The organism is Paraburkholderia sp. SG-MS1, from assembly GCF_012275575.1.
Taxonomy (GTDB): Bacteria; Pseudomonadota; Gammaproteobacteria; order Burkholderiales; family Burkholderiaceae; genus Paraburkholderia.
In genome coordinates this window covers 1-48,647 of sequence record NZ_NPIH01000154.1, presented here as the reverse complement: position 1 = coordinate 48,647, position 48,647 = coordinate 1, and the positions used below count along the sequence as shown (strand labels likewise).

Sequence of the window (48,647 nt, the reverse complement as noted above, 5' to 3'; positions counted from 1 at the left end):
CCCCCGAGCCGGTGCTTCATCGTGCGAACCCGCCTGCCGCCGCACCGCTGAATCTCGGCAACATGTTCTGGAAAATTTTGTGGTCGCGTCTATGCGGCGTGTTCGGCTTCGGGGCACGCCGATGACCTCGCTGGCCAACGATGCCGCCCTGCAACGCCTGTATGCCGTCCGCCCGCAATGGCGCGCCGTTCGCCGCGCACGCGACGCCGTCGGTTTGCCCGATTTCACGTTGCTGCATGCAGGGCCGCCCTACGTGGACCCATGCCAGCCGCCTGCGCCGGTATTGTCCTCGGCGGTGCTGTGCTGCCTGTACGAAGGCTGGGCGACGAGCGAGCAGGACGCCGAGCGGCTGATTGCCAGCGGCCGCGTGACGCTCGTTCCGGCGCAATCGTACGGCGTGGTGACGCCGCTTGCCGCCGTGATTTCCGGCAGCACGGCGCTGGTCGAAGTTGCCGATCAAACAGGCGCTGCATGGTCGCTACTGGGCAGCGGCGCGGGGCCGCAACTGCGCTTCGGCTCACGCGACCCCGCCATTCTCGAACGCATGACATGGCGCGACACGGTGCTCGCGCCAGTGCTCAGCCACGCGCTGTCGGGCGAGCACGTCGACCTGATTGCCCTCGCCCGCCACGGCCTCGACAACGGCGACGATCTGCATGCCCGCACCACGGCCGCGAGCGCGGCGCTTTACGCGTTACTGTCGCCCCGGCTAGCGGATGCGTCGGTCCATGCGATGCTCCAGCACACGCCGCTCTTCTTTCTCACGCTCTGGATGGCGGCCTGTTGCCTGATGACCTCGGCGGCCGCGCAGGGTGCGGAGTCTGCATCGACGCTAGTCGTCGCGCTCGCGGGTAATGGCGTCGATGTCGGCATCCGGCTGGCGGGTCGCCCATCGCACTGGACCGCCGCACGCGCGGCCGCGCCGCAAGGACCGCGCATGAATCCCGCACTCGACGTAGCCGCCGCGCCGCTGACCGGCGATAGCGGCGTGATCGACGCCGCCGGCTTCGGCGCGCAGGCGCTCATGCACGCGCCCGAACCAGCGACCGCATTCGCGCCGTGGCTGTCTCCCGGATGGCAGCCCGAGCAGGCCCAGTTGTACGCGGGGACACACCCGGCCTTTGCCGAGCTCCACGCCGGCCTCGATGCCGCGCGCGTGATCCTGCATGGCGTCGCACCGCTCGCGGCAATTGCGATGGTCGGTGCGGACGGCCGCGCGGGACTGCTCGGCCGAGGGCTCTTCGCCGCGCACGTCGGCCTGTTTGCCGCGGCGCTCGAGGACCTCAAGGACGCATGACGCGCGCGAATCGCTCGCAGCGGGATTGAACGGGCGCGTTCGTCGCGCTGCCTTTTTCAATCGCACCGAAAGACGGGACACTCACAAGCGCGGTTCGCGCGGCGGTATCAACGCGGCAAGCACCCTGTGAAACAGCGACGTTACGCGTCTTCGTCACTCTTTTTCGCGCCACCTCCGACGGGTGTTCTGCTGCGATCGTTATTCGTTTCGACGAGCAAGGCCAGATACGCCATGAAGCGCTTGCGATCGGCCGGTGCTAGCGCGGCGAGCGTTCGCTCATGCGCGCGCGCGACGCCTTCTTCGAGACGCCCTAGCAACGCCCGCCCCACATCGGTGAGTTCCGCCACCTTCTTGCGCTTATCGGTTTTCGATACGCGGCGTTGAATGAAGCGCCGCTCGACCAGCCGTCCGATCACATCGGCCGTATTCGCACGATCGAGCCCGACCGCACGCGACAGTGCGATCTGCTCGGACGGCCCCATCTGTTCGAGCGCGGTGAGAATGCTGTACTGCACGGGCGTGATGCCCTCCGGCGCACACTCTTCGACGAACAGTGCGACATGAATCTGATGCAGCCGGCGGATCAGAAAGCCGGGGCGCGCGTCGAGTGCGGTATGACGCCAGTCCTTGAGCGTGTCGTCGCTCCCGGGCTCCCTGGCAGATTTTTCTTTTTTCGGGCTCACGGCCATGAAGTGCTCTAGTCGGTTGCTGGGTTGGGCGTGCGGAGGATCAGGCGCGCCAAACCGTTACCTCGATCGGCGTAGGCCTGAAGCCCGATGAAGGATTGTTCTGCTGCGGACAGTTCGACAGCATCGCGATCACCGGCATCTCCGCGCGCAGCACCACGTAATCCCCCGCTTTCGACGAACCCGGCGCGATTTCGACTTCGCCTTGCTCGCCGACCGTCACGCGCATGAAGAAGTTGATGTTCGAGACGATCTCGGACGGACCGAGCGACCATTTCGCCAACTCGTGCACGAAGTTATGGCGGCAGCTGAGCGTGTTGTGCACGCCATAGCGCAGCAGATCCATCTCGTGGCTGCAGCAGCCTGCCAGGGTGTCGTGAAATCCGCACGTGTCTTCGAGCACCGAGAACATTTTCCGAGCCCGATCGGAATAGATCGTCGAGCCCTTGCTCACATACAACGAGCGGTTGAGCTTGACCGTGTTCGGCACGTTCAGCCGGTCAAGCGGCATCTCACTGCCATAGCATAGGAAATCGACTGCCTGCTGACCTTCCAGATCGACGATACGCAACTGGTCGCCGGTTTCGAGCCTTTTCGACCAGCGGCCGCCCGGCTCGATGACTTCGCGTGAAGCGGGTTCCCGCGTTGCGAGTTCGTTGTGCTGTTCCATTGCGTCAAGGCTCCTTGTTGGGCGCGCAGATCCGACATTGTCCACAATTCGTCAGCACACATCGTATCAGCAAAATAAACGCATGCCGCGTTATCTGGCGGTCCACTTCCGGTGCGTCTCCACTGCACGACATGCCCCGCTCGCACAGCACCTCACACGGTCCAAAAAAGTGCATCGATGGCGCTTTCCATGGGCTTTCGGTCTTGGTTTGGTGCGTTCGCCGCCCGCTGCCGGCGCATCTCGGCGAGCACGGAACCGCGCGCGCCCGAGTCAACGGGCGTCCCACCGACTGGCATGCAATTTGCAATTAAACGCAAACTTGTAAGTGTGCATACAAATTTCGCTTCGCACATGAACGAGGGGCCGTCCGGCCAGCCAAGCGCACTCTCCGCGCGACAACCGCGTCACACCAGCTAAAAAGAGGGGTACTCAATGTCGTCTCTCATCATCCAGCGCGCCGAAGCGGGCGCTACCCGCCGTTGCGGCCTCCGCCGTCTCGCGCGCACCTCGTTGCGTACGCTGTTCGCGATCGCCGCGTTTGCAGGTGCCGCGCACGTCGCGAGTGCGGCTAGCGCGGATGAAATCAAGTCGCGTGGCTATATTTCGGTGGCGACCGAAGACGATTTCAAGCCGTTCGAATTCGTGGACAACGGCACGCCCACCGGCTACGACAACGAAATGCTCGCGCTCGTGAAGAAGAAACTGCCCGTGCAGATTCGCCAGCAGATCATGCCGTGGTCAGGCATCCTGCCCGGCGTGACAACCGGCAAATACGACATGGCGGTGACCGCAGTGCTCGTCACGCCGGAACGCAAAGGCACGTTCGACTTCACCGCGCCGCTCGCGGAATCGACAACGTTCTACGTGGTCAAGAAGGGCTCGCCGATCAAATCGGCTGACGATCTGGTCGGCAAGATCATCGGCGTGCAGACCGGCAGCGCGATGCTGGCCGACGTGAAGGCATTCGACGAACAGCTGAAAAAAACCCACGGCGGCAAGGGCCTCAAGCAGATCGTCGAGTATCAGTCGTACCCGGAGATCTATCAGGATCTCGCGCTCGGCCGGCTCGACGTCGCGGCGAATACGCAGATCAACCTGAATTCGCTGATCAGGACGCGCCCCGATACGTTCGTGATCGGCGAGAAGATCGGCAGCCCGGTGTATATCGCATGGGCAGTCAAGAAGGGTGACACGGCCGTGCTGCAAATGGTGAACGGCGTGCTGCTCGATCTGCGCAAGAGCGGCGAGATGTATCAGATGCAGAAGAAGTGGTTTGGCGCGAGCTTCGAATCGATGCCGCAATCCATTAACTGATCCCGCAGCCGAGCCCGCCCGATGACCGCTTACGACTACTGGAGCATTACACAGGGTGCGCTGGCGACCATATCGCTATCGCTCATCAGCATCGTACTCGGCGTGCCGATCGGGCTCGGGCTCGCACTGATCCGCTGGGCGAAAGTGCCGGTGCTCGACCGCATCGTCTATTCGTACGTGAGCATCGTGCGCTCGTGCCCGACCGTCACGCTGACCTTGCTGGTGTTCTTCGCGCTGCCGCAACTCGGACTGTCGCTCGATCCGGTTCCCGCTGCGATCGCCGCGTTGACCATCAGCACATCGGCGTTCAACTGCGAGATCTGGCGCAGTGCGTTCGTCGAGTTTCCACGCGACCAGTACGATGCGGCGCTGTCATTCGCGATGCCCCGCTTCACGCGCATCCGGCGCATCGTCTTGCCACAGGTCTATCGCGCGAGCCTGCCCGGACTCGTCAACGAAATGACGCTGCAGATCAAGTCGACGCCCGCCGTCGCGGTGATCGGAATCGTCGAGATCACACGCGCCGCGCTGCGGGTCGGCTCGAATACCTATGAGCCGCTGCCTCCCTTCATTTTCGCGCTCGTGCTGTACGGCCTGATCGTGTTCGCGCTGATCCGGTTAAAACGCATGGTCGAGAAACGTCTTCGCACCGGAGGCCTCGCTTGATCGCCAACTTTCTGATCATCTGGCAGCAGCGCGACGCCGTACTCGCGGGGCTGCTCAACACGGTGATCCTGCTCGCCGTTTCGGGCGTCGCGTCGCTCGTGCTCGGCGCGCTGCTCATGCCGATGCTAATGTCGCAGAACAAGGCCGTGAGCCGCGTGGCCGCCGTCTATGTCGACGCGATGCGCTGCGCGCCGTTCCTGCTGTTCGTCTACCTGATCTACTTTGGCCTGCCGACGCTCGGCATCCGCATGTCGAACTGGTCCGCGGGCGCTCTCGCGCTGATTCTTTACAACGCGGCCTACATGGGCGAGCTGTTGCGCGGCGCATGGGTCGAACTGCCCGCGTCGCTGATCGAATCCGGCAAGGCGTTCGGCTTTCGCGGCTTCACCCTCCTGCGGCGCATCATCCTGCCGCCCGTCATGCTGCGCGCGACGCCGCTCGTGGGCAACCAGCTGATCCAGATCGTCAAGGACAGTGCGTTCCTGACGGTCATCGCGGTCAGTGAACTGACGCATGAAATGACGGGCATCCAGGCCACTTACTTCATTCCGTTCGCGGCCTTCGTCGCGGCGGTTCTCCTTTACTGGTGCATCTGCCTCGCAATCGAAGCAGGCACCGGCATGCTGAACAAATTCGCCGAGGAGCGTCGAGCGTGACTCCTGCCATGCCTTTAACCCTGCCGCAAACCGGACCGGCCGACGCCGTGACCTCGCGCGCCAACGTGCTGAATCTCGTCGGCATCTCGAAGTCGTTCGGCGACAATCAGGTGCTGCGCGATGTGTCGCTGAAGGTCGCCCAAGGCGAGACGGTCTGCCTGCTTGGCCCGTCCGGCTGCGGCAAGTCGACCCTGCTACGCTGCATCAACTGGCTCGAAGTGCCCGACGCGGGCAGCGTGCATGTGTCAGGCCAGCGCATGGGCGTGCGCGACAACACGCGTATCCGCATGAGCGACGCCGACCTCGCGAAAATCCGCGCGCGGATCGGCATGGTCTTTCAGCATTTCGCACTATGGCCGCATCTGAGCGTGATCGACAATGTGATGGAGGCGCCGCTGCACGTGCTCAAACGCGATCGTGCAACGGTGCGGGCGGAAGCAATCGAACTGCTCGATCGCGTGGGCCTCGCCGACAAGCATGACCAGTTTCCGTCGCGCCTGTCGGGCGGGCAGAAACAACGCGTCGGCATTGCACGCGCGCTCGCGATGAAGCCCGATGTGCTGCTATTCGACGAGCCAACCAGCGCGCTCGATCCGATGCTGGTCGGCGAAGTGCTCAGCGTGATGCGCTCGCTCGCGAACGAAGGCGCGACGATGGTGATCGTCACGCACGAAATGGAGTTCGCGCGCCAGGTCGCCGATCGCATCGTGTTCATGGATGGCGGGCAGGTTGTCGAAACCGCGCCGCCGCAGCAGTTTTTCGGCAGCCCGGAGTCGCTGCGCGCACGGCAGTTTCTTGCCCGCTTTCATAGCCACGGCGGCGCGGGTATCCCCGCTGGCTAGGTAGTCGATAAACGGCCTCGGTACTCCGAAGAACAACACAGCGGACGACCACGCGCCCGCCGTGTCCGGCCGATCACTGCGGTTCGTACCACGAGTAGGTGGCGAGCGTGCCGACCGGCGTGCCAATCTGCAAAGTGATGTCGCGCAGCGAGGTCAACTCGATGTTGCGCAGATCACCCATGTAGCGCCGCGAATCGCCATTGTCGTTGATGTAGGCGACGACGTTCCCGGTCACACCGGCTACGTTCGTGCTGCTAAGCGGTTGGCCCCAGATATCGAAGAACTGGCCAAGCGTGAAGGTCTTGAAAGTGGGCGTTTCAATATGGATGATGCCGGTCTGGTCGTGGGTGTGCATTTCATAGTTGCACTGGGGCAGAATGCCGACGAGGGCAGGCAACGCGAGCCACTGGCCGTCCTTGAAAATAGCGAGGTGTGCATGGACGTGATACAGCTCGCTCATATTGGCTGCGCAGATCAGACCGTCCACGTTCGATCCGTTGCCCCCCGTCGCGCTGTTACCGGCCGGCCAGAAGTTGTTCCCCACCACACCGAGGTACGCGAGCGTGATCGGGTTTGGATCGAATGGCGGCGGATCGGTCCATGCGTACGTCGGAATCTGGGTCAAAGGCGTGCCGATGACAATCGTCACTTCGCCATGCGCGGGCAGCACGAGGCTCGCGGGATCGCCTGTGTACTGCGTGAGCGCGCCGCCATCGTTCACGTAGAGGGTGATGGGCGAGCCGCTCACGCCGGCGACGCTGGACGCGTCGATCGTTTGCCCCCAGATCGAGAAAAACTGCCCCAAGGTGTATGACGCGTGGGTGCTCGCGTCCATGCGAATTTTGCCGGTTGAATCCACCGTGTGCAGCGGATACGCGCAGCCAGTCTGGGCTGCCATGGTCGGCTCGACCATGCCGACATTACCCGGCAGCGCAAGCAGCCGCCCGTTCTGATAGATGGACAGATGCGCGTAAGTGTAGGCATTGCTGCGCACGGTGCAGTTGAGCCCGCCCACCGCTTGACCCCGTCCACCTGATGATGAGGAGCCCGTGGGCCAGAAGGCGTCGCCGAGCGTCGTGCCGTCGATCACCGGTGTCGCGGCGGCCAGCGTCGGCGTCGTCACGCTGGGGGTCGATGCGCCTGACGCGGGGGTGGCTGCTGCAGGAGCGCTGGCGGAAGCCGGCGCACTGGCAGCGCCCGGAGAACTGGCGGCGGCCGGAGCACTCGCGGCGCCCGCCCCGCTAGCGCCCGCACTGCTGGAGGCACCCGTCGTGCCCTCTCCGCCTCCGCCTCCGCCGCAACCGGTCAATACCAGGAAGACGCCAATCGCGAGCAACCGTGAACTCGATCCTGTCAACATGTCGTACTCCGCCCAGGTCGTTACAAGAGGAATTGGGTACAGCAGATCACTTCAGGAGCAAGCATCTCGCTAGCACGTATCGATTGACCGGGACTGCGCGCAGTCGCGAGTCCCCCGAGTGCACGACGCGTGCAAATCGCCCGGACCCGGATGCCAATACGTGATTAAGACATTACTTCACATTACTTAAAATTACCTGTCACATGCCGATCGAGCGTAACAGATGTCATCAGAAAGCGAATCAAATGAACCACAGCGTTTTGCGCCTTTTCGTGTCGTATTTGTGCGAGTCGGCGCGTATCCGGGACAGGAATCTGAACATGGCCGGCGGACAGACGCTCGTCGAGCGTCTGGCGGCATTCGATGGAGAAGGCGCGCTTGCGCGGTCATTTGATCGTGGAAGCGCCCTTTCGTGGGGAGGCCTATCTATCTCGCCACCCAATCATGCTTGCAGCATCGAGGGTGGTCCGAGGTGGCATGACGTTGGTCAAAGTAAGTGACGGGAAAGCGACCAACCCTTTCACGTCATCCTTCTGCAATCCCCGACCGGTATATCGGCGTATACCGGCCATGAGGCATGGCAGTCGCGCTGCCGGCTAAAGCAACGCCACCACGCGCACATCGCCCTGCTCGGCCGACGCCACCACCTTCTCGCCGATGCGGCGGAACGTGATCGACACCGACGAATCACCGACCCGCAGATCGCCGATTTCAAGCCAGTCGATGCCCTCGGGCAGCATCGGCTGCTCGATCACCACTTCGCGCCGCTCGGCGTCGATCGTGATGCCCAGACAGGCTTCCAGCATCATGAACGGCGAACCTGCCGCCCACGCCTGCGGCAGACACGCAACCGGGTACGCGGTGGGCGGCTCGCCGCGCCGCCGTGGAAAACCGCAGAACAGCTCGGGCAGACGCATGTCGAAATTGACCGCCGCCTGGAACAGCGCCTGCAACAGGCGCACGGCCGCCGCCTTGCCGCCGTAATGCGACAGGCCGCGCGCGCACAACGCGTTGTCGTGCGGCCAGACCGAGCCATTGTGATAAGCCATCGGGTTGAAACGCGCCTGGCTCGCCGCCAGCGTGCGCACGCCCCAGCCGGTGTGGAACAGCGTCGAGTCGAGGGCGCGCACCACCGCTTCGCCGCGCTCGCGCGTCGGCAGCCCGAAGGCCAGCAGGTGGCCCGCATTCGACGCCATCACGCGGCACAGTTCGCCATGGCCGTCGAGCGCGATACCGTAGAAGCCGGACTCTTCCATCCAGTACTTCTCTTCGACACATTGACGGATTTTCTTCGCGCGCTCGCTGTATTGCACAGCCGGTTCGCGCAGGCCGCGCAGTTTTGCGAAGCGCGCCATCGTGTCGAACGCGGCGCTCGCATACGCCTGCACTTCGACCAGCGCGATCGGCCCGTCGGGAAAGCGGCCGTCGGCATGGAACACCGAGTCGTGACTATCTTTCCAGCCCTGGTTCGCGAGGCCACCGTCCGACTCGCGCTGATAGTCGAGCAGGCCGTAGCGGTTCTTGTCGCACACGCCCGCGACCCATTGCGCGGCACGTTCGAGCGCCGGCCACAATTCGTCGATCAGCGCGAGGTCGCCGGTGCGCGCCGCATAGGCGCCGGCCAGCACGATGAACAGCGGCGTGGTGTCGACGCCGCCGTAGTACAGCGCGAACGGCACCTCGCCGGCGGCGGCCATTTCGCCCTTGCGCATCTCGTGCATGATCTTGCCGGGCGCGGCGTCGCGAAATGGCGAATTCTCGCGCGCCTGATGCTCGGCAAGAAAGCGCAGCACGCCAGCGGCCAGTTGCGGTTGCAGCCACAGCGTCTGCAACGACGTGATGACAGCGTCGCGGCCGAACGGCGTCGAGAACCACGGGATGCCCGCATAGGGATATGGGCCGGTTGCGAGATCGGTGGTTAGCAGGCCGAGGTCGGCGAACGAGCGGTCGATCCATGCATTGAAAAGCGGATTGCTCGAGCGCACGCGCGCGGTCGTGCGGCGGCGTTCGCGCATCACGAGGTGGGCATCGACCAGTGCGGCGCGCACCGCCGCGCGGCCAACGCGCGGACGTTCCGCATCGATTTGTGACAGATGGCTTTCGCTCAGCGCATGCACGGGTTGCGAGACGTCGGCGCCCGCCTTGTCCGACTGCGCGACGACCTGCACCGCGACCGACAGATAAATCGACACGCACGCTTGCGCCGGCAGTTTGACGGTGTAGTCGGCGCGGTCGGCGAACAGATTGTCCGGCTCCGGTGCGAACGCGATCTGCACATTACGCGCGACGTCGTCGAGACCGATATAGCCGAGCAGCACTTGACGATTCTCCACGCGCGCCGGTTCGACACGGCCTTGCTTGTCGCGCTTCAGGCCGCGCACTTCGAACATGTCGCGGAAGTCGCTCGCGAACGAAATGGACAGCGGCACCACCGCGTCGCGCGTGCCGTAGTTGGTGAGTTCGATGGCTTCATTGAGCACGGTGCCCGACAGCACGCGCACGCGCTCGACGTGGATTACGCCTTCGGGCGTGCTGTCACCGCCGAGCGGCGGCAACGGACGATTGGTCAGATGCGCGGTAAATGAGGTGTTGTCGCTGCTGACGCTGCCCGACAGCAGCGACGGCGCACGGCCGCCGAAAGTCAGGCGCAATTGCGAAAGAACACGGGTGTCGTTGACGAACAGGCCGTCGTCGTGGCCCGTAATATCGCCGAGCGGGTCGTTGACGATGAAGGTGTCGCCCGACTTCAGCACGTGCTGGGTGGCACTCGCGACATTGAGGTTTTCCGTCGGGATGAATACGCCGTCCGGCTCGGGCTCGCGGTGATCGACACCGCCCGAGAGGGACACACCACCGAGGGTTTCAGGCTGCTGCATCAGGGTCACTCCTATGGGTTCGCTTCTGCTTTCAGTTTCACATTCGGGCGCCGCTTCGTGCCGGCCGGTCGCTTCCGATTGTAGAGGGTCTGTCCGCGTCAGACGAACTTATCACAGGGGAGTTTCGGTTTTGTGCGAGGTTTTTTGCGAGATTCGCTGCGTGATTTCCGTGGCACAGGACGTGCAGAGGGTTTGGCTTTGACGCGACGCGAGCGAGATCGGTCTTTTTCCGCGGGGCGGTTGTCGCCAGCCTGCGCCTTCGATCAGGACTTCAGCGCAAAAAAAAGGCCGTCGCGCAGTCATCGGACTGCCGACGGCCTGGACACATTAACGCTGCGTCACCGGTTTGGCTTCGCGCTGCGTCTCACCCACGAACAGCTGACGCGGACGGCCGATCTTCTGCTCTGGATCGGCAATCATTTCGTTCCACTGCGCAATCCAGCCGACCGTGCGCGCCATCGCGAAGATGCACGTGAACATCGCGGTCGGAATGCCGAGTGCGCGTTGCACGATGCCCGAGTAGAAGTCGACGTTGGGGTACAGCTTGCGCGACACGAGGTAATCGTCTTCGAGCGCGATCTTTTCCAGCGCCATGGCCAGCTTGAACAGCGGGTCGTCGTGCAGGCCAAGCTCTTCCAGCACCTCGTGGCAGGTCTCGCGCATCAGCTTCGCGCGCGGATCGTAGTTCTTGTAGACGCGGTGTCCGAAGCCCATCAGCTTCACGCCCGAGTTCTTGTCCTTCACCTTCGCGATGAATTCGGGGATGTTGTCGACCGAGCCGATTTCTTCCAGCATGTTCAGCGCGGCTTCGTTCGCGCCGCCGTGCGCCGGGCCCCACAGGCACGCAATGCCTGCCGCGATACACGCGAACGGATTCGCACCCGAGGAACCGGCCAGACGCACGGTCGAGGTCGATGCGTTCTGTTCATGGTCTGCGTGCAGGATCAGGATACGGTCGAGCGCGCGCACCAGCACGTCGTTGACCTCGTACTCCTGCGCCGGATTGGCGAACATCATGCGCATGAAGTTCGCGCTGTAGGACAGATCGTTCTTCGGATAAACGAACGGTTGACCCACGGTGTACTTGTACGCCATCGCGACGAGAGTCGGCAGCTTGGCGATCATGCGGATCGCGGAGACCTCGCGGTGCTGCGCATTATTGATGTCGAGCGAGTCATGATAGAACGCCGACAATGCGCCGACAGCAGCGACGAGAATCGCCATCGGATGCGCGTCGCGACGGAAACCGCGGAAGAAGAAGTGCATCTGCTCGTGCACCATCGTGTGCTTCGTGACGGTGTCCACGAACGCTTCTTTCTGCTGCGCATCCGGCAGTTCGCCCTTGAGCAGCAGATAACAGGTTTCAAGAAAGTCGGCGTTTTGCGCGAGGTTGTCAATCGGGTAGCCGCGGTACAGCAGCTCGCCCTTGTCGCCGTCGATATACGTGATTTCGGAATTGCATGCCGCCGTCGACATGAAGCCCGGGTCGTACGTGAATTTCCCGGTCTGGCCGTACAGCTTGCGAATGTCGATCACGTCCGGCCCGAGCGAGCCTTGATAGATCGGCAGTTCAATTGTCTGATCGCTGTCGGAAAAGCTCAGCGTTGCGTGTGTCTTCGAGTTCATCTACACGTTCCTTATACTTTCACATCGCACACGTGCCGGCATGCCCGACCTTCGTTTCTTCCGGACGCGTTGGCATGCTCAGGCTCCGCCTCGCATTCTACGGGCCGCAGGATCGTTGATTGCGACGATTGATGGCAACAATCCATCTCGGCGCACGCAACATTCGTTGCCGTCGAAGCTCGTCTGAAGGGCACGTGGAGCACGCGAATACATGGTGTGAAAGATTCTCCACACGCTCTACGCCACCGCCAGCTAAATGAAAGTTAGCGCGCTCGCCGCAACAATGTTTTGCTGCAGCCGGACTGCGCAGGGGTCAGCGCATCTGCGATACTGCATTGGTGTTTTGCTTCCCCTGCTAACACATCGCTGTCTTTGGCCCGCCACGTCACGGCGGGCTTTTTTAATCAGCCAGAAGAACAGGAAGGACCCGATGAACGCCTCTCTCGAAACGCTATTTCCGGATCATGTTCACACGGAAGAGAACAGCGTCACCGCGCTGAATCATCAGGACATCGTCGTTGCGTTATCGGCGGCGCTGAAGACGCAGGATGTGGCAGTGCTGCACATGCTTTATCCGCGTACCGACGCACGCACGCATCGCAGTCTCGATACGCTCGTGAATGTATTGCACGGCCACGGCCTGCATGAAGTGGCGGACCTGATCGCTCAGGAAGCGCACTATCTGCTATTCAAAGACCCCGTGAAAGCGTGGAAGGCCTTCCACGAAATTCGCAACGACTCGCTCGCGATCGGCGTGCACCTGTATTACCACGGCCTCGTCGGCGAAGCGGCGGAACGTGCGCTCGATAAAGACGCGCATCGCAAGGTTTGAACGTGACTGTCTGATTGGACTGCCGTGCCGGGCTGCCGCGCGTAAAGCGCCGTTAGCAGCCCGGCACGGTGGCGCAATGGACCCACTGCGCGCCCATGCCGCTCACTACACGCCCATTGCGCGAATGAACTCGTCGACGTAGCGATTGAACGCGCCAGGATGCGCGAGATTCATCCCATGCGACGCACCGCGCACCGTCTCGCGGCGCGCATCGGGCAACCACGATTGCAACGCGGCGGCGGTACGCCGGAACATGTCGGGACTCTTCTCGCCATCGATCAGCAACACCGGGCAGCGCACTTCGGCGGCTTCTTCGGGCACGTAGGCCGGCAAGGGGTCCTGCAATTGCCGTGTGAGCGTGTGCGCGTTATCGGTGGCCATCCTGCGAAAGCCGGGCGTGCTCATCGCCCAGAAGCCGGGCCGGCTGACCGAATCGACGAACAGTTGCAAGCCCGCTTCCACTTCCCCTGCTTCGATCAGTTGCGCCGCTTTCGCGCGCAACGCGTTGACGGTCTCCGGCAAACGCGCAGGCGAACGTCCGGCGATCTGCAGCGGACCGCCCGGATCGGCGAGCGTCAACGTGCGTACGCGCTCGGGATGACGCCGCGCGCAATGAAACGCTACGCAGCCGCCGCGCGAATGCCCCACCACGTGCGCCGGTCCCGCGCCGGAACGGTCGATGAAATCGGCAACCTCGTCCGCATGCCTGCTCCAGCTGAACGGCAGATCAGGCCCGGTATCGGTTATCGGCCAATAATGCGTGAGACTCACCGCAACACAGCGATACTGCTTCGAAAGACCGGCGAGTTGCGGTTGCCAGTAGCGGTAATCGCACAGCGAGCCATGCACGAACAGCAGCAGTTCGCCCTCGCCCGCTTCCACGTAGGGCATGCGCAGACCGCTTTGCAGCTCGATGAAAGATGGCGAAGACGACGAGGCAGGAACAGATTGATTCACGGATGGTTCACAGACAGCGCGGCAGTACGCCAAGTCGGCGGCGCCGCGAGAAATGGAATGGGGATAATGCCTCGACACCGCTGAAATCGGCACGCGGACGTGTATTGTCACATAGCTGCCGGAAGCTTGCGGTCGCTCGTCCGCGATGCGGCATTGGCCCGACGGGTAGGCATGACTCGCACGCCCGCACCGTCAGCGTGGGCGCGTTAAAACACCCGGCCGGCAAGTCCTCGCCACACCCTCATTCGTACCCGGCTTCGTCGAGCAAACCGGACGCGGCAGCCGCACCCGCCCCTCGCACCGCGCAGGTCAGCGGTTCATCGGCCACCCGCACTTCGAGCCCGAGTTCACGGGTCAGGCGGCGCCCAAGGTTGCCGAGCAGCGCGCCGCCGCCGGTCAGCACGATGCCGTGGTGGGCGATGTCCGTCACCAGTTCGGCCGGCGCGCTTTCGAGCCCGCGCTTGACCGCACCGATCACCTGACGCAACGGCCCTTCGATCGCCTCGGCGATATCGTGATTGCTCAACTGCACGGTGCGCGGCAAGCCGTCGTCGACGCTGCGACCGGTCGCGTTCATCTGCTCGAACGGCACCTCGCGCACCGCCGAACCGATGTTCTTCTTCACGTGCTCAGCGGTTTGCTCGCCGAGCAGCACACCGTACAGATTGCGCACATAGCTCACGATCGCCGCGTCGAAGTTGTCGCCGCCCACGCGCACCGAGCCGCTATATGCGGTGCCGCCGAGCGCGATCACGCCCACTTCGGTGGTGCCGCCGCCTATATCGACCACCATCGACCCGGTCGCGTCCCCCACCGGCATGCCCGCGCCGAGCGCCGACGCCAGCGATTCGCCGATCAGGCTGACCTTCCACGCGCCGGCCGCAACCGCCGCTTCCTTGATCGCGCGCCGCTCGACCTGGGTCGCGCCCGCCGGCACGCACAGCGTGAACGCGGCGCGGCGGCTGAACAGCGGCCGTGGTCGCGCCATGTCGACGAACTGGCAAATCATGTGCTCGGCGGCTGAGAAATTGGCAATCACGCCGTGGCGCATCGGCCGCACCGTTTCGAGATTGCGTGGCGTGCGGCCCAGCAGTTGACGGGCTTCGGCGCCCACCGCGGCGACACGCTTCGGTCCAGCCGCAGGCTCCTTCTGGAAACACACGACGGACGGCTGGTTCAGCACGATGCCGCCGTCGTCGGTATAGATAAGGGTGTTGGCCGTGCCGAGGTCCACCGCCACGGAAGGGCGGAACAGTCGCTCGAAGAGCGGGTAATGCGGCGTCGGTCTGGCCATAAGAAGGCTCTGATAAGTCGTTGTCCGCCCATGCTGGGCAGTTTGAAAATGCGCCCCCGGTTCCCCGAGCCGCTCGGCACGCCCCGTCGGGCATTGCGCGGTCCGCGCGGCGGGGGTGATTTTCAAGCTAATGACCGCTTAACGGCAAGCAGACCCATATCTTTAGGGCCACTTTCAATCAGGGCCGTGTCAACCGCGCGACAGCGCCCCCAATGAACGCTCCAGCGCCTCGCGGCCAAGTGCGACGCCGTCGGCGTCGATCGTGTGGCCGATGCCGGGCAGCACGTAGGCGTCAACGGTGTAGCCAGCGTTGCTGAACGCGTCGGCGGCGTATTCCAGTTCGCGCACCGGGATCACTTCGTCGTCCTCGCCGTGGATCAGCGTGAGCGGCGTGCCATTGTTCGCGACGATGGCCGACGCGAGCCGCCCCGAATACGCGACGACGCCGGCCGCGCCTTCGGCGCTGGCCGCCACGTGATGCAGCGCCATGATCGAACCTTGCGAAAAGCCAACGAGTGCAAGGCGGCCGAAAGCCACCTGCCAATGTGCGAGTTCTGCTTCGAGCACGCTGCGCAGCGCCGGATAGGCGGCGCTCACCCGCGCCTCCCGATTCGCTTCGTTGACGTCGCGCAGGCTGAACCATTGACGACCGCCGAAGCCGCCGTCGAACGCGTCGGTGCCGTCGAGCGAGGTGAACGCGACGTCCGGCAGCGTCTCGCTCCAGATGTCCGCGAGCGGCATCAGATCGCGCGCATTGCTGCCGACGCCGTGCATCAGCACGACGAGCCCCTTGGCAGGCGCGCTCACCGGCGCGCGCCGCCAGCCGTGTTCGAATTGTTCCCAGGCCATATGCGTTTCCTTTTCTGTTGGTCGATTCGTGGTTCGTGTGCGGTGCGTGCACGCGCGGCGAGCGCCTGCCTTACACATCCTTTGCAGGCCATCGGCAGCCCCAGCTGCGAGCATACGCTGTGCGCCCTGTCCACGCCGCCCGGCGCGCATCCCGGACGACGTCAAAATCCGAATACAGGTATGCTTTTGCGATCATTCGACGGACCCGCCGACGGGCCTCTCCCGCTCGCGGTCAATGGCCCATCCGTCCAAACCATGCGCAGCCCCCCGTTCCGGAGAACCCATTGAGCCAGCCCACCGCCGCGCCCGCTTCCGCGCCGCCTGCCCCGCCGCCGCCGCTCGAAGGCGGCAAACTGGTTCTCGCCACTGTCGCCGTCGCGCTCGCGACGTTCATGAACGTGCTCGACACGTCGATCGCGAACGTCGCGATTCCGACCATTTCGGGCAACCTCGGCGTCTCGGTCGATGAAGGCACGTGGGTCATCACCGTGTTCGCCGCAGCCAATGCGGTGTCGATTCCGCTGACCGGATGGCTCACGCAGCGCATCGGCCAGGTGAAGCTGTTCGTCGGCGCGATCCTGATGTTCGTGCTGGCCTCGTGGCTGTGCGGCGTTGCGCCGACGCTGCCGATCCTGCTGCTCGCGCGGATCTTCCAGGGCGCGGTGGCCGGTCCGCTGATTCCGCTGTCGCAGGCGATTCTGCTCGGCTCGTATCCGAAGGAGAAATCCTCGACCGCGCTCGCGCTGTGGGCGATGACCGCGACCGTCGGCCCGATCGCGGGCCCCGCGCTCGGCGGCTGGATCACGGATAGTTACAGCTGGTCGTGGATCTTCTACATCAACATTCCGGTCGGCCTCTTCGCGGCGGGCGTCACGTGGATGATCTATCGCACCCGCGAGTCGCCGACCCGCAAGCCGCCGATCGACGTGGTCGGGCTCGGCCTGCTGATCACGTGGGTCGCGTCGCTGCAGATCATGCTCGACAAGGGCAAGGACCTCGACTGGTTCTCGTCGCCGGTGATCGTGATTCTCGGCATCACCGCGCTGATCAGCTTCGCGTTCTTCCTCGTGTGGGAGCTGACCGAAGAGAATCCGATCGTCGATTTACGGCTCTTCCAGCAGCGCAACTTTCTCGGCGGCACCATTGCGATTTCGGTCGCGTACGGCGTGTTCTTCGGCAACCTCGTGCTGCTGCCGCAATGGATGCAGGAGTATCTGAACTACCGCTCCGTGGATGCCGGTCTCGTGACCGCGCCGCTCGGCATCTTCGCGGTGATACTCGCGCCGGTGATGGGCCGCGTGCTGCCGCGCTCGGACGCGCGCGTGATCTCGACGCTGGCGTTCGTCGGCTTTGCGATCGTGTTCTACATGCGCTCGAAGTACGTGATCGAAATCGACACGTGGCATCTGGTGCTGCCCACACTGCTGCAAGGCATTCCGATGGCGCTATTCTTCGTGCCGCTCACCTCGATCATTCTGTCCGGCCAGCCGCCGAGCAAGATTCCGGCAGCCGCGGGCCTGTCGAATTTCGCGCGGGTGTTTTGCGGCGCGGTGGGTACGTCGATCGCGGGTTCGGCGTGGAATAACCGCACCGTGCTCCATCATGCGCGGCTCACCGAACAGGCGAGCATCAACAACCCCGCATTCAACCAGCAGGTCGACACGACCCAGTCGCTGCTGCATCTGAATACGCAATCGGCGCACGCGCTATTCGATTTCACCGTGAACACGCAGGCCGCGATGATGGGCCTGAACGACATTTTCTTCGTGTCGGCAATCATCTTCATTCTCATCATTCCATTGATCTGGATCACGCGGCCGGCCAAGGGCGGCGGCGGTCCGGGCGCGGCGGGCGCGCATTGAGCGGGATGGTGGGCTCTTGCATGCCGGGCACGCGGGCGCGAGAGTTCGCTTCCGCCAGGCCTCTCGCATACGGTGACGCAGCGGCGCTCGCATCGCCCCGGTAGCGCGTCAGCGGAAATAGCGCGCGGGCGTGTCGCCGAACGCCTCGCGGAACACCGCGATAAACGACGACACGTCGTTGTAGCCCACGTCGAGCGCCACCTGCGTGACGCTCGCGCCGCCGCCCAGATGTTCGAGCGCGACGAGCAGGCGCAACTGCTGGCGCCATTGACCGAAGGTCTGCCCGGTTTCCTTGACGAACAGACGCGCCGCCGTGCGCGCCGTGACTCCGGCGGCCGCCGCGAGTTCTTCGAGCACCGCGGGTTGCGCCGGCTCGGCGCTGAGCGCGGCGGCGATCCGCTCGATGCGCGGGTCGCCCGGCCAGTTCAGGCCCAGCGGTGCGGCGGGCAAGCCCGGCAGACGATCGAGCAGCACCTGCATGAGACGGCTGGCGGGTTCGTCGAACGGTTGGTCGTACGGCACACCGGCCGCGGCGCTCAGCAATGCCTGCACGAGCGCATCGGGCACGAGCGCGCCGCTTTGCACGGGCAAGGGCGCCGCGTCCGGGTTGGCATAGAGCGAAAAGAGTTGCACGGGACGCGTCGCGTGCAGGCAGTGCAGCACGTTCGGCACGATCCAGACCGCGTGCCCGGGCGGCACGACCCAGCGGCCGGTCTCGGTACGCACGGTCAGCACGCCGTCGCTGACGTGAATCAGCCGTGCGTGACGATAGGCTCGCCACGGTTCATCAAGCGTGTCATGGCGTTCGCCGACCACGAAGACCGTCGGGTCGACGCCGTTCGGATCGAAGGCTTCCATCTGGGGGTCCGGGTTGCCGCGTTGCTTCCACGAAGGCAGCAAGATTAGCACGGCTCGCGCGGAGGACTTTTGTGGGGACGTGCGAAGGGAATCACGGCTTCGACGGTCCACGCTCACTGTGCGATGCATCCCTCCTCGAGCGGATTCATCGCGACGTGCGGGCCAATCAGCGAACCTTTATGGTCGCCGATTACGTGTTCGAAGTCGCCCACGTTTTCGCCGACCGTTTCGGGATGGCGGTCGTCTTCGCAGCAGGCGCGATCTTTCGCAACGGCTTACCACTTCCAGTTCAACCCGGCGAGCCTGCTGTCGTTCTGCTCGTGATTGCCGAGGTCGACCGAAACTCGTGCGAACACCCACGCGCGCTCGTTGATCGCCCATTCGCCGTCCGTCGCCACGTGGGCGATCGTGCGCGCGAGCGGCGTTCCGCCTGCCTGGTAGACGTCGTCCGGCGCGCTGGCGAAGGCCGCATTCACCGTCTGGCTCACACTGCCGAAGCGGTGCTACACGTTCGCGTCGACTTCCCACGTGTTGGCCCCGCCGCTGCTGCGCCGTTGCGTGAACAGATAGCGCAAGCCCGCCACACCCGTCGTAGCCACCTGGCCCGTGCCGGCTAGACGAGGTTGAACAGGTTGTCGCCGCCCTCGCCGTAGCCTGCCCGGCCGTAGTGGCGGAGCGCACGCCGGGATAAGGCTGCAACGTCATGTCGTCGCGCAGATGCAGGCTCAAGCCGCCCTTCGCATAGGCCGTCGTCGATTGTGTCTGGACGCTGCCCTGCGGATTGCCGGACAGACCGCCGAGCACCACCGCGCGGTTGACCGAATTACTCCAGCGCCCCATGCCAACCATCAGTGTCTTGTGCTCACCACAATTAGTCAGCCATCCTGACGACACTTTAGCGTTGACGACGCCCAAGCAGAGATCGAACGAGGTCTTCCGTTACGACGTCCCGGGCAGCTCGTGCAGCGTGATTGGCGTTCTGTTCGAGGGGCTGCGCCGGCCTGCGGTCGTCGTAGGAGATGCGCGCAAAAGCCCATGGACGGACGGACAGTCCTTATTGCCCCGTGATCGCGCGGCTTATGGTGATGCAGGGGGTTGGCGCCAATCAACCATCGAATACAGACGACTTTGAAAGAAATCGGCGCCTGTCTATTGGTGACCACCATGAACTCCCCGGATTCTTTGCAAACAATATTCTTTTGTCGGCGTTGGACAAACGTTGTGAGATGCAAATATTGCGCCTGCGCTTGCGCGCCAATCTCCCTCGCGCGACAGCAGAAATTACCGACGTCATTTTGACGCGCGTCCGGGGAAACCCGCAGAAAAAGACGCTTCCGAATGTCTAGATGAATCAGGATATCTACTTAGATCCGGCACCTATAACGCCGCGCTCAGGTAGTTGCGCAAATACGAAGTCAGTGTGGTTGAATCGAGTGGATATTCGCAAGATATCTTATCTGCAGGGGGCTTCCCAGTCGGACGCGCGGATTTTCTCTGCATTTCTCACCTCTCTCACATCCGAAAATGCCTTAAAGGGCCAAATACATTTTGCGTATTGATATTATTAATATAAAAGCATAGTTCACCGATTTATTTTCGGGCGTTACACATTGTTACGACGGAATACTCGTTCAAAACGTTTCATCCGCGTAACATCGCCGCTTCATTGCCTGGGCAGGGAGCGAACGTTCTAATCAATGCGGAACGTGCGTAGTTTAGTGGTCTCTCTTAGACCGGGGCGCGTGGGCCGTTCCGCCTACCTTTCATCGGTGTTCAATCGCTGTCAGCTCCCTTCAAGGGACTTAGGACGAGCGCTTGCTTGGTCAGGACTTTCAAAAAAACTCACTCGTAGTTCAAATGAAATTTCAAACCTTACGTAATTGTTCACTCTACTTAGTATTCCCAATTATTGCGGCGTGTGGTGGTGGAGGTGATGACAAAAGCGACGCAACAGCCGTCGCCGCCAACGCCGTCGATCCGGTAGCTGTCGTCGATGTCGCCAAACATCCGCCGTCGGTAAGCGGCACAGCCATTCCACCTGCCACCTCCATCAATGATGAATGGGGTGCAGTCTGGTCGGTGAAGAAGGGCGTGGTCTATCGGGCAGGCCAGACAGTGGGATCGACGGCAAACGTCAAGCTGCTGCTCTGGTATGTCGGCAAAATGTATGCGCAAAACACCGACAACAACTGGTGGGTGTGGCAAAACAGCAGTTGGGTGGTGTCCGCCGATCCGCGCCCTGCTGCCAGCGCTTCGGCCACTGCGTCCACGACTACCGCCACCACTACGACGACGTCCGCAGCCGCAACGCCCGCTACCGCGTCAGCCATCCCGTTCTTCGGCATCAATGAGCATTACAACTACGGCGGCATCTACACGTCGATCCCGCTCGCGACTCAAGCTGCAACACTGTCCGACCTTGGTCTGACGGCGAACCGGCAGGACATTCACAGCTACGATCAGATTGATGCCGTGGCCAATACAGTTATTCCAGGCATGGGCTCGAAGATCACGATCATGCCGATGATCGACGCCTATCCATGGGATGACCCGTCGCTCAACGGCAAGACGCCGACAGAGGCGAGCGCTTACGCATATGCCTACTCGATGGCGGCTTATGCTGCGACCAAGCTCAAAGGCGTACCGGTGGTGGAATTCGGCAACGAGTACGACAACGATGGCGATACACCGGTGGCCAATGACGGCGCCAATGTCTCCGACTACGACAACAACACGTGGCCAATCTGGCGCGGCGCGCTGCGTGGCTCGTACGACGGCTGGCGTTCGGTTGACACTGCAGGCTCGACAAAAATTATCGCCACCGCGTCTGTGGGCTTCCTCCATCTGGGCTGGTACAAAGGCATGCTGACAGGCGTCCAGCCGGACGGCACGACCGGACACCCGCTGGTGAAGACCGACATCATTCAGTTGCATTGGTACTCTGACGGTGGTGATCCTGAGAACACGTGGGGCGTGACGGGCACGAACTACAACGTTCTGAAGTCCTTGCACGATGCATACAATCTCCCGATCATGTTCACGGAGATCGGCGTCAACACCGACTTCACCACCGCACAGGCACAGGAGTACATCGCCAAGACGATTCCTGAACTCGTCGCGGCTAAAGCCACGTACAACGTGATCGGCTTCAACTGGTACGAACTGTACGATGACCCAACCGGCGATTACGGCATTCTGACGAGCAGCGCCGGGCAGAAGCCAATTTATACGGCCATCAAACAGGCCGTCGCAGCGGCGGCGCAATAAGCAGGGCCATGGTCCGGTTGTGCGCGGGTGGCGCAACCGGATTGATGATAAGGGGGTAAGCCGTTCCCAAGGCCGTCGAAATAGGGTGCTCTGGTGAGGCACGCGTGCCTGGACGGCTACATTGTCGCTGCAAATGATCCTGAACTGCCTGCGCTAATACGTCGCCAATCCGTTTGGCTTGCGTCATCTCGATGAATGAAATGAGCGCGTCCGGCCAGTGAGCGTAAGAACAAGGGAAGTTGGATCCTCGCGGGCCGACGGCATCAATGTACCGATGTGGAAAACATAAGTCCTCCAAAACAACCAGAGCAATCATAAACCGGCAGATCAAGCGGGCGCAGTCTGTGAGTACCCGTTAGGCCGGCGCGTTCTTGCGACCAACCGGTCCGCTTCGCCGGTGACAGTCTCGACGCTGTTATGCGAACGCAGGTCAATTCCGCTATATTTCATCACCCCCTCCGGTTAGAGCTGCTGGCAAACTCCCCTTAAGTCCGACGCCTCCACCACCGCAGCCTATCGGGCTGCGACAAGCCGGATATGAAGCAGCAAGCCATCTGTCCGTCACAACGCACGAAAAACAAGCGCAAAAGCAACGCGTTCATATAGAAACGAAAGCCGAACGTGGGATTGCGGTCGATTACCTCCCTGCGCAACGAAGTAAATGCGTCAACTCAGCGGCTCAAGCCCTGCCCCAGCGGACGGTGGCCAGTGCCAAAATCCACTTCCTTGTCGCGGTATGGCACTAGCGGCGCAGTGCTACGCAGGCGCCTCTCGGCTCACGCATTCATTCGGGCTTTGGATGAATGGATTCGACATTCGGAAGAATGGTTCGAGCGGGGGAAGCATAGAATCCGGCATTGCTTCACCACAGACCACCTATTAAAGGATCCCTCACGAGGATCCACCTTCGGAGACGCGTCGATGGCACTGCAAGGAGAACCTCTCTCCACTCCCGTTTCGCCATCGCGCTCAGGCTTGCGCGTCGGCGAGAGCGGCTTCGAGGAAGCAACGTACCGTAAGGTCGCCTGGCGGCTGGTGCCGCTGCTGTTGCTGTGTTATGTGGTCGCTTATCTCGATCGCGTCAATGTCGGCTTTGCCAAGTTGCAGATGGCGAGCGACCTGCAATTATCGGATGCCGTGTATGGCTTCGGCGCGGGAGTCTTCTTTCTCGGCTACTTTCTGTTCGAAATTCCGAGCAATCTCATTCTTCACCGGGTTGGCGCGCGCGTCTGGGTTGCCCGGATCATGATGACGTGGGGGCTCATTTCGTGCCTCACGATGTTCGTCTCGTCGCCGACCTGGTTTTACGTCATGCGATTTGCGCTCGGTGTGGCAGAAGCGGGCTTCTTCCCTGGCATCATCGTCTATTTGACGTGCTGGTTTCCCGCGCAGCGTCGTGCGCGCATGACATCGCGCTTTATTGTCGCCGTCCCGCTGTCCGGCATGATTGGTGGACCACTCTCCGGTTACATCCTCAAGACTTTCGACGGTGCCCACGGCTGGCATGGCTGGCAGTGGTTGTTTCTGCTCGAGGGGTTGCCTTCGATTGCGGTTGGCGTGTTAGTTCTGCTCTGTCTGGACGATCGGATTAGTGAAGCCAAATGGCTGTCCGACGACGAAAAGGCACTTCTCGAGCGCAACGTCGAGGTCGACAACGCAGGCAAGGAGACACTGACTTTCGGTGCGGTCATGACGGATCCCCGCATCTGGCTGATCTGCGCGATGCACTTTTCCTTCGTCATGGGCATGTATGGCGTGGGATTCTGGCTGCCAACGCTGATCAAGGGCGCCGGCGTCGTAGATCCGAGGACAATCGGCGCGCTGTCTATGATTCCATCATTTACTGCCGTAGTGATGATGCTAGGGGTGGCTCGGAGCGCCGACCTGCGCCGGGAACGTCGGTGGCATACGGCGGCGCCGGCGCTCTGTGGCGCAGTCGCGCTGCTTCTTGCAGTCGCCTGGTCACACAACACGACGCTCGCGATGATCGCGCTATCGCTCGCCACAGCGGGCATTCTCACTACGCTCCCGCTCTTCTGGTGTTTCCCTACTGCGATCCTCGCCGGTGCCGGCGCTGCCGCAGGTATTGCCCTTGTGAATGCGATGGGGAATCTGGCCGGCTTCGTCGGGCCGTACGCAGTAGGATGGTTGCGCGAACTCACGGGAACGGCTACCGCAAGCATGGTAATGCTGGCAGGTTTCATGTTCCTTGGCGGGTGCCTCGCGCTCTGCTTTCCGCGTGGATTGGTCAATCGGTAAAACTGGACGCGCTCCGGACGAATCGCTCGTGCCGGTGTTGCAGACGCTTCCCGATAGCTCGAATGAGACGTCTCCACTCGTCGGCGGCTGTAGCAGTGCGCTTGGACGCGATGCAATTGCCTCATCTGAGAACGGACAACTGCTCCCAGACCCACAACGGCCCTTTGTGATATTGACGATCGCGGCAAAGCTTAGCCAACCTCGGCAGCAACCGGTTTTCGTCCTCTTCTCACCGGTCGGCGATGAGTGGGTGCCGTTGCTCGCACCGGCACGCAAAGACCTGCAAGAACTGTCTTCGCGTGTTGTTGAGCTAGCATGGTCAGATCGACCGGTTCGAAGCCCAGTGGCGCGAGGATCTGACGAGACAGGATTGCAGCGAACATCGGCCCCACCAGCGAAAAGACATGAATCCGCGGATCGCCGTCGCAAACTTCGCCTTTTTTCTGCGAGCGCTCGACAAGCGCCTGCAAGGCCTCGAACATGGGCGCCACCACCTCCTCCACCCAGATTCGTCCAAGGTCCGGGAAGCGTTCGCTTTCCTTCAGAATCAGCGCTGCGATTCGTGGGCTGAGACTATTTCCAATGGACGTCGCTGCCCGCGACAGAAACAGCGGGACGAAGTCGACAAATGAGCCATCGAACTCGCGAATCGTCTCACTCAATTGCCGAACGTTTGTTGCCGTCACCTGCTGGACAACTGCGCGAAACAGATGCTCCTTGGTTTCGAAGTACAAGTAGACCGTCCCCTTTGCGACGCCCGCGCGTCGCGCAACGTCGTCAAGTCTGGTCGCCTCATAGCCCGCTTCAAGAAAGCAGGTGAGCGCGACGTCGATAATCTCACCTGGCCGCGCATCCTTGCGACGCCGGCGTTTGCCAGATTCGGCTGCGGGGCGGATTGGTGATCCTGGCTCCTTTGCGGTGCTTTCGGTACGTTTCATTCTCTCTTCTGCAATTTGAAAGGCGTCGGCACCGAGGTGCGGGCTCGGCATGGCCGTCGAGCCTTGCCGGTCGTCGATTGCCATCCGGGCATTGGCCCTGCCGTCACGACGCCATGATAGCCCTTGGCCCCGTTCCCTCGTTGCGTGGCTACCGTCGCCTGCATACTTGATTACAAACCCCCGCCCCTGGCCCATCTATTCCATGCGGTCCACTTTAGCCGAGCTGATCAATGTCATCTCAGCGGCAAATTCGATCCAGCTATCCGAAACTAAGACTTGCGCATTACTGACTTTAAAGTCATTATCATCCATTGAACGCAATCACTATCAGCAAGTATGCGGCTGATGGACAGCTGCAAGTGAGAACGGCATCTGCCATTTACGCGCCCCTGCGCAAGTCGAATGTTTATGAGCGTGAGGAAAACGTTGAAATCCAATCATGCACCAATGACGGGCAACGGGCCAGGCAACCCGACGTCCGCGCTGCCGTTTCTGCATAAGAGCAATCGTGAAGCGCGGGTCGATCGCTGCGCAGAAGGCCCGGCGCGGACCAGCGACGGTCGGTCCGTGACCCGTACCGCCCTCATCGCAGGCTGCATGCTCGCCGTGACTGCCCTCGCCGGCTGTTCGCGCCACGATGCGCCTTCTTACCAGGGCTACGTCGAAGGCGAATTTGTCTATCTTAGTTCGTCGCAGCCGGGCACCCTCACACAGCTAGGGGTGACGCGCGGCCAGATGGTCGATTCAGGCACATCCGTGTTCACACTCGAATCCGGAAGCGAAGCGGCGGCATTGAAGCAGGCCCAGCAGCAGCTTGTGTCGGCACGTGCGCAATTGCACGATATCCAGACCGGCAAACGGCCGGTTGAAATCGACGTGACGAAGGCCCAACTCGCGCAAGCCACCGCAAACGCGCGTAAGGCTGCGCTGCAACTCACGCGTGACGAAGCCCAATACAGCGCGGGCGGTATTCCGAAAGCGCAGCTCGACGATTCGCGTGCCAACGCCGAGTCCACCGCAGCTCAGGTCCGCGAGCTTTCATATCAGATCGATGTCGCCCGGTTGCCCGGGCGCACGCAGCAACTCGGTGCACAATCGGCACAGGTCGAGGCCGCGCAGGCTGCCGTCGCACAGGCGCAATGGAAGCTGGACCAGAAGCAGGTGTCGGCGCCTGCACAAGGGCGCGTGTACGACACGTTGTTCCGTATCGGCGAATGGGTGCAGGCCGGCAGCCCGGTCGTCCAGATGCTACCCGCGCAAAACGTCAAGGTACGCTTTTTCGTCCCTGAAACCGTGGTCGGTAGTCTGCAGCCAAATCGCGCGCTGACGATCCATTGCGATGGCTGCGCGACCGACATCGAAGCAAAAATCACCTTCATCTCGAACGCAGCCGAATTCACGCCACCGGTGATCTACAGCAACGAGCGGCGTTCCAAGCTCGTCTTTCTGGTCGAGGCCCATCCCGCAGTCGCCGATGCCGGGAAGCTTCGCCCCGGCCAGCCCGTGACGGTGACGCTGCGATGAACCCGCCCGACTATCAATACGCGATCGACGTGCATGGGCTGAACAAGCATTTCGGCGACAAGCATGTCGTGAACGACGTTTCGTTGCAGGTTGCGTCAGGCGAAATTTTCGGTTTCCTCGGCCCGAACGGCAGCGGCAAGACGACTTCTATCCGGTTGATGTGCGGACTGCTCACGCCTGACTCCGGCAGTGGCACCTGCCTTGGCTACGACATCGTGCGACAAAGCGCGTTGATCAAACGAAACGTCGGCTATATGACGCAGCGCTTTTCGTTCTGGGAAGACATGACTATCCGCGAGAATCTCGACTTCGTCGCGCGCGTGTATGAAATGAAAAACCGCCGCGAGAAAGTCGACGCGACGCTTGAAACGCTTGGGCTGCAGAGCCGCTCGAAGCAGTTGACCGGCGCGCTATCAGGCGGGTGGAAGCAGCGGCTCGCGCTGGCCGCCTGTATGCTGCATGAGCCGCGCCTGCTCCTGCTCGACGAACCGACCGCTGGCGTCGATCCGACTGCACGCCGCGATTTCTGGGAAGAGCTGCATCGTCTCGCGGCGCGCGGTATCTCAGTGCTCGTAAGCACGCACTACATGGATGAAGCAGAGCGCTGCCACAAGCTCGCCTATATCGCTTACGGCAAGCTGCTCGCGCATGGCACGTCGAAGGAAGTGATCGATTCGCAGAACCTCGCAACATGGTCGATTTACGGCGAGAATCTCACCGAACTGTCCGAACAGTTGCGTGGCATGGACGGCGTCGACCAGACTGTTGTGTTCGGCTCTGCATTACATGCGAGCGGCCACGATCATGCGGCGCTGGAGGCCGCGATACGGCGTGCGACAGACGGCAAGCCGGTACGCATCGAGCAGATCGGAACGGGCCTCGAGGACGTTTTCATCTACATGATGAACCGTTCTGCTGACAACTACGGAGCCCGCTCGTGAACTTCAATGCCTTCTTCTCGCCGACGCGCTGGTGGAGCATCGTGCTGAAGGAACTGTTGCAGCTACGACGCGACCGGATCACGTTCGCGATGATCGTCGGCTTGCCGGTCGTGCAACTGGCGCTCTTCGGCTTTGCGATCAACACCGACCCGAAGCATCTGCCCACCGCGGTGATTCTTGCTGACCAGAGTCCGTTTTCGCGAAGCTTCGTCGCGGCAATGGAGAACTCGGAATACTTCAGGATAGTCGATACGCTGCAAACCGAGGAGCAGGGCCGTCGCGCGCTTGCGGAGGGACGCGTGCAATTCGTGCTGACTGTCCCGGCCGACTTTTCACGCCGATTGCTGCGCGGCGAACGGCCCGCGTTGCTGGTCGAAGCGGATGCGACCGATCCCACCGCGACGGGCACTGCGCTCGGCGCATTGCCGAGCCTCGTCCAACCGGTGGCGGACAAGGACATCACCGGAGCGCTGGCGCATCTGAATGGCACACCTGCTGCGTTCAGCGTACAGGTGCACCGCCTCTATAACCCGGAAGGCATCACACAATACAACGTCGTCCCGGGATTGATGGGTGTCATCCTGACCATGACAATGGTGATGATGACGGGGCTCGCCATCACGCGCGAACGTGAGCGCGGCACGATGGAAAACCTTCTCGCGACACCGGTGCTGCCCCTTGAAGTGATGACCGGCAAAATCGTCCCGTACGTGGCGATCGGGCTGGTGCAGGTGTCCATCATTCTCGCCGCGTGTCGCTACGTCTTTAACGTGCCATTCGAAGGCAGCATTGTGGCCATTTATCTGTCTTCGCTGCTCTTTATCGCCGCGAACCTGACGGTTGGCATCACGCTGTCGTCGCTCGCGCAGAATCAGCTTCAGGCAGTGCAGCTCACCTTCTTCTACTTCCTGCCGAGCCTGCTGTTGTCCGGCTTCATGTTTCCATTCGCAGGAATGCCGCGCTGGGCGCAATTGATCGGCAATGTACTGCCACTCACCTATTTCAACCGCCTCGTGCGCGGCATTCTGCTCAAAGGCAATGGCTGGGCCGAACTGTGGCCGTCGGTATGGCCGCTGGGGGTTTTCACAGTGGTCGTGCTAGGCATCGCATTGCGCTTTTACCGGCGCACGCTCGACTAGGAGAATCCGGTTGATGAAACCGCTCGTAAGTTGCACCGCTTTCGTTCCCACACTTGTCTCCTGTCTCGCGCTGGGCGGCTGCGCGGTGGGCCCCGACTTCCAGTCGCCCGCCGCACCCGCCGTCCAGTCCTACACCCGCGATGCGCTGCCGGCTGTCGCTGAAGCGGCTGGCGCGAAGCAAACCTTTACGCAAGGGGATACCGCGCTGCCTATGTGGTGGACGCAATTCGGCTCCGACGCGCTGAACCATCTCGTCGACACCGCGTTGCAACAAAGCCCCACCCTGACGCAAGCGAAAGCCCGGCTGACGAAAGCACATGAAGACTATGTGGCCCAGGCCGGCGCGACCGAGTATCCCGCAATCGACGCCAATCTCTCAACCACGCGTCAGAAGGTGGACCTGAATTCATTCGGCATCACGACGGTGCCAAGCCCTGGGCCGTTCACTATCTATAACGCTTCGCTCAGCGTCTCGTACGCGCTAGACATTTTTGGCGGCAACCGACGTGCCCTCGAAGGGCTGATGGCCGAAGTCAATTACGAAGCCTACGAACTGGAAGCGGCGAAGCTCTCACTGGCCGGCAACGTCGTCGCAAATGCGATCCGGCGGGCGTCACTGCAACAGCAGATCGACTTGACCGAGCGCCTCGCCGACACACAGGCGCACCAGTTGTCGATCATCGAACGACGATTCGTGGCCGGGGGCGTGTCCGAGCTCGACGTTCGCAGCCAGCGCACGCTGCTCGCACAAACACGCGCGACACTGCCACCGCTGTCGACGCAACTTGCCCAAGCCGATAATCAACTCGCGATATTGCTCGGTAGTGCGCCCTCCGAGGCTGATTTTCACGACGTCACGCTTGACTCACTGCACCTGCCATCAACCGTGCCCGTCACGCTCCCTTCGACCCTCGCGCACGAGCGGCCGGACATCCGTGCGTCGGAAGCGCTGCTGCATCAGGCGAGCGCAAATGTCGGCGTGGCAACGGCCAACCTGTATCCCCAGTTTTCGATTTCGGCGGGGATTGGCTCGGACCGCACGCGAATGGCGGATGTTCTAAGCGGAATGAACATCTGGAATATCGGGCTCAATCTGACGCAGCCGCTGTTTCACGGCGGAGAGCTGCATGCGAGGAAGCGCGCCGCGCAGGCTGACTATGACGCTGCACTCGCGGCCTATCGCCAAACGGTGCTTCAGGCACTCCAACAAGTTGCGGACGCATTGCACGCTTTGAACAACGATGCGCGGACGTTAAGAGAACGCGGGGACGCGCAGCGGGAAGCTCAGGCAAGTCTCACCATTGCACAGGCCCAGTATGCGGCGGGCGGCGTCAGCCAGTTCAGCCTGCTCGATTCACAACGCTCGGCATTACAAACCTCACTCGATCAGAGCCGTGCGCAAGCCGACCGTTTGTCGGACACCGCGGTGCTATTTCAGTCACTAGGGCGCGCGTGGTGATCGCGCGTCAGGTTCGTCTGCTTTGCCGACCGTGCCCGCTCGCGAGCTCCAATCCTGAGCCGCACGGCAGCTGCGCTGTTCCAGACTTCAGCATGGCTCGCAGACAACTGGCCGACATTAGCGAACGCGGTCTCCATTGCGGCATAGCGTCCGTCTGCGTCGTCACGAACTCGGAGGATCTCCCACACTGCGTTACATAATGGATCGACACGAGTGGGGCAAATTTTTTAGAGCAAATCTTTCGTACGTCGCAACACGTACCCCGTGCTATTGCCCGTTCACGGCAATCGTCACACGCCTGCCTGTATTGCTACGACTGCTCGACTGCGTTCCGGTAGCGCGAGTGGACATTGTCCAGATGAGCTTTCATTGCAGAGGTCGCCTTTGAAACTTTGCGTGCCTCGATGGCATCCACGATTTCCCGGCGTTCGCTCAGCGCAAACTCGCTCGCACTAATGCCAAAGTCGTTTGCGAATTGCGACGCGACTCCCATGATCGTCTCCATCATCAAAACGAGCAGGGAATTCTGGCTGCACTCAGCCAGAATGATGTGAAATTCGGCTGCCGCAGCGAGGCTACCCGTCAGATCGCCAGCTTCCTGTTTTCGCTCGACCCGTGTCAGATTTTCACGCAACTTCTCAAGATCAAGCGGGGTACGGCGCTCGCATGCGGCGCGTGCCACCACGTCTCCCATCCATAGTCGTACTTCCGATATTTCACTCACCTGACCGCCGCGCAAGCGCAAAACAACGATTGCACTCAACCCACCGAAACAGCATGCGCGGGAACAGGCGATGCTGCACTGTCGAACGTGAAGCTACGCGGCCCGTCATCGCCGCCCGACAGCGGCGGTCGAGCCGAAGATGACACAAGCTCAGCACTCCACCCATATGACGCGTAGCAGCCAATTGGAGCGTCCCTTTATGCAGGAAATCCATGTCCACCGCGGTTTCCATATCACCGTTCTCGTCGAGGACGACCCCGCTGGCGGGTCCTCGGTGACCACGCGGATAGACCGCGCCGAAGTGAATGCAGCCGCGCGAGCCGAGTGGACTGCGCCGCGCCTTGCACGCTCGCCCCTGCGCGGCAAAGCGGCCATCGGCGCAGCGGTCGACGACGCACGCCATGCAATCGATTCCGCGTTGGGTGAGAAAGGCGTGCTGGAAGAGTGAGCCTGCAGAAACCCCATCCTGCGCGCCGAGTAGGGTACCGCCGCACGTCGCGCATGCTGGCGGCCCTATTCGCGCGCGACGGTAAGCGCTCGAACCTTTGCCGGTGGCGCCTCTTTCACGTCAGATTTCGGTATGGCCCGTTTGACAGGGCTTTTATAGCACCTTACCGATGACGGGTTACGACAGTGCCTCCGCGATCACCTTCGCGGCTTGTTCACGCGGGCAGAGGCGCTACGCACTATGGCTTCAACACCACCTTGATGCAGCTATCTTCCTTGTCGCGGAACACCTTGTACATATCAGGGCCTTTTTCCAGCGGCACGTTGTGCGTGATGACAAATGACGGATCGATCTGCCCTTCCACAATGCGTCGCAACAGATCGTCGGTCCAACGGTTCACATGAGTCTGTCCCATCCTGAAGGTCAGCCCCTTGTTCATCGCCGCGCCGAACGGAATCTTGTCGATCAATCCACCGTAGACGCCTGGAATGGACAGAATGCCTGCGGGACGACAGACGTAAATCATCTCCCGCAACACATGAGGCCGATCCGTCTCAAGCATCACGGCCTGTTTGGCGCGATCATAAATCGCGTCAAACGACCGCGTTGCGTGCGATTCCATACCGACAGCGTCAATACATTTTTCGGGACCCTTTCCTTGAGTAAGTTCTTTCAAACGGTCGAGCACACTTTCGTCGTCGAAATTGATGGTAATTGCGCCGGCGCTGCGCGCCATTTCCAGGCGCTCCGGTACCCGGTCGATGCAGATCACCTGCTTTGCGCCCAGCAGGATTGCGCTTCGTATCGTAAATTGCCCCACCGGACCCGCTCCCCAAATGGCAACCGTGTCGGTGGGTTCAATGTCGCATTGAACCGCTGCCTGCCAACCCGTTGGGAAGATATCGCCGAGAAACAGCACCTGCTCGTCCGTCAAGCCGTCTGGAATCTTGACCGGCGTAAAGTCTGCAAAGGGAACCCGCACGTACTCTGCCTGGCCTCCAGGATAACCTCCGGTGAGATGCGAATAGCCAAACAGGCCGGCCGTGCTGTGGCCGAACACCTTGTCGGCCATTTCCTTGTTCCGGTTCGAGCGCTCGCAAACTGAAAAGTAACCCCGGCGGCATTGATCACATTCGCCACACGCTATCGTGAACGGCACGACAACCCGGTCGCCCACCTTCAGACGCTTGTTATCGGCGCCAACCTCCATCACTTCGCCCATGAACTCATGCCCCAGGATGTCGCCCGATTTCATACTCGGCATGAATCCGTCGAACAGGTGAAGATCAGAGCCGCAGATCGCACAGCTCGATACCTTGATGATGGCATCTCGTGGATGCTCGATGGCCGGGTCCGGGACGTTATCGACGCGGACATCTTTCTTGCCGTGCCAGCAAAGGGCTCTCATTTGTCGCTCCAAGGTGGGGTTACCCGTCGAACGGGAAAAGGCGATGACGGTCTCATGGCGTCTGGGTCAGTACCCCCGCGTTGCGCGCAAGGACGGGGTGCGCTGGACTGGTGTGACTGCAAGGCCCAGTTACAGCAAACGATACGGAGCAACGCGTGTGCCGCAAGCCGGCCCAATCCTGTTTCACCTTTCGCCGTCGCACGTGCCGGCGGTTCACAACGCCAGAGGAGCGTGTGCAGCATGCTTGCTGTACCCGCGGACCGGTCCTTGCTGCTCCCCTCACGTAGCCGGGCCACTGGAGACAAGCCATGAATATTCCCATGCAAACCGTGTCGTTCCTGACGTCGCGAGGTCTTAAACTGGCGACTGCCGAATCCTGCACCGGTGGCCAGATTGCGTCCTACCTCGCGAGCGTGCCGGGCAGCGGCGCGTGCCTCGACGTCGGCTTCGTGAGTTACTCGCCATCGGGCAAAATCGGCTTCCTCGGTGTCAAGGAAGCGACGATGGAAGCGTATGGCCTGACGAGCGAGGCTGTCGCCCGCGAGATGGCGGAAGGCGCGCTGTGCCAGGAAGGCTGCTGCGCCGATGTAGCCGTGTCCAACACCGGTCTCGCTGACGCCGCCCCTGAGGGCGGTCCGCCTGCAGGTACCCAGTGCTTCGCCTGGTCGTTCCGGACCCGCACCGGCGAACTGCTCACGTTCACTGAAACGCGGCTCTTTCCGGGCGACAGAAACGACGTGCGTTCGGCGGCCGCGCTGTACGCGCTGTCGCGCATCGAGCATTACTTCGATCAACTCCCGCGCGCGCAGCGGGAACAATCTCGGCGAATTTCGCCATGACGCTGCCATCTTCTACCGAAAGAAATGTCTGGCAGCAGCCGTCATTCGCACACTCGCGCGTTGCCCCGATTTCGACGTCGACAAAGCGCGCGAACAGCGCATCGTTTTCCTTTGCGGCTATCTCGTCTCGCGGGGGCTTCGCACTTATGTGCTGGGCATTAGCGGCGAGCGGCTTTGCACGCGCGGCTCCGAAACGAAGTTCGCGCTGTCCGCGTGCCCTACGGCATTCAGCGCGACGACGAGGATGCCGCTGTAGCGCTATGGGTCGTGCGCCCTGACGAGACGCTCACGGTCTCACCCCATTTAGACAATGATCCGTCATAAGCGCACTCTGCCGGTGTCATAGATTTTCCAGGAGCCGTCATCGACGAACTATGAGGCACTGGGGCGCTGGCCCATTCTCCTCCCAGGTCCGTTCCGGGTGTCGCCACGGCGGTGCGCGGCTAGACTGGCGAGTTGCCCGCTTCATCGCCGTCGGTTGCACCGGGGATTGTCTTTGCGACCGTCCGCCTCAACAATTTCCGCTTCGACCAAACTCCTCGCCCTTTTCCAGTACTCATCCGCACAACCTTCCATGCTGCCGTCTTCCTGCCACAATTCATACGCCTTGGCCCGGATACGCTGTTCTATCGTGTCTGCTCGCATCAAGGACTCCTTCGTCGCCGATCTCCGCACCCACAAGCGGGTGGACCGCTCGCCGCTAAGGGGTCCGCTGTCTTCGAGCGATGCGCGGTGGGACCGGCAAGGCGAATTGCTGGCTGCAAGGCATCCGCTTCTCCACTAAAAGCCATTGCGTTTCGCTCGCCCGCGCGCCGCAAGCATGCCGATAACGAGTCCCGCGAGCACTCCGAAAGTTACGCCCGTCCAGGGACTTCGGTGAAGCCGTTCATCGGTTGCTCCATAGACAACGCGACAGCGTGCCCTGGCGATGTCTTCGGCGTCCGCCAATAATCGTTTGACCTGGCCGAGGCTCGGCATGGAGGCGACCACGGGCTGTCGCCTGTCAACTGGATGAAGATGGCCGCCCGCGCCTTTCGATCCCGGCACGGATGGTTGCGCAATTACTACAGGGCCGCATTGCACACGCTCATCCGACGATCGTCTTTCCGGCTTAGGCGTCCCGATGATTTTTTCGGGGTTCCCAGGCGGCGGCGGGTTGCCGCTACCGTCCGGTCGATTGTCGTTCATGACACCTCCGTTGCAAAACTTGCCTCATCGCTACGGCAACTGAACGGACATCTGCGTTTACCGAGGAATGCCGCCGACGTCCGGGACCCCGGCGGCGTTTCTTCCCTACCCCGCTTTCGCTTTCACGTTAGCGGCCTTTTCCGCGAACGCCGTGAGCTTGAGATCCGTTGCTTTTTCTTCCTCAAGCGTTTCCTTCAACAACTTGACGCCTTCGGTCAATCCAAGCTGCTTGCCGATTGCGCAGAGACTGCCATACGCTGCAATCTCATAGTGTTCGACTTTTTGCGCCGCTGCAACGAGCCCCGCATCGAGAACCGGCCCTTTCTCAATTTCGTCTATCAGTTCGTCGCCTTCCTCGATAAGGCCCTCCATGGCGACGCATTTCATTCGCTTGAGCTTGATGCCGGAGATCTCCACCACCTGATCGATCCGTTCGACCTGCCCTTGCGTTTCTTCCAGGTGCGTCTTGAAAGCATCACTCAATTCCGGGTCCGACGCAGCGCGGGACAATTTTGCCAATGCCTTCGTCAGCTGTTTCTCGGCGCTGTAAATATCGGACAGCATGTGGATAAACAGATCGTCCACGGTTTTACGTTGTGCCATGTCTATGCTCCTTTTAAGGGAAAGTTATCGCTCTGCGGTTAAACATCCATTACGTCGTCTGCTGGCCGGCGCCGAGATCTGCGCCCGTGACCGGATCGGTACTCACGTCAGAGGCGGTGCGCGACGCCATTGCGCTAAGGACCTCGATCTCTTCGGGCGAAACGTTGACCGTCGCACGTCCGTCGCCACCATCCACCGCCGGTTGGGGGGCCTCGACGAACTCCCATTCCGGGCCCTCGTTCCACGGACCGCGCGGTGCGTCATCACCCGTCGACATGTTGTAATAGACGTTGGTGAATGAGGGAACGCCCGGAATTTTTCCCTGCGGAAAGTTAGGCTGGATGGAATGCAGCGCCTTTTCGAACGACTTCTGATGCGCGATTTCCCGGGTCATCAGAAAGCCGAGCGCCTCCTGGATGCCGGGGTCGTCGGTGACGTTGATCAGGCGCTCGTAGACGATCTTCGCACGCGCCTCCGCCGCGATGTTCGAGCGGAGGTCTGCGGTCGGCTCGCCGATTGTATCGATGTACGCGGCGGTCCACGGGACACCGGCAGAATTGGTCAGGGCAGGGCCGCCGCCATACAGCAATGCTGTCGTATGCGAGTCGTTGCCCCCGCCGGTCAGGGAGCGATAGAGCTCCGCCTCCTGTTCGACGCCTTCGGCCAATTGACCTTTGGCGCCTTTGTTGAGCATCGCGACAATCGAACCGATCACCTCGAGATGGCTCAGTTCCTCGGTCGCAATGTCGAACAGCATGTCGCGGCGGCCCGGATCGTCTTCCGCGACGGCCTGGGTGAAGTACCGGCACGCCGCCGCCAATTCTCCCTGCGGTCCGCCAAACTGCTCGAGCAGCAAGTTGGCCAGTCCCGGATTCGGAGCTGTGACGCGAACGGTGTATTGCAATCTTTTGTTGTGCACAAACATGGGAATCTCCTTTGAATGAGCGGGCTATACGACGCCGTGAACAAGGGGCCCGACCGATGGGCGCGCGGTACGGGACAGATGGCTGTAGCGCTTGCGAGCAGCGGATGACACTTGCGCTGTCCAAGCTTCGGACCCCTGCAGATCGACATGCCGCGACGGACCCAGCGGTCATGCCAACTTCGCACACGTCGTGCCTGATGGTGGCGCCTCTTCGTTGTCACCGCCTAGCCGATGGGGCGACCGGTGCGGACAGTTTGCGTAGTCCGTGTACCCACCCCGCTGGCCGATCCTCCAGTCTCCTCCAGCGGGGGTTGATGACGGAAACCTGCTCCGCCTGAAACGATCGAGATGATCGCGCCCACGACCAGCGCCGCGAAAGAAAACCAGCTCGCTCGAGCCACGAATTTAGACGCAGCTTCAGCGGCCTGACGTTCGTCCTGCCCAGCCTGTGGACTTGACGCTTCGGCCGCCGCCGACGCGAGTGCGCCTTGTACTTGCTGCTGTGCAGACCCAAGCAGATTCCCGGTTGCGGAACGTGTCTGTTCATTTGCGCCGTTGGCAGTAGCGGCTCCCACCTGGGCCCCAGTCGCCGCGACGCTCCCCGCCGCGCTCACGGCTCCGCTGATAAAGGCTGTCATCCCATACACGACCAGCAGGATCATCACCGCCCAGGAAAGCAGTCCGTGAAGCCAGCCAAGAACAGGAGCGCAGCGGCCGGAGAAATATGAGCCGACAAAAACGGCAACAACGGTCGTGATAATCATCCATGCGCCCGATCCAAATCCAAACCCGCGCAATGGGTCAGGTCGGCTCATCGGCGCGAGCAGTGAAGTGCCGATTGCCGTGCCGAGCACGCTCATCACCAGATAGACGACGAGAGAAAGAATGACTCCGGCTATAACCGCTCCCCACGACACGCGGGGCAATCCTTCCTGGGTTGCAAGTAGTCGCATGACAGCCTCCTTGTTTGCTCCCGAATAGAGAGCGCGTTACCAACATCAAATGTGAGATGCCACTGCCCCTCTTCCTGTCGCTTGCCGTGGCAATGCGGCGCCGCAAGCCGCATGCCTTTGCCGGGAAATCGCGAACGCAGACGCATCGCGCCAGGCAGGGAATAGCGATAGAAAGGATCACCCGCTCTATACTTGCCACCCTGCAATTCCGGCTCGCCGCTTCGTGTCGCCACGGCGGGCGCGCCTAGCCGCTCGCTTCCGGTCAAAGTGAGCAATCAGCGCGTCGCCATACTTCCCAGTGCACATCGAGAGGTACGTCGCCAATAGCGAGCGCTGGACTTCACGGCGTGCCTGAGTCGCGAGGCGTGCTGAAAACAACCATCATCACGCGCTGGATCACTGGGACACGCCTTTCTTCGCGGCCAGGTCTTGCGCCATCCTGTAATGCTCCTTGATGGTCGGCAGCGCCTTTTGAGCCGCTTTTTTCAGATCCGCATTCTGTCCGTCGGAGATTTGCTTTTCGAACGCTGCAATGGCCTTCTGATGTCCTTCCAGCCCCACTTTCTGGATGTATGCCTGATCGAAGCTCTTTCCCTTTAGCGGCTTCAGTGAATTCAGGAGCTCAGTGTCGGAGTTATCCTTCGGTACCTCGACACCATGAGGAGCCGCCATCTTCAATTGCACGGTCAGCTTCGTGTGGTCCATCATCATGTGGCGAGCGAATGACTTAACATCTTTGTCGCTTGAATTGCTCATCGCGAGCTTTCCCGCATCGATTTCGGTCGATGAGGACATGCTCGCTGCCTGGACAAAATCCTTGTCCATTTGTCCAAGCGGATTCGCGGCCGTGGTTGAAGCAGCTTCTGTCTGCGCGCTTGCGCTGCCCGGAAGGATGCACAAACATGCACATGCACATGCGGTTGCGACGACTGTCAGGTTCTTCATGTCTTTCCTCGCTTGAGTTGGCTATCGGGCGGCGGCTGTTGCGCAACATCTGCTCCGCGTCTGAGCGACAGCAACCCGTATGCCGCGAGTCGCGCTCCGGCCTCAACAAGCTGTCGCGACTGCCAAGGCACTCGAGAACCAGATGGCGTAGCGCTCTGCACATCCCTCTCCCCGCACCCAGCACAGGAATGCGCTGAAGCAAAACTGGGAAGCCTGTTGTCGGTGCCGGGACCTGATGCGCCGTGGCAGTCGGAAAGCCGCGTGTCGTGCACAGCCTGACGCGATGTTTTCCTTGAGTGATCGACTCCGTGTCAATCCCATAACGGTCTCTTCACGTTAAAACGGTCCGCGGCTTTTTATGGGCGCCAGCGTGGTTTTCAAGGGCCCAAAAAATCCTTCCTGGGACCCTTGAAAATCTTCCCAGGCCTACTATTTTTGAATCGCCCGGGCAGCGGTCTGCGCCGTCTGCGGTACTGCCCGGTTCAACCATTTTGTCCACGGTACGGCACACGAAGGCATGCATGACGTCTTCCTGTCTACCGTCAGAGGAGAAAATCGAGCATGAGCGACCTTTACTTTGCCAACGACCTCTTCGGCGAACTGGACCGTCTGCAGAGGCGAATGACCAGCCTGTCCAGAGCCTTCCCTTCGAGCCTGCGTTCGAGCAGGGCGGGCGCATTTCCGCCCATCAACATCGGCGTGACGGATGAGTCGATCGAGATCGTGGCGTTTGCGCCCGGCCTGAACGCTTCGAAGCTCGACATTTCGATCGACAAGGGGCTGCTGACGATAGCCGGCGAGCGCGAAGCTACGCCAGCACCCACTGGCGAGGGCGTGCGACAGTACGCCCAGGAGCGGTTCAAGGGCTCATTCCGGCGCGTTATCGAATTGCCCCCGCAGGCCGACCCCGACAACGTGCAAGCGCGTTATGTCGACGGCTGTCTACGGGTCTGCGTCGGCAAGCGCGAAACATCGCGGCCGCGTTCCGTAACCGTTCAGTGATGAGGTGACACCATGAGCGATACCACTCAGATTGCCCAGCGCGAAGGCCAGGACCTCACGCGTCAACCTGCTGACGACGCTTCCCGCAGGTTGACCATCAGCCCGGCGGTGGACGTGTTCGAAGACAGCCACGCCATCACGCTCTGGGCAGATTTGCCAGGCGTCTCGCGGGAGAAGCTCGACATCAAGGTGCACGACGGTAACCTGTCCATCGAAGGCGAGTCCGTCGTTCAGGTCGTACCTGATCTCAGACTGTCACACGCCGAGGTGCCAGCTCCGTACTTCCAGCGACGCTTTACCATTAGCGAGGACTTCGACACGTCGAAGATCGAAGCAATCCTGAAAGACGGCGTGCTCAAACTCACCATTCCACGGCGCGAAGAATCCCGGCCGCGCCGTATCGAGGTGAGCGCCGGCTGAGCGAAAGGCGAAGGGTGAGCAAGGGCAGCGCCGTCGTGCGTTGCCCGCTGGCGATGCGGCGGCTCGAGTCGCCGCCCGATGCGCATGAGCCGCCGAAGCTGCGTAGCCGCAATCCGCTGTCCGCGAAAAGGGGGGTGTGTTGCGCAAGCCGCAGATTCATGCGCGTCTTATGCTGACCATCGAAAGGCAGCGTCGTCAGGACGGCAACATCGTGCCGCCCGCTCTCAACCTCTCGCCCATCACCCGCCGAGCTTTCCGTGTAAAAGATTGCAGCAGGGTCGGGGTACACATGTCGCGTGGCATCTCAAAGTCCGCGAGAGCCGCGCCGCGCATTTGCGCCGGTGCGCGTGGAAAGCCACTTCGATCGCTATAGTCGGCGACGGCTTGCGCGGCGCTTGCCGCCGACGCCGCTTTGCCAAGTCCATTCGCAGCATATACGTCGAGTGCGGCCACGCACGCCACATTCGCGGCTGCAGTCAGAGCGCGACGCCGGTTTTTTTCGTTTCGCCTCGATCCCGTCGCAAGCGTGCCAAGATCGATCGCGTCGCCGCCGACGCGCGCCCACAGGAACGACGCGGGATTGCGCGAAGTGAGAATGCCGACCCCGCATGCGAGTTCGCGTAGTCCGTACAGCCGCACTACGCCCGTACGCGTGTCGACACCGGCCATCCGCGCGACGGCGCGCGGCGCGACCAGTTGGCCAATGCCAAGCGCGATGCTGAACCAACCGAGGGCGTGCGCGACCTTCATGTGCTGCACCGTGGCGCCAGACGAACCGCGAACGGTTGTCTGACTGGATTCGAAATGAGCGGAACGAGATTTCACTTGGACCTCCATCGAAGGACTGCCCGGTAGACATGCCTGACTCGCGCCTGGCAGGTTGGGTCCGCGGGATCGGGTCAAGCGGCTTCACCGCTTGAGCACAACCTTGCTGCGCATTGGTATGTTTTTACTGTTCGAACTTCGCTTTGATCCTGCTGAATTCGCGTGGGTAATTGCGAACGCAGCGCCTGCTAAAAAATGGCGCTCGTTGAACCGGTTACGTTGTGCCGGTCGAAGCACTCGCGCGCTTCGACCCGCCACCTCCCCTACTCTTCCTGGCCAAGTCCCTTTGAGACTTCGGCGGGACTGCCGTACTCCTGCTCAGGCAAAGCGTCGATCGCCTGCAGGACATCGTCATCCGCGCCGTTGCTTGCCGCGGTTTCGCGAAGACTGGTCTTGTCGGCGGGATACGAAGCGCCTTTCAGCGATTTCTGGACGTCGACGAACTTACGGATCGGGCCACCGTCGGACTTTGAAGTTGCCATTTGAACCTCCCATAGATAACCGCCTGGCCAGCAGTTGCGCAGCATCCGTCGTTCCAGGAGCGCGGCTATTCGGCGATTGCTCCGGGGCGGCTCGTTGGCGCGGGCTGATGACGACTGCAGCGCACCGCCTGCGCATATGAGTGAATGGGAGTGGGCCTAATGGTTGCTGGGAGTGAGGTGCATCTTTCCCCCTCAAGGAGTTTCCCATGACCACCCAATCGCAGAAACCTGCCGACGACGCATCGCAGACAGACGAGTCAGACCAGGCAGACCAGCCGGACGAACAAGGCACGTTCAAGACGGACGTATCGGAGACGGACGACGAAGGCACGACCGTGCGCGAAGCCAACGTCCGTGAGAGCGATCTTGCGGAAACCGATTCGTCAAAACCCGGCAACGCGGAAGGCGGCGACAAGGCGTGATGCAACGGCGCACCCCGCGTGAGACCAGTTGTCAAACCGCCGCACGCGCGGTTCAGCACTCGCGTACTGGCAAGCACCGCGTGTTACCCCGTGTTGAAGCTCGCGAACCGGTCAGTGGTGCGACTCGTTCGCGAGCTCATCCCGGCAGTCCACTGGGCGGCTCGACTCCTCACACAATCGCCGCGCCGCATAAGGCCTTTACCTTCAGTCGCAGGAGATGCAATGAAACGTACCCTCAACTCCCGGCTTCGCGCGTGCGCATTGATGATGGCTGTGGTCGCCATGTGCGCGGCTTGCAAACCAGCCGGCAAGGCGGCCGGCGGGGCTAATGCGGATTCTGCGGCCAGCAGCTCGGCATCCGCCGCAAGCCAGTAATCCGCATGCGTAAGGCTGCTTAGCCGCCTGCCCGTGCACAGGACGGGCCGTCCGCGCCTCGCCATGGGATCTGCGCGGTGCGCCAATTCGTTGGGGCAGCGCATAGGCAGTGACGTAGTCACCCAGCGTGGTGCCGAACGCGCGTGATCCCGGAAAGAAAGGCAGCGAACGTCCGGTGATCCCACGGCTTTTCGGACGCCACCGCAACGACGCCTGGAGCCCTGTCGCGTTGTCATTTCACCGGTTGTTATTGATCTCAGGTGCAATCGCTGCATGGTTGAGCAACGCGACCAGTGACGTTCCACCGATGACATTGCCCGCCAGCGTCGGCAGGAGGAAGTACGCAAAGTAGTCGTACGCCGACGCGTCGCCAGCGAGACAGGCGTACGCGACTTCGGTCGATCCCGCGATGATATGCGACAGGCGAGCCAGCGCCACGACGTACGTGATCAGCACCACGGTCAGCAGACGGCCGGACCGCGCGCTCGGCAGTAACCACACCATGAGCGCGATCAGCCACCCCGCGAGGATCGAGCGGACGAACGTCGGACCGGGCGTCTGCGATCCCACGGCCATGCCGGCGACATGACGCAACGCCTCGACCACGTCAGCCGAAAACACCCCGGGGATGTGTAGCATCGCGGCGAATATCCAGGTACTTACAAGATTGCAGAGCAGGACAATGACCCACAAGCGTAAAGCTTTGAGCAAGGTCGGCGTGTCGCGTCTTGTCAGCACGGGAAGCACCACGGTCAACGTACTTTCCGTGAACAGCTGCTGGCGCCCCATTATCACCAGCACGAAGCCAACGGTGTAACCGAAACTGGCAACCAGGTGGCGCGACGGCGTGTCGGGAAGCCCCGCTTCCAGGATGGCTTGCGTGAGAAACGAAAATCCCATCGACAACCCGGCCGCCAGCGATGACCACATCAACGCGCCCACGGTCCGCTCTAGCGCCGCTTCGCCTTCTTCCCGGACTATTTCGTGCAATACCAATGCATGCGGCGACGCATGACTTGCCGCCTGATCCTGTTGACCCTCGTTCAGATGCGGTGAGTCGGCGCCCGCGTCCGCCGCATGCGCGGGCGACAGCGCATCCGCCGACGCGCGGCTACTTTCAGAACTTTGTGCATCGAGTTGCTCTCGCGACATGGAAGTGACCTCACCGGCCTGGCTGCGTCTTCAGCAGACGCAACATGAAGCGTGCCTGCTCGCCTTCTACCCGGGCATGCCCTCTGCTCGCAACGAGTCAACGCCGAGGCAATGTAGCACCTCATTCGTGTATCTCATCAGAATGCCAGTTGCGGAGGATCCAATGCCTGAACGTCATTCATCAATGTCTCCAACCGTTACATCAATGATCCGGCTGGATCACATGCATGTACTTGCAGCTTTTCATCGCTACCACGCCGATAGCTCGTGGTGGCGCAAGCGCGCCATCGTCAATTCGACATGCGACGCGCTGGAAATCCACGCGCAACTGGAAGAAGAAATCTTCTACCCGGCGCTCGCCACGGCCCTCCCTGATGACCCAACGCTAGTCAAGAGCCGGCCCGAACATGACGAGATGCGGGCCACAATCGCGAGGCTGCGCGGCATGGGACCAGAGAATGCCGCTTACGATGGCCTTTTCCAGCAGCTAATGCGGGAAGTCATCCATCACGTCGCGGACGAGGAAACGATACTGCTGCCGGCCGCCGAGCGCGCTCTCGCGACCGAGCTGCGCTCTCTTGGCACAACAATGACGCAGCGTCGGCTTCAGTTGCTCAAAGAGCGTCCGGCCGAAATTGCTGTCAATACCGCCGGCACGTTTCCCGTCGCGACGTTTCTACTCGGCTCCGCGCTGGTTCTTGCCGTCAGGTATTGCCTTCCGAAGTCGCACCGACGCCAATGGGATCATTCAAGAGACGACTGAATCGGGGAGGCCTCTGCACGGCGCCGTCGGCTTTTTGTCTGCAGCGTGACCCCGTCGCGTTCGCCGAGCCCGTGGGCGCATGTCATCTTCGCCGACGAACAGAACCATCCTCGATCCCTGCACGCCGCTGAAGCGATCGTCGAGTCCGTAGATCTTCGTGTTGACTGGCTGTCGGTGCGCAGCGTCATGAGGCGCAGTGCCAGGTTCGCCTTCGGGCATATCCGGGTCTTCGCCGAGAGCGTTCGGCACGAAGAACTCAGCCTTTCCGCTCTTCACTCTTCCACTGGCGTTCGCAGGCCGACAGGGAAAGGTGAAGTCCGCCGGGTTGCCACATACGGTGTTGAATCGTGGAAGATCGCCGGGTACGTTTTCGCGATCTCATCGCGGGACAGCGAATAGTCATTGCGCCATGCCTCCCGTTCGCGCAGCGAATCGAACGCGATGAAAAACTGTACGACGCTTCAAGATTCACGCACGGAATGGTCGTTGCGTACAAAAGTTCAAGGTGTATGCGTAGGACCCGGCACATACGCCAATCCCTGGCGGCAGGACGGATGCGTGGCGCTGGCATGCGATAAATGGTGAGCCTCATGACGACAGAACCTGACGCAGACCGGTTCGCCTTGATGATTGGCCTCACGGTGAAATGCACATCGCCATCGGCAGGCGCGCAAGCCGATCGCCTGATCCGGCGAGCCGACCGCGTCTGCGTTCTGACCGCGCAATGCATCAATCTGCTGGAAACGAGGTATCGGCTATATGCCCGATCGGCAGGCGCGGTATCGCAGTTGGCCTACTGCGTCGCAGATATCTACGGGGTCGACACCGTGTATGTCTCGCCCCTCGACCTGATATCGTAAATCCCAGCTAACGTGGTACACCTCGTCACCGAAAAAAATGCCATCTGCACCCGGGAAAGCTTGCACCGGTGTTGGTCCGCTTGTCAGTTCACCCCAGACAGGGAGCACAGCGACGCCGTGTAATTTCGCCGTGTAAGAGTCGTAACTTATGCATTTCAACCGACGACGGTCGTGATTGCATGCATCCCTCGTGTACGCTCAATCCCCCGGGAGTGACGATGCGCAGCCATTGAGAGGGATTGCCGACGGGGAGAGATGCCGACGAAAAGCCCTGGGCACATACCCGCCTCGAGCTCGCCCCCCACCGATTGCCGTACCTTCCATAATCGCCGTGGACGCCAAACGGTCTCCTCGGTCCCGTCCGGAAGAGACGAGCCGCGTTGTGTCGGTTCGCAGCCACCGCAAACCACATGAGGCAGCCAGCGCAGTGTCGCCATCGCACGACGAAAACGTGCGTGCGATACGACGCTTGAGAACCACGTCGATGCGCTCGCCAGAGCGCTTTCCGGCATTGCGCCGGACCGGCCGCATACCAGCGGTCAACTGTCGGAAATGGCAGAGCGCGCGGCAGAGGCCTGGACTTGAACGGCGGTATGCCCCTTGCTCGACCGGATTGTCCCTCCGGGGACCTTCAGGTGTTGAAGTTGCCGCCCTGCCCAAGGGCGGCTTTTTTCCCGCTTCAAGTCCGCTCCGAGCGTGGTGCACCGCGGACCGTAAGCTGGAAAATTGGCTGGCGCTGAGCTGATGTTTCTTCGAAACCGTCGAGAAGGAGGCTGCGGGCACAGACTCGGATAGCGCTGGACCTGCCGTCAAGTTTGTCCAGGCCCGCCTCAACGGTTACTGGATCGGTGGCACCACGCCAAGCTTTTCGGCCAACATCCGCTCGTAGACACCGAAGTGCAGATCGACCTCTTCCTGCGTGACCACCGTCACGAAAATATTGATCTGCTCGGGCTGCAGACCCAGGACCGTCGCGATTGCCGCTCCGATGTGCCGTGCGCATAGCCGGTCCTCGGCGAACGTGGTGCCGACAGCGATCTCATAAGCGGATTCCTGCCGGAATACCACCTCGACCAGCCGCGCACGTGCGCTCATGTTGCTGTCGATCGCCAGCCGGATGACCTCGACGGCCGTGCGCAGGGTCTCGGTCGGGAAACCCTTTGTTGAACGCAACCTGATCCGATGCCGGCCAAGGGTCAGCCAATCGTATTCGAATTCCATGGTGTCCTCGCATGGTCAGTTAGGGGCGTCGTCAAGATAAGATGCGGCCGCCCGAATTCAAGAGCATAAAGTCGCGATTCGCCCTTGAAATTTGCGCGCGGGATACTATCCTGATTTCGCTCAGGCAGACGCGCCAGCAGTCTGGCGCGCTGCGTGTTTCGATTTGTTTGCTCGCAGCACGGCAGACGGACTGGAGCGCGTAGGCCGGTTCGTCTTCCTGCTGGTTTAAAGGAGGAAATGACCATGAGCGATCTCTACTTCGGAACCGACCTGTTCAGCGAGCTCGACCGTCTGCAGCGGCAGGTGGCGAGCCTCTTCGGCGGTTTCCCGGCCAACATCCGTTCCGGGCGCTCCGGCGCGTTCCCGCAGGTCAACATTGGCTCGACCGACGACTCGATCGAGGTCGTCGCGTTCGCTCCGGGTGTCGATCCCGCAAACCTCGATGTATCGATCGACAAGGGGCTGCTGAGCATCAGCGGGGAACGCGGGCCGGCGCGCCCGGAAGCCAAAGAAGACGTGCGTACCTATGCGCAGGAGCGGTTCGTCGGCGCTTTCCGGCGCGTCATCGAACTGCCGCAGCACGCCGACCCCGACAAGGTCACTGCGCAGTACAGCAACGGCTGCCTGACCGTGAGCATCGGCAAGCGGGAGACGTCAAAGCCGCGGGCCGTCACCGTGCAATAAAACCCTTCGCAGAACTGAGGAGGACATCATGAACGACACGACAGAACTTGCCACGAGAGATGAAACGGCGGTGGCCCGCCGCGAAGACGAGCAGTCTCAACGCCGGATCACGCTGACGCCGCCCGTGGACATCTTCGAGGATAGCCAGGGCGTCACCCTATGGGCAGATTTGCCCGGAGTCACAAGGGACCGGCTCGAAGTGCAGGTACACGATGGCAACCTGTACATTGAGGCCGAGGCGGTGGTACCCACGCCGGCGGGGCTGCGCGTGCGGCACGCGGAGATCCGTCAGCCTCACTTCGCGCGGGCGTTCTCTCTCGGGGCCGACTTCGACGCATCGAAAATCGATGCAAACCTCAAGGACGGCGTGATGAAGCTGACGATACCGCGCCGCGACGAAGCGCGGCCGCGTCGGATCGAAGTGCGTACAAGCTGAAGCCGGCACGCGGATAGCAACGAAAAGAAGTCAGGTGGCGGTCATTTCGCCGCCACCTGACGATTGCGGAGGCCGGGCTACCGAACGTCATACAGGATGCAGCCGCGGATACACGGTCAGGATAAAGCGCGAGGCCGTGCCGGCCGACCGGGGTACACGGCACGATGCGCCGCTGTGGCTCGCCGGCGCGCAAGCGCAGCGCCACCGCTGCCCCCTGCGGCGGGGCCAGTCACCAGCAGCGTGTTCGCGCTGCGGATCGCGGGGCGGCCACGCGATCGGCCCAAAGTCGCCGGCCGAAAATTCCACGACGCGGCGCAGCGATTGCCATCCGGTTTGCCGACCAGACGGTATCTGAACGGCCGTCTTCCGTTTGCCGCATTCTTGTTGTCTCCCCCGAAGGGCAAAAAAAGTTTGACAGACTATCTTAAGATATATATCTTAAGATACATCTTTAGACATCTACGGGAGCGCCTCGAATGCGACATCCACATCGTTTTTCCCATCCGCGCAGCGCGGCCGGCGGCTTCGACGCAAGCCCCGAACGTACGGCGTTCCGTGAACTCTGGCATGCGTTCATCCGCGATCAGGCGCAGCGAGGCGAGCGCGGCGGCGCCGGGTTCGAACGCCGTCACGGCGGACGTGGCGACTGGCATGCGCATAGCAACGCGCAGGGTCGGGGCGAGCGCCACGACTTCTCGAGGGAGGAAGCTGGCCGGCGTGGTGAACGCGGTGAGCGTGGCCCTCGCGGTGAACGCAAGTTTCACGGCCACACAGCCGGCCACCCCGGCCGCCGCGAACCCCACGCCGATGCACGCGAGCACGGCCCGCACGGCCGCCGCCTCTCGCCGCAAGCGCTGCTGTGGCACGCAATCGGCCGTCATCAGGACCCGCGCGGCGGTGGTCGTGGCGGGCGCTTCGGCGGCGGCCCGGGCGGCTTCGGCGGCGACGGCGAAGGCTTTCCGCGCGGTCGCAAATTCAGTTCGGACGATTTGCAATTGTTGTTGCTGTCGATGATCGACGCCCAGCCGAGTCACGGCTATGAACTGATCAAGGCGCTCGAAATGCGCTCGAACGGCTTCTACAGTCCGAGCCCCGGCATGGTCTATCCGGCGCTCACGTATCTGGAAGAACTCGGCTACGTCACCGTGCAACTCGAAGGCAACCGCAAGCGCTACGAACTGGCGCACATGGGCCGCGACTATCTGGCCGCCAATCGCGAGCGGGTCGAATTGATGCTGGCGAAGCTGACTCACATCGCCCGCAAGATGGATTCGGTGCGCCGCGCCTTGGCCGGCGAAGAACCCGCCGACATCAGCGAAGGCGGCTGGCTTCCCGAGCTGAACGAAGCGCGCCGCACACTGAAGCATGCCCTGCTGCGCCGTGACAACGTCCCGGCCGACGAGCAACGCCGTATCGCCGCGATCCTGATGCGTGCGGCAAGAGAAATCGAAGGCGCCGGTAGCGAAAGCAGCGGCGGCGAAGCCGCCGTCTGAGATCACGCGGTCTGCTGCTTGCGAGTCCGCGCGCAAGCAGCGCTTCTGCGCGGCCGCTCCGCGCGAACCAAACCCAACAGGAGCCCCACCCTCATGCTGAGCAATGACAATCGACCCGACCTGACCGTGCAGCGTGTGCGCCATCCGCTGAAGTTCCGTTTGCTGCAGGTCAAGCAGGTGCGCGCGCTGACCCCACACCTGATTCGCGTGACCTTCACGGGCGACGATCTGCACGACTTCGTCTCCGCTTCGTTCGACGACCACATCAAGGTGTTTTTCCCCGAGCCCGGCTCGGACAAACCGACGC

47 protein-coding genes are annotated in these 48,647 nt (G+C 61.8%); 25 read left to right on the top strand and 22 right to left on the bottom strand.

Going from position 1 to position 48,647, the window contains the following annotated elements; all coding sequences use genetic code 11:
* Nucleotides 1–121: 121 nt before the first annotated feature.
* Nucleotides 122–1,297, top strand: a complete 1,176-nt coding sequence (locus CIC12_RS12090; RefSeq protein WP_168664340.1) for an oxamate carbamoyltransferase subunit AllG family protein — start codon at nucleotides 122–124, stop codon at nucleotides 1,295–1,297.
* 140 nt (nucleotides 1,298–1,437) lie between these two features.
* On the opposite strand, the gene CIC12_RS12085 is transcribed toward CIC12_RS12090, so the two are convergent.
* Together CIC12_RS12085 and CIC12_RS12080 are read right to left on the bottom strand one after the other, a co-directional pair.
* Nucleotides 1,438–1,986 carry a MarR family winged helix-turn-helix transcriptional regulator gene (locus CIC12_RS12085; RefSeq protein WP_168664339.1) on the bottom strand — a complete coding sequence of 183 codons (549 nt, stop codon included), beginning with the start codon at nucleotides 1,984–1,986 and terminating at the stop codon, nucleotides 1,438–1,440.
* Nucleotides 1,987–2,026: 40 nt separating this feature from the next.
* Entirely contained in the window at nucleotides 2,027–2,653 is a 627-nt protein-coding gene (locus CIC12_RS12080; RefSeq protein WP_168664338.1) for a DUF1989 domain-containing protein, read from the bottom strand.
* A gap of 432 nt (nucleotides 2,654–3,085) precedes the next feature.
* On the opposite strand from CIC12_RS12080, the gene CIC12_RS12075 reads away from it, so the two are divergent.
* The 4 genes from CIC12_RS12075 to CIC12_RS12060 are packed head-to-tail and all read left to right on the top strand — an operon-like array spanning nucleotide 3,086 to nucleotide 6,131.
* Nucleotides 3,086–3,967, top strand: a complete 882-nt coding sequence (locus CIC12_RS12075; protein WP_168664337.1) for a transporter substrate-binding domain-containing protein — start codon at nucleotides 3,086–3,088, stop codon at nucleotides 3,965–3,967.
* Nucleotides 3,968–3,988: 21 nt separating this feature from the next.
* The gene (locus CIC12_RS12070) at nucleotides 3,989–4,633 is read left to right on the top strand and encodes an amino acid ABC transporter permease (RefSeq protein ID WP_168664336.1); all 645 of its coding nucleotides are present in this window, start codon (nucleotides 3,989–3,991) and stop codon (nucleotides 4,631–4,633) included.
* Complete coding sequence (locus tag CIC12_RS12065; RefSeq protein WP_168664335.1) at nucleotides 4,630–5,289, top strand: amino acid ABC transporter permease; 660 nt, start codon at nucleotides 4,630–4,632, stop codon at nucleotides 5,287–5,289. Before CIC12_RS12070 ends, CIC12_RS12065 begins: the two co-directional genes overlap by 4 nt.
* Before the next feature lie 8 nt (nucleotides 5,290–5,297).
* Complete coding sequence (locus tag CIC12_RS12060) at nucleotides 5,298–6,131, top strand: amino acid ABC transporter ATP-binding protein (RefSeq protein ID WP_168664345.1); 834 nt, start codon at nucleotides 5,298–5,300, stop codon at nucleotides 6,129–6,131.
* Between the two features lie 73 nt (nucleotides 6,132–6,204).
* Here CIC12_RS12060 and CIC12_RS12055 read toward each other — a convergent pair whose 3' ends face one another.
* From CIC12_RS12055 to gltA, 3 genes are all read right to left on the bottom strand, one after another.
* Nucleotides 6,205–7,491: a hypothetical protein gene (locus CIC12_RS12055; RefSeq protein WP_174772022.1), complete on the bottom strand. Its 1,287-nt coding sequence runs from the start codon at nucleotides 7,489–7,491 to the stop codon at nucleotides 6,205–6,207.
* 596 nt (nucleotides 7,492–8,087) lie between these two features.
* Complete coding sequence (locus CIC12_RS12050; RefSeq protein WP_168664334.1) at nucleotides 8,088–10,367, bottom strand: amylo-alpha-1,6-glucosidase; 2,280 nt, start codon at nucleotides 10,365–10,367, stop codon at nucleotides 8,088–8,090.
* Nucleotides 10,368–10,694: 327 nt separating this feature from the next.
* Nucleotides 10,695–11,993, bottom strand: a complete 1,299-nt coding sequence (gene gltA / locus CIC12_RS12045; RefSeq protein WP_168664333.1) for a citrate synthase — start codon at nucleotides 11,991–11,993, stop codon at nucleotides 10,695–10,697.
* A gap of 430 nt (nucleotides 11,994–12,423) precedes the next feature.
* Here gltA and CIC12_RS12040 point away from each other — a divergent pair, with 430 nt between their 5' ends.
* Nucleotides 12,424–12,825 (top strand): hypothetical protein, encoded by a 402-nt coding sequence (locus CIC12_RS12040; RefSeq protein ID WP_168664332.1) that lies wholly within the window; start codon nucleotides 12,424–12,426, stop codon nucleotides 12,823–12,825.
* Between the two features lie 105 nt (nucleotides 12,826–12,930).
* Here the strand turns inward: CIC12_RS12040 and CIC12_RS12035 are convergent, their stop codons facing one another.
* The 3 genes from CIC12_RS12035 to CIC12_RS12025 all read right to left on the bottom strand — a co-directional run bounded on the left by CIC12_RS12035 (nucleotide 12,931) and on the right by CIC12_RS12025 (nucleotide 15,925).
* Nucleotides 12,931–13,716: an alpha/beta fold hydrolase gene (locus CIC12_RS12035; protein ID WP_168664343.1), complete on the bottom strand. Its 786-nt coding sequence runs from the start codon at nucleotides 13,714–13,716 to the stop codon at nucleotides 12,931–12,933.
* Between the two features lie 307 nt (nucleotides 13,717–14,023).
* Nucleotides 14,024–15,076, bottom strand: a complete 1,053-nt coding sequence (gene mreB, locus CIC12_RS12030) for a rod shape-determining protein (RefSeq protein WP_168664331.1) — start codon at nucleotides 15,074–15,076, stop codon at nucleotides 14,024–14,026.
* Nucleotides 15,077–15,265: 189 nt separating this feature from the next.
* Nucleotides 15,266–15,925, bottom strand: coding sequence for an alpha/beta hydrolase (locus CIC12_RS12025; protein ID WP_168664330.1), 660 nt, complete (start codon nucleotides 15,923–15,925; stop codon nucleotides 15,266–15,268).
* 284 nt (nucleotides 15,926–16,209) lie between these two features.
* Between CIC12_RS12025 and CIC12_RS12020 the strand changes: the two genes are divergently transcribed.
* Nucleotides 16,210–17,787 carry a DHA2 family efflux MFS transporter permease subunit gene (locus CIC12_RS12020; protein WP_168664329.1) on the top strand — a complete coding sequence of 526 codons (1,578 nt, stop codon included), beginning with the start codon at nucleotides 16,210–16,212 and terminating at the stop codon, nucleotides 17,785–17,787.
* A 108-nt stretch (nucleotides 17,788–17,895) separates the two neighbouring features.
* On the opposite strand, the gene CIC12_RS12015 is transcribed toward CIC12_RS12020, so the two are convergent.
* On the bottom strand, nucleotides 17,896–18,645 hold the full coding sequence (locus CIC12_RS12015; protein WP_168664328.1) for an AraC family transcriptional regulator: 750 nt from the start codon (nucleotides 18,643–18,645) through the stop codon (nucleotides 17,896–17,898).
* A 275-nt stretch (nucleotides 18,646–18,920) separates the two neighbouring features.
* The gene (locus CIC12_RS12010; RefSeq protein WP_168664327.1) at nucleotides 18,921–19,133 is read right to left on the bottom strand and encodes a hypothetical protein; all 213 of its coding nucleotides are present in this window, start codon (nucleotides 19,131–19,133) and stop codon (nucleotides 18,921–18,923) included.
* A 591-nt stretch (nucleotides 19,134–19,724) separates the two neighbouring features.
* Between CIC12_RS12010 and CIC12_RS12005 the strand changes: the two genes are divergently transcribed.
* The 3 genes from CIC12_RS12005 (at nucleotide 19,725) to CIC12_RS11995 (ending at nucleotide 24,171) form a co-directional block, all read left to right on the top strand.
* Nucleotides 19,725–19,991: a hypothetical protein gene (locus CIC12_RS12005; protein WP_168664326.1), complete on the top strand. Its 267-nt coding sequence runs from the start codon at nucleotides 19,725–19,727 to the stop codon at nucleotides 19,989–19,991.
* Nucleotides 19,992–20,808: 817 nt separating this feature from the next.
* Nucleotides 20,809–21,912: a beta-glucosidase gene (locus CIC12_RS12000; RefSeq protein WP_446728001.1), complete on the top strand. Its 1,104-nt coding sequence runs from the start codon at nucleotides 20,809–20,811 to the stop codon at nucleotides 21,910–21,912.
* A gap of 921 nt (nucleotides 21,913–22,833) precedes the next feature.
* The gene (locus CIC12_RS11995; protein ID WP_168664324.1) at nucleotides 22,834–24,171 is read left to right on the top strand and encodes an MFS transporter; all 1,338 of its coding nucleotides are present in this window, start codon (nucleotides 22,834–22,836) and stop codon (nucleotides 24,169–24,171) included.
* Between the two features lie 191 nt (nucleotides 24,172–24,362).
* Here CIC12_RS11995 and CIC12_RS11990 read toward each other — a convergent pair whose 3' ends face one another.
* A complete protein-coding gene (locus CIC12_RS11990) occupies nucleotides 24,363–25,193 on the bottom strand; it encodes a TetR/AcrR family transcriptional regulator (RefSeq protein ID WP_168664323.1) in 831 nt (276 codons plus the stop codon).
* 513 nt (nucleotides 25,194–25,706) lie between these two features.
* Between CIC12_RS11990 and CIC12_RS11985 the strand changes: the two genes are divergently transcribed.
* Genes CIC12_RS11985 through CIC12_RS11970 form a run of 4 tightly spaced genes read left to right on the top strand, consistent with a single transcriptional unit; the run spans nucleotide 25,707 to nucleotide 30,172 of the window.
* Nucleotides 25,707–26,633 (top strand): HlyD family secretion protein, encoded by a 927-nt coding sequence (locus CIC12_RS11985; RefSeq protein WP_168664342.1) that lies wholly within the window; start codon nucleotides 25,707–25,709, stop codon nucleotides 26,631–26,633.
* On the top strand, nucleotides 26,630–27,574 hold the full coding sequence (locus CIC12_RS11980) for an ABC transporter ATP-binding protein (protein WP_168664322.1): 945 nt from the start codon (nucleotides 26,630–26,632) through the stop codon (nucleotides 27,572–27,574). Before CIC12_RS11985 ends, CIC12_RS11980 begins: the two co-directional genes overlap by 4 nt.
* Entirely contained in the window at nucleotides 27,571–28,713 is a 1,143-nt protein-coding gene (locus CIC12_RS11975; RefSeq protein ID WP_168664321.1) for an ABC transporter permease, read from the top strand. Before CIC12_RS11980 ends, CIC12_RS11975 begins: the two co-directional genes overlap by 4 nt.
* A gap of 13 nt (nucleotides 28,714–28,726) precedes the next feature.
* Entirely contained in the window at nucleotides 28,727–30,172 is a 1,446-nt protein-coding gene (locus CIC12_RS11970; RefSeq protein ID WP_168664320.1) for an efflux transporter outer membrane subunit, read from the top strand.
* A gap of 310 nt (nucleotides 30,173–30,482) precedes the next feature.
* Here CIC12_RS11970 and CIC12_RS11965 read toward each other — a convergent pair whose 3' ends face one another.
* Nucleotides 30,483–30,896, bottom strand: a complete 414-nt coding sequence (locus CIC12_RS11965) for a FadR/GntR family transcriptional regulator (RefSeq protein ID WP_342030533.1) — start codon at nucleotides 30,894–30,896, stop codon at nucleotides 30,483–30,485.
* 139 nt (nucleotides 30,897–31,035) lie between these two features.
* Here CIC12_RS11965 and CIC12_RS11960 point away from each other — a divergent pair, with 139 nt between their 5' ends.
* Nucleotides 31,036–31,344: a hypothetical protein gene (locus CIC12_RS11960; protein WP_238812549.1), complete on the top strand. Its 309-nt coding sequence runs from the start codon at nucleotides 31,036–31,038 to the stop codon at nucleotides 31,342–31,344.
* A 238-nt stretch (nucleotides 31,345–31,582) separates the two neighbouring features.
* Here CIC12_RS11960 and CIC12_RS11955 read toward each other — a convergent pair whose 3' ends face one another.
* Complete coding sequence (locus CIC12_RS11955) at nucleotides 31,583–32,752, bottom strand: zinc-dependent alcohol dehydrogenase (RefSeq protein ID WP_168664318.1); 1,170 nt, start codon at nucleotides 32,750–32,752, stop codon at nucleotides 31,583–31,585.
* A 308-nt stretch (nucleotides 32,753–33,060) separates the two neighbouring features.
* Between CIC12_RS11955 and CIC12_RS11950 the strand changes: the two genes are divergently transcribed.
* Nucleotides 33,061–33,591: a CinA family protein gene (locus CIC12_RS11950; protein ID WP_168664317.1), complete on the top strand. Its 531-nt coding sequence runs from the start codon at nucleotides 33,061–33,063 to the stop codon at nucleotides 33,589–33,591.
* A 465-nt stretch (nucleotides 33,592–34,056) separates the two neighbouring features.
* Here CIC12_RS11950 and CIC12_RS11945 read toward each other — a convergent pair whose 3' ends face one another.
* From CIC12_RS11945 to CIC12_RS11925, 5 genes are all read right to left on the bottom strand, one after another.
* Nucleotides 34,057–34,236 (bottom strand): DUF2934 domain-containing protein, encoded by a 180-nt coding sequence (locus tag CIC12_RS11945; protein ID WP_168664316.1) that lies wholly within the window; start codon nucleotides 34,234–34,236, stop codon nucleotides 34,057–34,059.
* A gap of 648 nt (nucleotides 34,237–34,884) precedes the next feature.
* Nucleotides 34,885–35,382: a YciE/YciF ferroxidase family protein gene (locus CIC12_RS11940; protein WP_168664315.1), complete on the bottom strand. Its 498-nt coding sequence runs from the start codon at nucleotides 35,380–35,382 to the stop codon at nucleotides 34,885–34,887.
* A 49-nt stretch (nucleotides 35,383–35,431) separates the two neighbouring features.
* Complete coding sequence (locus CIC12_RS11935; RefSeq protein WP_168664314.1) at nucleotides 35,432–36,307, bottom strand: manganese catalase family protein; 876 nt, start codon at nucleotides 36,305–36,307, stop codon at nucleotides 35,432–35,434.
* A 224-nt stretch (nucleotides 36,308–36,531) separates the two neighbouring features.
* Complete coding sequence (locus CIC12_RS11930) at nucleotides 36,532–37,260, bottom strand: hypothetical protein (RefSeq protein WP_168664313.1); 729 nt, start codon at nucleotides 37,258–37,260, stop codon at nucleotides 36,532–36,534.
* Nucleotides 37,261–37,656: 396 nt separating this feature from the next.
* Nucleotides 37,657–38,205 (bottom strand): DUF4142 domain-containing protein, encoded by a 549-nt coding sequence (locus CIC12_RS11925; RefSeq protein ID WP_168664312.1) that lies wholly within the window; start codon nucleotides 38,203–38,205, stop codon nucleotides 37,657–37,659.
* Between the two features lie 561 nt (nucleotides 38,206–38,766).
* Between CIC12_RS11925 and CIC12_RS11920 the strand changes: the two genes are divergently transcribed.
* Together CIC12_RS11920 and CIC12_RS11915 are read left to right on the top strand one after the other, a co-directional pair.
* Complete coding sequence (locus CIC12_RS11920; protein ID WP_168664311.1) at nucleotides 38,767–39,207, top strand: Hsp20/alpha crystallin family protein; 441 nt, start codon at nucleotides 38,767–38,769, stop codon at nucleotides 39,205–39,207.
* Nucleotides 39,208–39,219: 12 nt separating this feature from the next.
* The gene (locus tag CIC12_RS11915; protein ID WP_168664310.1) at nucleotides 39,220–39,627 is read left to right on the top strand and encodes an Hsp20/alpha crystallin family protein; all 408 of its coding nucleotides are present in this window, start codon (nucleotides 39,220–39,222) and stop codon (nucleotides 39,625–39,627) included.
* Nucleotides 39,628–39,822: 195 nt separating this feature from the next.
* On the opposite strand, the gene CIC12_RS11910 is transcribed toward CIC12_RS11915, so the two are convergent.
* Complete coding sequence (locus tag CIC12_RS11910; RefSeq protein WP_342030532.1) at nucleotides 39,823–40,452, bottom strand: hypothetical protein; 630 nt, start codon at nucleotides 40,450–40,452, stop codon at nucleotides 39,823–39,825.
* Nucleotides 40,453–40,715: 263 nt separating this feature from the next.
* Nucleotides 40,716–40,934, bottom strand: coding sequence for a DUF2795 domain-containing protein (locus CIC12_RS11905; RefSeq protein ID WP_168664308.1), 219 nt, complete (start codon nucleotides 40,932–40,934; stop codon nucleotides 40,716–40,718).
* A 206-nt stretch (nucleotides 40,935–41,140) separates the two neighbouring features.
* On the opposite strand from CIC12_RS11905, the gene CIC12_RS11900 reads away from it, so the two are divergent.
* The gene (locus CIC12_RS11900; RefSeq protein WP_168664307.1) at nucleotides 41,141–41,356 is read left to right on the top strand and encodes a hypothetical protein; all 216 of its coding nucleotides are present in this window, start codon (nucleotides 41,141–41,143) and stop codon (nucleotides 41,354–41,356) included.
* Between the two features lie 612 nt (nucleotides 41,357–41,968).
* Here CIC12_RS11900 and CIC12_RS11890 read toward each other — a convergent pair.
* Nucleotides 41,969–42,883, bottom strand: a complete 915-nt coding sequence (locus CIC12_RS11890) for a formate/nitrite transporter family protein (protein ID WP_168664305.1) — start codon at nucleotides 42,881–42,883, stop codon at nucleotides 41,969–41,971.
* Between the two features lie 163 nt (nucleotides 42,884–43,046).
* On the opposite strand from CIC12_RS11890, the gene CIC12_RS11885 reads away from it, so the two are divergent.
* Together CIC12_RS11885 and CIC12_RS33070 are read left to right on the top strand one after the other, a co-directional pair.
* Nucleotides 43,047–43,646: a hemerythrin domain-containing protein gene (locus tag CIC12_RS11885; RefSeq protein WP_168664304.1), complete on the top strand. Its 600-nt coding sequence runs from the start codon at nucleotides 43,047–43,049 to the stop codon at nucleotides 43,644–43,646.
* A 578-nt stretch (nucleotides 43,647–44,224) separates the two neighbouring features.
* Nucleotides 44,225–44,506 carry a hypothetical protein gene (locus CIC12_RS33070; RefSeq protein WP_238812547.1) on the top strand — a complete coding sequence of 94 codons (282 nt, stop codon included), beginning with the start codon at nucleotides 44,225–44,227 and terminating at the stop codon, nucleotides 44,504–44,506.
* Nucleotides 44,507–45,343: 837 nt separating this feature from the next.
* Here the strand turns inward: CIC12_RS33070 and CIC12_RS11880 are convergent.
* Entirely contained in the window at nucleotides 45,344–45,727 is a 384-nt protein-coding gene (locus CIC12_RS11880; protein WP_168664303.1) for a hypothetical protein, read from the bottom strand.
* Nucleotides 45,728–45,970: 243 nt separating this feature from the next.
* On the opposite strand from CIC12_RS11880, the gene CIC12_RS11875 reads away from it, so the two are divergent.
* The 4 genes from CIC12_RS11875 to CIC12_RS11860 all read left to right on the top strand — a co-directional run.
* On the top strand, nucleotides 45,971–46,411 hold the full coding sequence (locus CIC12_RS11875; protein WP_168664302.1) for an Hsp20/alpha crystallin family protein: 441 nt from the start codon (nucleotides 45,971–45,973) through the stop codon (nucleotides 46,409–46,411).
* 28 nt (nucleotides 46,412–46,439) lie between these two features.
* A complete protein-coding gene (locus tag CIC12_RS11870) occupies nucleotides 46,440–46,847 on the top strand; it encodes an Hsp20/alpha crystallin family protein (RefSeq protein ID WP_168664301.1) in 408 nt (135 codons plus the stop codon).
* A 476-nt stretch (nucleotides 46,848–47,323) separates the two neighbouring features.
* The gene (locus tag CIC12_RS33065; protein WP_238812545.1) at nucleotides 47,324–48,340 is read left to right on the top strand and encodes a PadR family transcriptional regulator; all 1,017 of its coding nucleotides are present in this window, start codon (nucleotides 47,324–47,326) and stop codon (nucleotides 48,338–48,340) included.
* Nucleotides 48,341–48,433: 93 nt separating this feature from the next.
* A partial coding sequence (locus CIC12_RS11860) for a siderophore-interacting protein (protein ID WP_174772021.1) occupies nucleotides 48,434–48,647 on the top strand: 214 nt, incomplete at its 3' end.

Excerpts from the sequence above, each read along its gene's own strand:
- CIC12_RS12090 (WP_168664340.1), top strand. The coding sequence starts at position 122 with ATGACCTCGCTGGCCAACGATGCCGCCCTGCAACGCCTGTATGCCGTC.
- CIC12_RS12085 (WP_168664339.1), bottom strand. The coding sequence starts at position 1,986 with ATGGCCGTGAGCCCGAAAAAAGAAAAATCTGCCAGGGAGCCCGGGAGC.
- CIC12_RS12080 (WP_168664338.1), bottom strand. The coding sequence starts at position 2,653 with ATGGAACAGCACAACGAACTCGCAACGCGGGAACCCGCTTCACGCGAA.
- CIC12_RS12075 (WP_168664337.1), top strand. The coding sequence starts at position 3,086 with ATGTCGTCTCTCATCATCCAGCGCGCCGAAGCGGGCGCTACCCGCCGT.
- CIC12_RS12070 (WP_168664336.1), top strand. The coding sequence starts at position 3,989 with ATGACCGCTTACGACTACTGGAGCATTACACAGGGTGCGCTGGCGACC.
- CIC12_RS12060 (WP_168664345.1), top strand. The coding sequence starts at position 5,298 with ATGCCTTTAACCCTGCCGCAAACCGGACCGGCCGACGCCGTGACCTCG.
- CIC12_RS12055 (WP_174772022.1), bottom strand. The coding sequence starts at position 7,491 with ATGTTGACAGGATCGAGTTCACGGTTGCTCGCGATTGGCGTCTTCCTG.
- CIC12_RS12050 (WP_168664334.1), bottom strand. The coding sequence starts at position 10,367 with ATGCAGCAGCCTGAAACCCTCGGTGGTGTGTCCCTCTCGGGCGGTGTC.
- gltA (WP_168664333.1), bottom strand. The coding sequence starts at position 11,993 with ATGAACTCGAAGACACACGCAACGCTGAGCTTTTCCGACAGCGATCAG.
- CIC12_RS12040 (WP_168664332.1), top strand. The coding sequence starts at position 12,424 with ATGAACGCCTCTCTCGAAACGCTATTTCCGGATCATGTTCACACGGAA.
- CIC12_RS12035 (WP_168664343.1), bottom strand. The coding sequence starts at position 13,716 with ATGCCCTACGTGGAAGCGGGCGAGGGCGAACTGCTGCTGTTCGTGCAT.
- mreB (WP_168664331.1), bottom strand. The coding sequence starts at position 15,076 with ATGGCCAGACCGACGCCGCATTACCCGCTCTTCGAGCGACTGTTCCGC.
- CIC12_RS12025 (WP_168664330.1), bottom strand. The coding sequence starts at position 15,925 with ATGGCCTGGGAACAATTCGAACACGGCTGGCGGCGCGCGCCGGTGAGC.
- CIC12_RS12015 (WP_168664328.1), bottom strand. The coding sequence starts at position 18,645 with ATGGAAGCCTTCGATCCGAACGGCGTCGACCCGACGGTCTTCGTGGTC.
- CIC12_RS12005 (WP_168664326.1), top strand. The coding sequence starts at position 19,725 with ATGGTGATGCAGGGGGTTGGCGCCAATCAACCATCGAATACAGACGAC.
- CIC12_RS12000 (WP_446728001.1), top strand. The coding sequence starts at position 20,809 with ATGTATGCGCAAAACACCGACAACAACTGGTGGGTGTGGCAAAACAGC.
- CIC12_RS11995 (WP_168664324.1), top strand. The coding sequence starts at position 22,834 with ATGGCACTGCAAGGAGAACCTCTCTCCACTCCCGTTTCGCCATCGCGC.
- CIC12_RS11990 (WP_168664323.1), bottom strand. The coding sequence starts at position 25,193 with ATGGCAATCGACGACCGGCAAGGCTCGACGGCCATGCCGAGCCCGCAC.
- CIC12_RS11985 (WP_168664342.1), top strand. The coding sequence starts at position 25,707 with ATGCTCGCCGTGACTGCCCTCGCCGGCTGTTCGCGCCACGATGCGCCT.
- CIC12_RS11980 (WP_168664322.1), top strand. The coding sequence starts at position 26,630 with ATGAACCCGCCCGACTATCAATACGCGATCGACGTGCATGGGCTGAAC.
- CIC12_RS11970 (WP_168664320.1), top strand. The coding sequence starts at position 28,727 with ATGAAACCGCTCGTAAGTTGCACCGCTTTCGTTCCCACACTTGTCTCC.
- CIC12_RS11960 (WP_238812549.1), top strand. The coding sequence starts at position 31,036 with ATGACACAAGCTCAGCACTCCACCCATATGACGCGTAGCAGCCAATTG.
- CIC12_RS11955 (WP_168664318.1), bottom strand. The coding sequence starts at position 32,752 with ATGAGAGCCCTTTGCTGGCACGGCAAGAAAGATGTCCGCGTCGATAAC.
- CIC12_RS11950 (WP_168664317.1), top strand. The coding sequence starts at position 33,061 with ATGAATATTCCCATGCAAACCGTGTCGTTCCTGACGTCGCGAGGTCTT.
- CIC12_RS11945 (WP_168664316.1), bottom strand. The coding sequence starts at position 34,236 with ATGCGAGCAGACACGATAGAACAGCGTATCCGGGCCAAGGCGTATGAA.
- CIC12_RS11940 (WP_168664315.1), bottom strand. The coding sequence starts at position 35,382 with ATGGCACAACGTAAAACCGTGGACGATCTGTTTATCCACATGCTGTCC.
- CIC12_RS11935 (WP_168664314.1), bottom strand. The coding sequence starts at position 36,307 with ATGTTTGTGCACAACAAAAGATTGCAATACACCGTTCGCGTCACAGCT.
- CIC12_RS11930 (WP_168664313.1), bottom strand. The coding sequence starts at position 37,260 with ATGCGACTACTTGCAACCCAGGAAGGATTGCCCCGCGTGTCGTGGGGA.
- CIC12_RS11925 (WP_168664312.1), bottom strand. The coding sequence starts at position 38,205 with ATGAAGAACCTGACAGTCGTCGCAACCGCATGTGCATGTGCATGTTTG.
- CIC12_RS11920 (WP_168664311.1), top strand. The coding sequence starts at position 38,767 with ATGAGCGACCTTTACTTTGCCAACGACCTCTTCGGCGAACTGGACCGT.
- CIC12_RS11915 (WP_168664310.1), top strand. The coding sequence starts at position 39,220 with ATGAGCGATACCACTCAGATTGCCCAGCGCGAAGGCCAGGACCTCACG.
- CIC12_RS11905 (WP_168664308.1), bottom strand. The coding sequence starts at position 40,934 with ATGGCAACTTCAAAGTCCGACGGTGGCCCGATCCGTAAGTTCGTCGAC.
- CIC12_RS11900 (WP_168664307.1), top strand. The coding sequence starts at position 41,141 with ATGACCACCCAATCGCAGAAACCTGCCGACGACGCATCGCAGACAGAC.
- CIC12_RS11890 (WP_168664305.1), bottom strand. The coding sequence starts at position 42,883 with ATGTCGCGAGAGCAACTCGATGCACAAAGTTCTGAAAGTAGCCGCGCG.
- CIC12_RS11885 (WP_168664304.1), top strand. The coding sequence starts at position 43,047 with ATGCCTGAACGTCATTCATCAATGTCTCCAACCGTTACATCAATGATC.
- CIC12_RS33070 (WP_238812547.1), top strand. The coding sequence starts at position 44,225 with ATGGTGAGCCTCATGACGACAGAACCTGACGCAGACCGGTTCGCCTTG.
- CIC12_RS11880 (WP_168664303.1), bottom strand. The coding sequence starts at position 45,727 with ATGGAATTCGAATACGATTGGCTGACCCTTGGCCGGCATCGGATCAGG.
- CIC12_RS11875 (WP_168664302.1), top strand. The coding sequence starts at position 45,971 with ATGAGCGATCTCTACTTCGGAACCGACCTGTTCAGCGAGCTCGACCGT.
- CIC12_RS11870 (WP_168664301.1), top strand. The coding sequence starts at position 46,440 with ATGAACGACACGACAGAACTTGCCACGAGAGATGAAACGGCGGTGGCC.
- CIC12_RS33065 (WP_238812545.1), top strand. The coding sequence starts at position 47,324 with ATGCGACATCCACATCGTTTTTCCCATCCGCGCAGCGCGGCCGGCGGC.